This is a genomic window from Ekhidna sp. (assembly GCF_039960695.1).
Taxonomy (GTDB): Bacteria; Bacteroidota; Bacteroidia; order Cytophagales; family Cyclobacteriaceae; genus Ekhidna.
In genome coordinates, this window is sequence record NZ_JBDVKP010000020.1 from 173,014 (window position 1) to 230,684 (window position 57,671).

Below are 57,671 nucleotides of genomic sequence, written 5' to 3' on the forward strand. Positions count from 1 at the left end.
TCATTGGCTTAAAGCCAGGGTATTCGCAGTAGAAAGGGACACACCTCAAGCGCTGAAACATCTGGAAGCCGCTCTCAAATCGGGGAAAATTAAAAAGGAATCCGTGTTTCGAGAGCCTGATTTCGAGGGCCTGTATGAAGACCCTCGATTCAAGGAATTAATTGAAATGTATTACAACTAAAATTCGCAGTTTCCTGGAGTCCTTGGGAAAGGAATCACGTCTCTGATATTGGCCATTCCAGTAACAAATTGAATCATTCGTTCAAACCCTAAACCATACCCGCTATGTGGAACCGTACCAAATCTCCGGGTATCAAGATACCATGATAACTCTTCTTTTGGGATATTCATCTCATCCATACGTGTCTCGAGGTTATCCTGACGCTCCTCACGTTGCGATCCGCCGACTATTTCACCGATTCCAGGGAAAAGTACATCCATTGCCGCTACTGTCTTAAGGTCATCATTTTGACGCATGTAAAAAGCCTTGATACCTTTCGGATAGTTATAAAGAATAACAGGTTTTTTGAAATGCTTCTCTACAAGAAAGCGTTCGTGCTCAGACTGTAGGTCTGCTCCCCATTCTTCAATTAAAAACTGAAACTTCTTTTTCTGATTGGGTTTAGATCTTTTCAAAATCTCTATAGCATCTGTATAAGAGACTCGCTCAAAATCATTCTCAGAGACAAACTTTAGTCTTTCTAATAATGACATTTCACTTCTCAGATTCTGAGGCTTAGTCTTTTCCTCATCCTCCGCACGCTTGTTCAAAAACGCTAAATCGTCTTGACAGTTCTCGATCGCATGCTTTACCACATATCGGAGCATTTCCTCTGCCAGATCCATCGTATCATCCAAATCATAGAAAGCCATCTCAGGCTCTACCATCCAGAATTCAGCTAAATGCCTGGTCGTATTGCTATTTTCCGCTCTGAAGGTTGGCCCGAAGGTGTATATCTCTGAGACTGCCAAAGCTGCTAGTTCTCCTTCAAGTTGCCCCGATACAGTCAGATTAGTTTCCTTTTCAAAAAAATCTTGCTTGTAGTCTACTTCTCCATCTTCTGTTTTAGGGACATTGTTGAGGTCCAGCGTAGTAACTCTAAAAGTTTCCCCTGCTCCTTCAGCGTCAGAAGCTGTTAATATTGGTGTGTGTAAATTCAAGAAGCCTTTCTGATGAAAGAATGTATGAAGGGCATAAGCCATTTCATGTCTCACCCGTAAAATTGCTCCAAAGGTGTTTGTTCTTGGTCTTAGATGAGCAATCTCTCTCAGAAATTCAAGTGAATGTCTTTTTGGTTGTAACGGATATTCATCTGGGTGAGCCGCTCCCAACACTTCAATATTTTCTACCAGAAGCTCAACTGACTGACCTGCCCCTTGAGATTCTGTCAATTTTCCAAAAACAGAAATGCTCGCACCGGTAGTTACATTTCTTAAAATTTGTTCATCCACATTTGATACATCCAGAATCAATTGTAAATTGTTAATGGTAGAGCCATCATTCAACGCTACAAACGCAATATTTTTGCTTTCGCGCTTCGTTCGCACCCAACCTTTTACACAAAATTCTTCTCCCGATTTCCCATCGTTAAGAATTTGCCTGATTTTTGTTCTTCTAATTTTGTCCACCATCGTTAAATATTTGCGCCGCAAAAGTAACGAATGTGATATTTTTGACATATTAGGACTTAGAAAATGCAAAAACTCTCTCTAACACAATCGCTTCAACAAAAGCTGTCTCCACAACAGATTCAGTTTATTAAGCTCTTACAAGTGCCCACAGCTGAGCTGGAGGCGCGTGTAGAAGAAGAGTTGGAGGTCAACCCTGCGCTAGAAGAAGGCAAGGAAGAAAAGGAAGCTGATGAACAGTCAGAAGATTTTGATGACGAGTATGAGAGTGCTACCGAGGGTATTGAAGATTATCTTCAAGATGATTATGCAGGATATAAGATGCAGGGCGATGGGCGGAATCCTGATGAGGAGGACAAAGAATCACCTATTTCTGTTGGTAAGAGTCTGCATGAGCATTTAATTTCTCAACTAGGTTATTTAAAACTCGATGATAGGCAAAAAGTCCTTGGTCGTCAATTAATCGGAAGTATTGATTCTGATGGATATATCAGAAGGGAGCTTGAAGCTATAGTAAATGATCTTGCATTTTCTCAAGGAGTAGAAACTGATGAGGAAGAGCTTGAAGATCTTCTTTATAAAATTCAAAATTTTGATCCTGCGGGTATTGGAGCCAGAAATTTACAGGAATGTCTATCACTTCAGTTGGATCGAAAAGATGAGGATAGTGAGACCGTTCAAATTGCCAAACGAATAGTTGACTCATGTTTCAATGAATTTTCAAAAAAACACTACGATAAGATCGCGCGAAAGCTCAGTCTTGACGATGAGAACCTCCTAAGAGAAGCTATCTACCTCATTACCAAGTTAAATCCTAAACCAGGTGGAACTGGCGATGATGTAGCTAAGACTCAGTATGTTATACCAGACTTTATTTTGGTTAATAATGATGATAAGCTGGAACTTTCTTTAAACTCTCGCAACGCTCCACAGCTTAAGGTGAGTCGCTCATATTCCGAAATGCTTCAAACGTATGATAAGAGTAATAAAAAAGACAAAAAACTAAAAGAGACCGTTTCATTTATCAAGCAAAAACTTGACTCAGCAAAATGGTTTATTGATGCAATTCGTCAGCGGCAGCAAACTTTATTGAATACAATGCAAGCTATCATTGATTTTCAGTACGACTATTTTCTGGAAGGCGATGAGAGTAAGTTGAAGCCGATGATCTTGAAAGATATAGCTGAGCGAATCAACATGGATATTTCGACGGTATCACGTGTTGCAAGTAGCAAAGCTGTACAAACTGAGTTTGGTGTATTTCCTCTTAAATATTTCTTTTCTGAAGGAATCTCTACTGACTCTGGTGAGGATGTGAGCAGCCGTGAAGTAAAGAATAAACTTAAATCCTTCATTGACGAGGAAGATAAATCGAAACCTCTCTCGGATGAAAAACTTGAAAAAGCACTAAAGGAGTGTGGCTACAACATTGCAAGAAGAACTGTGGCAAAATATAGGGAGCAACTAAATATACCTGTGGCACGCCTCAGAAAAGAGCTTTGAGAGTACTAATGAAGATCGTTTCGGTGGCATTCCACCCGTTACTCATGGCCACATATTTGAGCTATGTTCTTTTTGTTAAGTCCCCTGAACTATTTCCGCGGGTGGTGCCTCAAGCTATTCCACAGTTCATTTTGGTGATCTTTATCACCACTTGTCTGATGCCCGCTTTGAGCATTTTTCTCCTTCGAACGTTCTCATTTATATCCAACCTGGAACTCACCAAGCGAAGCGAAAGAATAAGGCCTTTCATTTTTATTGCATTTTATTATGCTGCTTCCTCATACCTATTTGCTGATAAGTTAGAAATGGGTCCTGTTTTTATGGCAGTGATGATTGGTGTTTCAGCGCTGATTATTTTGCTGCTAATCATTACCACTTGGTTTAAAATAAGCATTCATACTGCAGCAATATGCAGTGGATTTGGTTTCGTAAGCGCGCTTACCATAACTATGGGTGTAAATATTGGCTGGTACTTTTACGCACTAATTATTGCTGCTGGTCTTACAGCCTCGAGTAGACTGTACTTAGGCTATCATAAACCACAAGAAGTATGGTCAGGAGCCATACTTGGGTTTGCATATAGCTTCCTGATCATATTGATAATTTTTTAGAATCCAGTCACGTTAATTCCGACTGTTGTCATTACAGGATTGAAACCATCCTCGAATGTATCTTTGAATACTGGCGAGACAAATCGCTTATAAAACACATGTACTCCTCTGAAGCCCAATCTAACTTGATACCCATACCTAAATGAATTGAGGTTGAATTTACCCGAAACTTTCTGTCGAACAGTTTCTCCATTATTGTCATATTTCCACTTGGTGTGTGCGTTGAGTCTAAGTCCAACAATACCTCCAATACCCAAAAACAGCCCCTCTCCATCTTCTGTACCCATTGGATGAAATCTGAATTCAACGGGAAAATCCAGATAAGTCGTAGCTAGCTTATTCTTATCATAGTTTTGCGTGTTGGGTCCTATAAAAACTGATTGCAATGTGTCATTTACCATTAAGTTGCTAAACAAGGTCGAAGAATCTCCAAGACTCATTTTTTCTAAACCGAAGCCTACGCCGTAGTTCAATGATAATTTACTGCTGAAAGCCTTTCGTTTAGTATAGTATAAAGCAATAGATTTTGATGACCATGTTCTTTTTTCTAGAGCACCAGGCATAGATGACCACACATTGAATCCAATGTCAACCATAAGCTCCCCTGGAATATCAGGTCGCTTCAACCCATCTTGTGCACTTGCACTTAATACTAAAATGGTAAGTAGTACTCCGTAAACGTATTTCATATTTTTTATCATGTTTCCTGCAAAGAAGAGGCTTTTTCAGTTTTTCCTTTCTTAATGAATGTTAAATGATTCAAAGCCTGAATAAGAAAAATTTCGGCAAAGATAGAATCATGGAGCAGTAACGAAAATTTTAAAGCATAATTGTTAGTTTTGCGCTCCCAACGGACTCGTAGCACAACTGGATAATGCACCTGGTTACGGCCCAGGAGATTGGGGGTTCGAATCCCTCCGAGTTCACTTTTAGAACATCAATTTGTTCATAACCCCTCATATTAAATGTATGAGGGGTTTTTTATTGCCCAACCTTCTCAAACTATCTAAGTATTTTCATATAATTGGTGACCAATTCGGTTACCTCTATAATGTCAAAATGAGGTATTTTGATGCTTTTGAGTATATTTATAAAGGGATATGAACCTTCAATCCCTACCGAAACGTTCAAAAAAGTTCAATTTTATTCAATTCAATTATGCAACATACATTCAGTCTCTTACTTCCTCTCCGGCTCACTTTATAATAATTGAGTACTTCCAGATTGAAGTGAAGCTCAGAAACGAACCTTGGCTTTATTGTTTTGAAGAAATGTATTTGTTGCTCCACTGTTTCAAGTGAAGCCTGAAAGTAAAGGTGTCTGAGTGTTTTGGTAAGATCCTGGCAAAGTGTGATTTTGAGTAAGCATCTATCGATAAGTGATTTATTACTATTGTCTATTTCCAATAATCGATGCACTAACTCACTGAGTAGGTCAAAAAAGGGTTCAAGGGTTTTTCAATGGTTAGTGTGATTAGCACTTCTTGCGCCCATCCCTGCAATCACAGCATTCACACAATGAAGTGATCCAACCTCATGTTCGATGTGGGTCTCACACCACGTACAAGCTATGAAAAATGTTTTAGTAGCTTAGTATTTGCCAAATAAACGAAAATTTAACCATGGCCTCAACTGGCGATCTTGATCCTTTATTTACTTATTTTGACCAATTCGGAAGATTATCCACCCAGGCGAGAAAAGAGATTGAGCCAATTGCCTCAGTAGTTCTAATCAAGAAGAATACAGACTTACAACCCATTGGTCACACCTGCAAGACCATCTACTTGGTGAAAAAGGGGGCAGCACGCATTCACTACTTCAAAGACGCCAATGATATCACGGAGAGCTTTGCTTTTGAAAATCATCTAATTGTGAGAGTGGAAAGTTTATTTACAGGACAGCCCAGTAAAAAGGCCATTCAAGCACTTGAGGATACAGAATTTATTGCGGTAAAAGCGCAACCATTATTCAATCTTTACGACCAGTTTCCAGAGATTGAACGGCTGTTTAGAAAAATATTCGAGGCAGCACATGTGGAGACCGTCCATAGATTGGAAAGTATTCAGTTTCACACCGCAGAGGAGCGCTATCACGACCTGTTGCGGGAAGCACCAGAGGTGGTACAACGGATCGCTATGAAGCACATTGCTTCTTACTTAGGTATCAACAGGGTGAGTCTAAGTCGAATTCGCGCGACCTTGATTTAGTAACATTTGTTAATCGTTTTTAATTTTTCACGGATCAGCTTTGCAGTAAAATCGACAACTATGCAAAGTATTTCAGTTACCGAATTAAGCAACCTTATTCATTCCGACACCAAGCTGATCATCATAGACGTCAGGTCGGTGCAAGAATTTGAAAAGGCTCATCTGCCAAATGCAAGGAATGTTCCATTACCTGAGCTTGAGGAAGAATTAAAGGTTTGGAAAGGAGACACTAAAATGATAACTGTCTGTACGAAAGGAGGTGGAAGGTCTTCAAAAGCGGCTAGCCTACTTAGAGATCATGGCTTCTCTTCAGCCTTTTTGGAAGGAGGAACAATTGCTTGGCTTGAATTGCAATCTGCTTGATCATGGAGTCATCCGCACAACTAGGTCTTAAGGAAAACTGGAAACAGTTTACGCTGCTGGTGCTTGTCAATGGGTTTGTTGGCGGCATGGTGGGCATGGAGCGCACGCTCTTGCCGCAAATCGCGGAGGCCGATTTTGGTATGGCAGCCAAGGCAGCCATTCTCTCCTTTATCATTGTATTCGGTATCACAAAGGCCACTACCAACTATTTCACGGGAGTCCTTTCTCATCGATTTGGAAGAAAAAACTTACTAATTGCTGGCTGGGTTATAGGTCTACCAGTTCCGTTTATACTCATTTACGCCCCCAGCTGGCCTTGGATCATTTTCGCTAATGTATTGCTAGGCATGAATCAGGGGCTTACCTGGTCCAGCACAGTAGTAATGAAAATCGATCTCGTAGGTGAGAAAAATCGAGGCTTGGCCATGGGGCTCAACGAATCAGCAGGGTATTTGGCGGTTGGGTTAGTGGCATTTCTCACTGGGTGGATTGGAGCAGAATATGGTTTACGCCCATATCCTTTTTACGTCGGCATTGCATTCGCTTTCGCTGGATTACTGACAAGCTGGCTATTTATCAAAGACACGGCACACCATGTTGATTTGGAATCAAAAAGCAGTGAGATCCCACTTTTGAAAAAGGTGTTTTGGGAAACGACCTGGGCGAATAAAAACCTCGGCTCGATCACGCAAGCGGGATTGGTCAACAATCTCAATGACGGCATGATCTGGGGGTTATTTCCCATACTGTTATTCGCCAAGGGATTTTCATTGACCGTCATAGGATTAATGGTGGCAGCCTATCCGATGGTATGGGGCATTGGACAACTCGTCACTGGTAAATTGGCGGATCACTACAATAAAAAAGGCCTCTTGTTTTGGGGGATGTTGTTTCAAGGGCTTGCTATTATCGGGTTCACCTATGCCAGTGATTTTGGGCAATTTCTAAGCTTGTCTATCTTATTAGGTATGGGTACAGCGATTGTTTATCCTACTTTTTTGGCAGCAATAGCAGATTACACCCACCCAAATCAGCGGCCAAAAAGCATCGGAACATTCCGGCTGTGGCGTGATCTTGGTTATGCCATTGGTGCGATGGTTTCTGGCGTCCTTGCGGATCAATTTGGTGTTGATGCGGCGATTTTAGCCATCGGACTAGTGACCCTTTTGTCTTCCCTGATTATAAAAATACGGATGGAATAATGTTAATGGAGTCAATTGGTCTATATCGAATGTGTTGGGCGAAACATGATGTTAATTAGATAACAGTGCTGTTTTAATTGACGGTTCTCTTATCAAGTTTGTCGGCCACAACAGACTCAAATCTTCGCCAAGTCTGAGTCCGGTAAAAGGGGCCGAAATAGCCTCGAACAATTAACTTATTGTTTCCTTCAAGCCAAAACCGTGAGCTGTATGTTTGTCCGTTCCCAGGATCAAGTATAGTTCCGCTTACCCATTGATCTTGTGATTTGATAAAACCATCCATGAAGCGCAGACCTACAATGGGTTTATTTTCCCATTTTCCATTACACTGCGTACAAAGTGGGTAATTTCCTTCATGCGGCAACAAATAAATTTCCCGGACATAGCCTTTGAGTTCTCCATTAACTACTCTCAATTCAACCATAGATTTTACTAAATCATAGGTGTCATCGATCGTATTCCAGAGACCTTCAATACCGGGTGAAGCATCTTTTTTCTTCCACGTTTGGGTTCGATAAAATAACCCTAATGGCCCACCAAATCCACGCACTTTAAGTGTCCCTCCAGATTCAAACCAAATTTTTCCATCATATACTTCGCCACTGGAGGGGTCCAAAATTTTTCCATCAGTCCATTCTCCTCCATCTTTTTTGAACCCGTTTAAAAATTCAATACCAATGATCTTAACTCCAGAAAGCTGTCCTTGACAATTAGAGCAAATGGGATCTGTTCCTTGGTTTGACTGAAGAAGTACACTATCTACTTGTCCGTACCAATGGTTGGTTTTATTGTCGAATTTAATTTCGACGATGGAAAGCGGTGTTCCAGAAGCTTCATCAAAGGTCATCCATTTCCCATAAGGTGACTGTGCCATAATCGCATTTGACATCAGGAGCATAATAATGGTCGTAAGAACTTTCCCCGTTTTTGATTCCTTCTTTCTTGAAGCAATCCTTTCGAAGTTCTTTTCGTAATCCGGGTGCTCCGTCTTAAACCATCTATCCCACCATGTAAAATAGAGCCCGAAATTATAGGTGAACTTCTCGTGATGAAGGTTGTGATGTGTGGTGGTTGTATGCCAGCCGATCCACTTATTCCGAGTGAATCCTATTGGGAATAATTCGAATCCTAAATGACCCCAAACATTTCGTACAATCATGTAAATCAGGAAAGTCAAAGCTGCAACAGAATGAATCGGGAGTACAAATAGCAGGATAGGAAAAACCAGTGCCTGTACTACCGCTTCAATGGGATGAAACGAATAGGCCGCCCAAGGGGAAGGATTTGTACTCTTGTGATGAACTAAGTGCACATACTTGAAGATTTTGGGGTGGTGCATCCATCGGTGAGTCCAATAGAAATACAAATCGTGGAACAAAATCATAACTGCGATACTAAAAAAAAGGTAAATCCAGCCGTAATCGCTGATCTCACCATACATCATGGTCCACCCGTTTTTGATAGAAGTAACTACTCCCACTCCAACTGCAGCAAAAATCAATACCGTACTCATTGAGTATTTAAACTCGTACAGTAGTTTTCTATTTGTTGGCCATTTACTTTGGATAAACTTATGACTTAGTTGCCGTTTGAATAGCTTCCAGAACAGAACAAAAGCAAGACTTGCCGTGATGAAGTACCGAAAAAAATCTATTGGCAGTATTTTCAAAAAGATGTTTACAAATTCATTGATTTCCATTTTGAGAATTTTGAGCTAATCTGGAGACAGATCAAGTCAAATTCTCTCTACTATTGACCAATGCTGGTCGATTTCGAAATTGGCTATAAATTTTTACTCAAGGTTCCTTTTTCTGAACTCTGTTGGAGTTAGCCCAGTAGCTCTTTTGAAGGCTCGGTTGAATGGGCCAATCGAATTGAAGCCAATATGGTAGGCAATTTCCAAAATGGTCAGGTCTGTTTTGTTTCGATCTTTAAGCATGTCACATGCCAGAGCGATCCGATAAGAATTGATAAAACCAATGAAATTTCGATAGCCTAGCTCTTGATTAATAACGCGCCGAACCTTGTATTCCTGAAGGCCTATTTCCTCGGAGAGCTTACCAATAGTGAGACTGTCTTTTTTAAAAAGTTCCAGATCAGACATGGATGATTGTATCTTCTCAACAATATCTGGATTCTTAATTTCAATGCTTTTTCGTGGAGCATCAAATAATGTGTTGCGAATATTAAAATTTAGTCCAATAAACAGGGTATTGAAAATCAGAATAGAAGTTCGCTGAACCAATCTGGGGACTTCCTGCTCCGTGGGACTCATTCCCAATTCCGAAACCACTGTTAGAATTACTATAATCCCAATAAAATAAGTAAAGTACTTCCTGAGCTTGATTCGCTTTTCGTCAAGATCAGATTTGCTTCCATGCTGAGCTTCAATGATGGCCAGGATAACAAAAAAAATGGATAGGGTGCGAAGGGCAAGCGCAGCAAGATCTGTGTAGTCGAATTGTCCAGCAAGATACAGTCCGTAATAAGTAGCGGCGGTGAGCAATACCAAAGTCCATTCTATCCATTTCGAAGGCTTCTGATCTCGAAACATTGATTTGGCCATGTACCAGAATGTAAAAGGTAGCATCAGCGGACCCAGAACGAGAAATTCAAACAGAGGTGTTTCCCAAACCCAGTCAATGATAAGATACAAAAACGCGCAAGCCACGAAAACCATGATGGCCATAGCGCCCTGAATTCTTTGCCTATTTCGAAAAATCAAAGCAATCGAAATCAACAAACTATAAGAAGCGAGCGCATTTATAATTAGGTACATGTCTTCCACTAAAGAAAGATACAAACCTTCTTCTTTCTCATGATAGATTTGTTGTGCTTCTCACTACCCAAATGATTGATAAGTCATTTTTTTATAACGAAAGAGTAAAAATTAAGTGTTTAAGTGAAAATGAAGTCAATTGGAAATAAATCTTAGGCTACCTATTCGGTTACCAAATTGAGCTGAACGTTTCTAACTAATTGATATTCGATTGTTAATAATGAAGGTTCATGTTCCTCCGAGTTCACGAAATATTTCTTAAAAATGCCTTTCTTGATTTCAGGAAGGGCATTTTTTTATCCCTATAAGCAGTGCATTCGATATAGAAAATGCCTCTTAGAGAGCTATACAGAAACACTGTAGTGCTACTTCCTCTGCTTTTGGTCTAGTTGATTCTTTTGATTACAAATTGATTTGATGTTCCTTTGTCATTCAATGCAGCGATATAAAAAGATAGCGGCCATTTCATTTTTGAGCATATTCAGTATGTACCTGCTGCATCAGGTAATGCCTCATGTTCACCATGATCATGAAACTGCTGAGCATATCACCGTTTCGCAATCAGAGCATTCACATGATGGAGATCACCACCACCATGATGAAGATGCCAATGAAGATTTCGACCTTTTGGGCTTTCTCTTCGGAACTCATGCGCACAGTGTTCAAGCTGATAATATACTAGTTGCTAAGAGCATCACTAAGCAGCAATCAACCATGAAAATAGTTGCGGTTGCGGCAACTGTTCAAACAGGGAGATTATCTAATAAGGTTAGGGATCAGGAAGAACAAATTTTCTGGCAAGATCCCCCAGACCCCACCAAAACTCCGTACTTATCATCGGGTTCTCTGAGAGGCCCACCTTCTCTAGGATAATCACCAAAGATGGACACCCATCTTGGATATGCGGATGTACATCCGTTGAATTATTGATTCATCCTAAATTTCATTTACATGTTTAAAAAAATAGTATTCGCTTGCTGCGTATACCTGTTGTCATTGGGAATAATAGCTCAAACTAATTTGACAGGCATTTTGCAGGAAGTTGAAAAAAATAATAAGGAGCTCCAGGCATTTACTTCATTGATGGAGAGCAAGGAGCTTGAATTGAAATCTGGAAATACGCTTCCTGACCCTCAACTTGGAGCCTATTATCTACCATTAGGTGAGCATAATACGGGAGATTACTCCGAGTTTCAGATAAGCCAGTCTTTCGAATTCCCTACGGTGTATAGAGCTCGAAATAGACTCATTGATTCTAAAGTGGCAAAGCTGAATCTAGACTATGCATTAAAGCGACAAGAGGTTTTATTGGCTGCTCAGAAATATGTTTATGACTTGATTGCTCTCAATAAGCGACTAAACATCGAACACCAACGAGTGGCTCAAGCCAAGACTCTTTTTGATCAGGTTCAGGAACTTTTTAGGTCTGAACAAGTCGGAATTCTGGAATTGAACAAGGCCAAAATAGCCTGGATGAAGGAGCAGTTCAAAGTCCAACAGTTGCAGAACGATCGACAAAATCAGTTGCTTTTATTGCAAAACCTAAATGGTGGCGAGCCTATCAATTTTTCTTCAACTGACTATGCGAATGATCTAGTATTAGCAGAAAAAGAAAGTCTGTGGCAGGAGATAAATGCTAATGACCCCAAACTACGAATGGTCAGCAACAAAGAGGAAGTGAGCAATTTGGAAGTAAGTCTATCCAAAAATAAGTCCCTTCCGAATCTGACAGCTGGATATAACTACCAAGGCATTGCGGGATCCAATTATTCCGGAATCTATGCTGGTATCTCTATCCCACTTTGGAGCAATCGGCACAAAGTGAAAGCTGCTCAATCAAAATTGGAGTACCAGCAATCATTTGGCGAATCCCAAACCATGATGGCGTATGCTGATTTTGAAAAGCGATACAATGAGTATCAGGTTTTGCTTGGCAAGTTTCAGGAATACAATAGCACGCTCAATGGATTGAATAGCGACAGCTTATTGCTGGAAGCATACAATCTGGGACAGATTTCCTTCATGGATTATTACGTCGAGCTTCAATTTTATCGGCAGGCGTTTGATGCAATGCTGGATATGGAAAAACAATTAAATCAGCTTCAGGCTGAACTTTTAAAACATCAATTATAAATCTCAAACATTACAATTATGAAAACTTCAAACATACTTTTTGCACTCGTTATTCTGCTTTCAGCAGCATGTAATACTAAAACATCGGGAGACGATCATGGCCATGAGCATGGTACTGAAGGTGGTCATTCACACGATGAAGCGACACACGATCATGCTGATCAAGAGGAATTTAAGGTAGATGGTGATGCTAGTGCTGAACTTGCATTGACTACAGAAGCCAAAATAGAAGCAATTGAAAATCAAAAAGGCCAGGTAGAAGTGACAGTGCCCGCTGGAAAAGGAGTGGAATACAAATTCTATCTAGATCAATATGAAAAGCTAATATATGAATGGTCAGCCAATGTTTCATTGCATTCTGACTTTCATGGTGAGCCTTTGGATTACGAACAGACTAAATACTTTGAAAGCTATGTGATCTCACGTGCAACCAAGATGAAAGGCACGGCTACCATGCCGTTTGCAGGTTCACATGGATGGTACTGGAAGAATAATTCGGCTAATGATGTAGTGGTTACACTCATCACAGAAGGAAAATACAAAGTAATTGGATTGAAGTAATAAACAACTAAAAAATGAGATTTTTAATTGTATTGATTGTACTGATTGCAATGTCCTGCAAGTCAGCAAATGAAGATGGACATGCTCATGCACCGGATGGCAGTCACGTTACTGAAGGTATTAAAACACCTACACTTAACGCCACTAACTGGACGGAGAAAACGGAGTTATTCGTAGAGTTTCCAGCTCTTGTTGTCGGAAGTTCGAGTCGCTTTGCAGCACACTTCACGTTTATGGAAAAGCACAAGCCTGTGCGTGAAGGAAGTGTAACGGTAAGTTTAATCAAGGGGGATAATGGAATTCGCCACACGATGGATGCACCATCCTCTCCTGGGATTTTCAGACCTGTACTGCATCCAAAAGAAGCAGGCATTTACCAGCTGATATTTGATTTAAAAACGCCAACACTTTCAGACAGAATTGTTATGAAGGATGTTCGGGTATTTGCTTCTATTGAGGAAGCCATAGAGGTATTAGGAGGTGAAGAGTCCGATGACGGTTCCATTACTTTCTTGAAAGAGCAAGCTTGGAAGATTGACTTTCAAACTGCTTTGGCTGAATTGGGTGAAGTCTACGAAATGATTCCAACTTCAGGCATTTGGAAAGTTTCATCTTCAGGTTATCAGACGCTTCCTGCTCCTGTGAGTGGTACGGTCACTTTTCTTGGCAATAGCCTCAATGAAGGGAGCAAGGTGAGGAAAGGACAAGTATTGATGACAGTGAGCAGTGCCAGTCTTACCTCCAACAATATGGATGCGCAGATAAAAATGGCTAAAGCCAATTTCGATCAGGCCAAGTCTGCATATGAACGTAAGCAGAAGCTGTACGAATCAAAGATTGTTTCCAAAGCGGAATTCGAGCAAGAAGAGCAAAAATACCTGGTTGCCAAATTAAAGTTCGAGACCCTGAGCGCGGGGTATGGTGCCAATGGCAAGCAGATCATTGTTCCGTTTGATGGCTATATCAAAGGTGTGGTTGTTAAAAATGGTGCATTTGTAGAAGAAGGTGTATCGTTATTGACCATTTCCAGCCATCAATCCAGTTTGTTGGAAGCGCAAGTCAGTTCGGCCAATGCATCAAAACTGAATAACATTTTCGATGTTTGGTATCAACCTAAAGAAGGAAAATGGTCTAGCTTAAATGCAACCGGAGGAAAAATTCTTTCGGTTGGAAAAGTAGTGAAAAGCGACAGACCTCTACTGTCCATCTATTCGCAGATTAACGATGCTGTAGAAATGCCGGAAGGTAGTTTCACAGAGGTGCAGATTTCTGTAGGAAAACCTAGAAAATCAACTGTGATTCCTACGTCCTCATTGCTAGAAGATTATGGAAGTTATTCAGTTATTGTGGAATTGTCTGGAGAGAGCTTCGAAAGAAGGCCGGTTACCATCGGTCGTAAAAACGGCAATTCGGTAGAAATAACATCTGGACTTGAAGTTGGAGAAATGGTGGTGAGCATAGGAGCCTATCAGGTAAAAATGGCGGCTATGTCAGGCGCCGTTCCAGCACATGGACACGATCATTAAATAAAGTAGCATGCTAAATAAAATATTATCAATATCGCTCCAAAATCGCCTGATGGTGCTTTTGGCAGCCATGCTACTGAGTGTCTCGGGGATTTATATAGCCCGAAACATGAATGTGGATGTATTTCCTGACCTCACAGCTCCAACAGTTACTATACTGACAGAAGCGCACGGAATGGAATCGGAAGAGGTGGAAAAATTGGTCACTTATCAATTGGAAACGGCCATGAATGGGTCTCCCAATGTACGGCGGATTCGTTCGTCATCTGCAGCGGGTATTTCCATTGTCTGGATTGAGTTTGAATGGGGAACGGATATTTACCGTGCTCGGCAAATTGTAAGTGAACGTATTCCTATGGTTCGTGAGAACCTACCCGATGGAGTGGGGACGCCAACTATGGCACCTATTTCATCCATTATGGGAGAAATCATGTTGCTAGCAGTCACCTCCGATAACTTATCACCGATGGAACTCAGAACCTTATCTGACTGGACGATCCGACCTAGAATTAAATCCATTGGAGGAATCGCCAATGTGATTGTAATAGGTGGAGACTACAAGCAGTATCAGGTTTTTGCACATCCCGAAAAACTGAAGTATTACAATGTCACGCTGGACGAACTCCTCAAAAAGGTGGAAGAGTCCAATATGAATGCACCCGGAGGAGTAATCAATCAGCATAGTAATCAATACCTTGTGAAAGGGAATGGACGCGCTAATACGGTCGAACATTTACAAGAGGCTGTATTGAAGCAAGTCAATCAACAGACGATCAAAATCAAAGATGTGGCCACTGTTCAGGTTGGTGCTGCTGACAAGATTGGAGACGCTTCGTTGAATGCATCTCCGGCAGTTATTTTGACCATTTCCAAGCAGCCGGATGTCAATACACTAGAATTAACAGAGAGTTTGGATGAAGCAATTGCTGAAATGCAAAAGACGCTTCCTGAGGGTGTGGGAATCAAAAGTCACATTTTCCGACAGGCCAATTTTATTGAGGCATCTATCGCTAATCTGAATCAGACACTTTTAGAAGGAGCATTTTTTGTAGTCATCGTCTTGATCATTTTCTTGATGAATTGGCGAACGACAGTTATCTCTTTGGTAGCAATTCCTATTTCATTGTTGGTTTCCATAATCGTGTTGAAGATGTTAGGTTATACGATCAATACGATGAGTTTGGGAGGAATGGCCATAGCCATTGGTGCATTGGTGGATGATGCGATTATTGACGTGGAGAATGTCTTTAAGCGCTTGCGTGAAAATATCCGTAAACCAAAAGAAGAACGATTGCCGATCCTTACGGTTGTGAAAGATGCGTCAGTGGAAATCAGAAGTTCCATCATTATTGCCACGCTGATTATCATTGTTTCGTTCATTCCGCTCTTTTTCCTTAGTGGAATGGAGGGTCGCTTATTGCAACCGCTAGGGATCGCATTTATCACCTCGGTTCTTACTTCACTGGTGGTGGCTGTTACAGTTACTCCTGTCCTATGTTCGTATCTACTAAAGAGTGACAAAGTGTTATCAAAGCAAGCGGATGGTACAAGAGTAGAAAGATGGCTACAAAAAGGCTACTCCAAAATGTTGGGGGGTGCACTTCGAGTACCAAAAATAGTCATCGGATTGACCATCGGAGCATTCTTGATTAGTTTGGTTTTCTTAACGCAGCTTGGCAGAAGTTTCTTGCCAGAATTTAATGAAGGCTCGTTAGTCATTAGTGTTGTCGGTCTACCAGGTATGTCACTGGAGGAAAGTAACAAAACGGGCACTCTGGTAGAAGAGCTACTACTTGAAATGCCGGAGGTAGAAGTGGTGACACGAAGAACGGGAAGAGCTGAACTTGACGAACATGCACAAGGTGTGAACGCTGCGGAGATTGACGTGCCATTTACGTTGACAGACAAAAGCAAGGAAGCATTCTTCGAAGAAGTTCGGAGCAAGCTGAGTGTGGTGCCGGGTGCAAATATCACCCTGGGACAGCCAATTGCACACCGGATTGATCACATGCTTTCGGGTACGCGAGCCAACATTGCCATTAAGGTGTTCGGTTCAGATTTGCAACGACTGTTTGAAATTGGTAAACAGATTGAAAACAATATCAAAAACATAGACGGAATTGCAGACGTGGCTGTGGATCAGCAAGTAGAAGTTCCGCAGTTGCGAATTACTCCTAAGAGACAAATGCTAGCTGCATACGGCATGACCGTTGGCAATTTGATGGAACAAGTGGACGTAGCATTTGCCGGCGAGAAAGCAGGGGAAATGTATGAAGGACAGAAATATTTTGACCTGATCGTCCGATTTCAGCCCGAATTCAGAAACAGTATTTCGGTGATTGAATCTGCTCTGATTAGTCTACCGAATGGTGGTCAAACTTCCCTTAATCAGTTGGCCTCTGTTTCTTCTGTCAGCACACCCAATACAATCAGCAGAGAAGATGTACAGCGTAAGATAGTTGTGGCGGCTAATGTTCAAGGACGGGATTTGAGAAGTGTGGTCAATGAAATACAAACAATCATCGAAAGTTCAGTTGAATTACCTGAAGGGTACCGGGTGGTTTACGGTGGGCAATTTGAAAGTGAAGCTAAGGCTTCTCAATTACTGCTGATCACAGCCGTACTTGCGATCTTGGTTATTTTCCTTTTGCTCTATTATGAGTTTCAGGATGTCAAACTCTCTTTCATCGTATTGATCAATCTTCCTCTAGCTCTGATTGGTGGGATTTTGATCGTTTATTTTACCTCTGGTATTATCAGTATTGCGGCCACTATCGGCTTTATCAGCTTGTTTGGTATCGCTACAAGGAACGGCATCTTGTTGGTGTCAAGATATGAGGATTTGAGGAAAGAAGGAAAGGCTGGTTTAGAACTGTTACAAGTGGGTGCATTGGATCGTTTGAATCCTATTTTAATGACAGCATTCACGACAGGACTTGCACTGATTCCGCTTGCTTTGAAGGGAGGAGAACCAGGTAATGAAATTCAAAGTCCGATGGCGGTAGTGATTCTTGGTGGTTTACTGTCAGCTACTTTGTTGAATTTGATTGTAATTCCTTGTGTTTATAGACTTATAAAGATGAATCGGATGTTTTGAAATATCGACAATCTCTGATTCACGAGGCTTTCATTTATAGCAAATAGCGCAAATGAAAGTAAATCTAGTTTCAGGTTATTGAATTTCGTATTGCAGGAAAGTAAAATTAGATAAGAGGGGATCTAAGGTATTTCGCTGCGAGTTCACTTAAGAGCATCAATTTCTTGATAACCCCTCGTATTAAATGTATGAGGGGCTTTCTTTTGTATCCCAAAGGAAATTAATTGCATATCTAGTTCTTATTTGTTGAGGGTTAGCAATAGCTCATCTAGCCTTTCCAATGTTGATGACAGGCCTTCTTTCATGCCCATGTTTATCACTGCTTCCAAATCTGCAAGTGAGTTATAGGTTACTGTAGTTTGTACTAGCGCATTGGCTCCTTTATCCGAAAAATGAACATGCCACTCTGCTTTAGGCAGGTCAGTATTTAGATTACCATCAGCGTCACTAAAGGCATCTAGCGTATCGTAAAAATCAATAGGTTTGATTTTGGTGTATTCGGTCCAGCCCCAATATTCCTTTCCTTCGGGATCAACCATCACATAATGCCAATGTCCTCCTTCGCTGAAGTCCATGGATTTGGTCTTAGTAGTGAATGGCTTGGGTGCAAACCATTGGTCGATCAGTTCACTTTTGGTGTAGCAATCCCATACCAAGTGCCGTTCTGCGGCAAACTCTCTTTTTACTGTTATGGTGTTTTTCTCCTTGTCTACAAGGAAGTCGAATTGTAGATTCATTTTTTTACTTCTTTTTCATTGTTGATAATAAGTTGTCCAGCTGACTGAAACGATCGTCCCAAATTTTCCGGAACTGTTCCAACCAATTGTCGATCTCTTTCATTTTATCATGGTTTATGTGATAGTGAATTTCCCTACCACTCTTTTCCTGCTTGAGCAGATCGCATTCACTTAAAATCCTGATGTGATTTGATACAGCCTGACGCGTAGTGTCGAAATGTTCAGCAATCGCATTAGGAGTTAATGCCTGAGCGGCAATCAATACCAATATTGCTCTTCTAGTGGGGTCTGCTATCGCATGAAATGGATCTCGTCTCATAATTATATGCAAGTAATCGCTTGCAAATATATACGCAAACAATCACTTGCGCAAAAAATATAAAAACAAACGCAATGCTACTGGGCTATCTGAGGTCGTGAGTTTAGCTTATTCAAAGTATCGATAAGGACAAATAGTCTCAATACCGGTTTCGGACTTATATGTAGTTGGTAAGTGCGATCCGTGAATTCCTTGGAGTTCACGGAGACTGGGCTTAATGCTGATCTTCTTTTAAGATACTAAGTGATTTACTTGAAGAAAGCTATCTGCAGCATTCCATTGGTCTTCAGAAAACTTGTGTTTAGAAGCACAGAGTCCCATAAAAGTATTTTGACCTATTCGCTTAAGTTTTACAATTGACTTTTCATCTTCATGAGAATAGAAGTCGGTAAATTTCGTGAGCGTATCAATGCCATGAATTTTGTCTAATGAAATTACTTGCTGCTCATATGTTGGGTTGCTTGAGCATTTATAGACGAAAGATCTATCCGTGGTATCCATGACAAAGACAAAGCCACCGGGCACCATTTTTTTTAGTGCGTTAATTATTTGATGTGTGTTAGATATAATCATAGCTGTAAAATCAAACTGTCCTACATGTGGTGGCTTATAAGCAGAATGATACAAATACTATCAAATGTACTATTTGATAAATAGTATAGCTAGCAGGAAAATACGACTCTTTTGATAGTCATTATAACTATCATTCAGGTCTCTATGAGTCCTAGATTCATGGCTTTTTTGATGAGTTCAGCCATGTTTTTTGCGTGAAGTTTTTTCATGATATTTCCTCTATGTGCCTCGACAGTTCTTTCGGATATAAATAGCTTATCGGCTATTTCCTGACTTTTCAACCCATTAGAAATATCGTTTAAAACCTCAATTTCTCGTTTTGTTAATTGAACGCTTTCTGCTTTTTTCTTCTCTCGCTTTATTTCTTTGTAGGAGTTGAGAGCAGTATCTATTACTTCTCTACTAAAAAACTTTCCTCCGCTCAAAACTTTCTCAATGGCTACTAAAATTTCGTCTGCCACACTGTCTTTCACCACATATCCAGCAATGTTGAAGTTTAAGCCTTCCATCACATATTCTTCATCTTTATACATACTTAAAATGATGATTTTTATGTCAGGATATTTTTCTCCAATTAGCTTAGAAGCTTCCAATCCTGTCATCTCTGGCATTGAAATGTCCATAAGTATGATATCCGGTATGTTCCCTTCATCTAATGATGTTATCGCTTTGTTTGCACGATCATACTCTCCAATGATTTCGATCGTCTGATCCATATCAATGATACTGCGAACTCCCTTTCTAACCAATTCATGGTCTTCAACGAGAAATAGTTTAGTCTTTTTCATATGGAATTTTTAAACTTATAAAGGTACCGGAGCCTTTCTTGGTATCAATATTACACTCTGCATTTAACACTTCAGCTCTAAATAGAATATTCTGCAAACCATGATGCGATGTATCGTCTTTGTAATCGCCTATTTCAAAGCCTTCTCCGTCATCTTCAACGGTCATCTGAATATGATCATCAAATCCGTATAACTGAATAGAAGCTGTGGATGAATTGGAATGCTTAATGATATTGGAAATATTTTCTTGCGAAATGCGATAAATATTGACTTTGAGTTTCATATCTAACTCGGGCAAATCCTCCGCGCGTAATTCAAATTTAATATTGGAACTTTTATTTGCTTGATCCACAATTTTCTTTAAACAAACATCAATAGGAAAATCGCTAAGTAATGTGGGAAGTAATCCATCGGTAACTTTTCTCATTTCATCAAGGAACTGATCTACCATATCTACTAAAACATCCTGTGTGTCTCCTTTCTTTACAGCCAACTTAATCATATTAGCTATTTGTCCTACGCCATCATGAAGGTCTCGTGCTATTCGTTCACGCTCCTTTTCTTGACCTTCAATGAATGAAAGTAATCGTCTGTTTTTAATATCTTCATTGGCTTCTCTTATTCTAACTCTTTCGGTGATGTCCTTGAAAAAGAAAAGTGTGTATTCTTCATCTAACGAAACATTGTGAGAATAAAAATCGCCATAAACACGATCTGAATCATCAAGTATCAACTCCACTTCAGTAGCTTCCTCCAACCCTACAATTTCTGGATATTTTTCACCATTTATATCGGTAAAGGTTAAGACTTCATTAATGTCTCTATCCATCAGTTGATCAAAGGAGCGGGAGGTGATTTGCTCTATTACTGTGTTGGTATATTTTATAATTCCACGAGAATCCAATAGAAATATAGCTTTATCAATGGAGTTAATAATGGCTTGGAAAAGCTCACTGTTTTCCTTTATTTTTTTTTCGGCCTGTGCTTTATACAAAGCCACATCAATGTTTGATAAAAGCTCTGCTTCATTAAATGGCTTAACTACATATCCATACGGTAAGCTAAACTTCGCTTTTTCGATGGTTGGTTCATCTGTTAAAGCCGTGAGAAAGATGATAGGAATGTCTAGATCTTGTTTTATTTCAAATGCAGCATCAATTCCGTCGGAGTTTGTCTCCATCATGATGTCCATGAGTATTAGGTTTGGAACCTCTTCGGAGGCAACTTTTACTGCCTCTTTTCCGGAGTATACAGATATGACCTCATGTCCCCCGGATTCAAGCGCGTGTTTGATGTGTTGGTTTACAATTAGCGAGTCTTCAGCGACTAAAATTTTTCCCATAGGTGCATTCGAATACTATCAATTTATAAGATTTTGTGAGATATTACAATTGAAAGTGCTCAGAAAGGGTTTACAATATGAAAGAGATTTTTATCGCGTCTAAAAATGCTTCATTATCTAATTATCTATACCTCATATTAGATGAAATATGTCCAACGACTTTTTCCCTTGCTAATGAATATTCTGAGGGTGTTGACTTAATTGTTGTTGATTCTGAAAATATATCGCCTGCTGAAATTGAGAAATATAAACAGGAGATTCCAAAAGTGCTTTTTTGCTTTGAATTACGTCCGCTATTGATCCAATACACTTCACGGTTCGATATCAATGGTATTATTTCTCTTTCGATGGAGGCCTCAGATATTCTTAAAACACTGCAGGTTGCCTTAGAAAATGATATCTACTACAATGAAGTGATGATTGGGATGCTTTTTTCAAATAAAGCAAATAGGATTGCTGAAAAGATAAAATCGCTAACTGACCGAGAAAATGAAATTCTGATCTTAATGATGAAAGATTTGACTAACGAAGAGATTGCTCAAAATCTTAATCTCAGTGTTCGTACAGTCAATGCACATAAAGGGAATATCATGCGAAAGATTGGATCAAAAACCACTAGCGGTCTGATCCAGACTTTACTTGATTATTCGGCGGACTTTAGAAACTCGCTCTAAGACCATTTTCACTATCAACTTCAACCTTCCCTCCAAGTTGTTTTACAAAAGTTTTCACTAAAGAAACGCCAAGACCTGTGCTGCTTTCAAGTAATTGTTCTTGCATCTTTTCGCCATCATTCAGAACTCTCAGTAAAAAATGTCCGGGCTCCTTGCTGAAGAGAATAGATATTTTCCCTTGTTGGCCAACCTTGAATCCATGCTTTAGTGCATTTCCCACCATCTCACTCACCATCAACCCTATTAGCAGGGCCTTTTCTACATCAAGGATTATTTTTTCAGATTCTACCTCGATACTGATGGAAGATGAACCTTGAAGTATTTGTAACTCTTGGGCAATATGCTGTAAGTATTCACCTATATTAATTTCCGAAACATTATTGAAAGTATACAGCTTGTCATGAATGACTGACATGGCCTTAATGCGATCATTTACCTCATTAAATATGGCCTTCGATTTATCATCATCAAGATCATAAGATTTGAGAGCTAAAATTGAGGAGATTAATTGCATATTGTTTTTCACTCGGTGATGCACCTCTTTTATGAGTATATTTTTTTCTTCTAGCGAAGATTCTAAGCGCATTTGCAGTCGTTTATCCGCGGTAATATCATAGATGACACCAACCATCCCTTTTATTTTACCATTACGATCTCTAATGATTCTTGTAAATGCCCGCAAATACTTTTCCTCCGCCTCAATTTTTACTCGAAAGTCAGATTCCAAAAAGTTAATACCTTGTTTGACTAACTTCAGACTTCTCTCTACAATAGTCTTATCATCATCTACAAGATAAGATTCTAGCTTTTTGATAGGCACTGGGCTATCTACCATGGTGAAAATAGAATACATTTGATCTTCCCAGAAAATTTCGTCGGTTTCCCTATCGTATTCCCATACTCCAAGATTCGCGATCTCTGTCGCGAGGAGGATACGATCGGATAATCGTCGTATTTTTTGCTCTGCCTGCTTTTGCTCCGAAATATCCTGGATTGTACCGATCATTCGGATGACATTGTCTTTGACATCTTTGATCATCTTACCTCGCCCTGAGATCCATTTAATTTTCCCAGACTTTAGATGATGAATTCGATAAAAATGAAAAAAGTCTTTCCCTTCATTAATGCACTTATTCAATTTTTCCTTGAACTCAGCAAGGTCATCTGGATGAATTAATTGCTCAATTACGGAGACATGACGCTGAGAATCTGAAAATCCCATCATAGCAATCATTTCTTCTGAGGGAGTAAAAGATCCACTTACAACGTCATATTCATAGTTTGCAATTTTAGAAATACGTTGGGCTTCTAGTAGTTTAGCCTGACTGTCTTGAAGTCTTGTTTCAGCCGCTTTCAAGTCTGTAACGTCAAGCATACCAGTGATAGATCGTTCAAAATTACCTTCTTCGTCATATTCTGCAACAGCAGACAGAAGCACATTCATTATCTCTCCTGATTTCTTCACATACCGATATTCTATATTCCTAATAAATCCGTCATTAAACAGCTTATCTAGATTACTTTGTACGACGCCTCCTTTTTCTTCAACCATAAAATCATAGGGAGATTTACCTATGACTTCATTTCTTTCATATCCCATCTTATCCAACCAGAAATCGCTGACACTAATTATTTCCAAACGCTCGTTAATTGAGTGCATCATTACCGGAGCCTTATTGTAGATACTTCGATACTTCTTAAGGGATTTTTCCAATGCCATCTCAATTTCCTTTCGAGTGTTGATATTTTGTAAGGAAATAACAGCACCGAACGGTTCATTGAGCCTGGTTGCCCGTAGGTTATACCATTTACCATCTGCTAGCTTCATTTCATGATCTAGCGATTTCGTCTTTTGATCCAGAATCGATTTTAGTCCTTTTTTAAGGTATTCACCTTCACCAAAAAAATCCATAAAACCGAAAACGGACTTACCAATTTGTAGCCCAGCATAGGGTTGATTTTTAATATAGAGTCTAAGGTTTCTATTTACACTCAATATGATCCCATGCTCATCTACAACTAAGATGGCCTCATCTAAAGCATCCAAAACGCCCTGTTTTAAAGATTCCTCTCTCTTTATTTTTTTATCAGCTTCTTGATAGTTAGTAATGTCCTCAGTAAAATAGACCACATTATCAAGTTGTCCTTCTGTATCAAAAAGAGGATAATATTTGATGCGATATGTTTTTGAAGAGTCAGCATGAGTAAGCGGAATTTCTGCTATAATCTCTCCCATCTCCCCATCAAAAGCCTTCTTAATCTCGTCTACCTGGGAATTCTTTATGAATAGCTCATTATTGAAAATATTAAACTTCCCTATATACTCATCAAGATTAATGAGCCAATATTTTTCAGATTTTGAGTTGGCTGCAACCAAAGTCCCTTCTCTGTCATAAATAGTAATGGCATAGGGTGCCTCATTAATCATCTGCCTATACCGGGATTCACTTTCTCGCAGCTTCAGACGAGAATTTTTCTTGTCTGTGATATCAAGCATCAACCCTCGCAGTAGTTCTGGCTTTCCACCCACCTTCACCACTTCAACCATATCCTGCACCCACTTTATATCTCCATTTTTATGGACCAGGCGATACTCCAGCTGATAGCTATTGGTATCTGGCGCTTTGTGCCTTTCATAGCCAACTACCCGTTCTCGATCTTCTTTATAAATTCTTGATTGCCAAAAGCCTTCCTCTAGCCATTTTTTTATTGGGAATCCTAATAATTCACTTGCTTTTGGACTAATGTATGAAAAGGTTTGGGTGCCGATCTTCGTTTCCCAAACAACTGCATTAAGATTTTCAACAAGAATTTTGTATCGACCTTCCTCGTGTTTCTGCTGTTCATCTTTAATGATCTTCTCAGTAATGTCTGCCAGGTTGCATATTGCGCCTATTGGCTCCTTATTTTCATCAAACAATAGTGTGGCATCAACTGAAAGCCATTTTAATTTATCGTCAATAATTATACCCTGTAATGAAGAAGTAACAGGCTTTTTTTTAGTCAAGACTGTATATAATGCGTGCTCTTGATCAGTAAAGGATTCACCATCTTCATATCGGGCAACCTCAAAACTAGAATAGTGTGTTCCAATTAAATTTGATCGATTATCAATATTTAACAACTTGAACGCCGCGTTGTTGGCATAGACTATCACGCCTTTTAAGTCCACTTGCAACACGCCGTGAGGCATGCTCTCGAGCACATTCTTGTGTAGTATATCTATTTGAGTATCCAAAAGGTGGCTGATTTATTACTTTTCAGTAACGATAAATTTATTAGAATAACATGAAAGCCAACCGTCAAATTTCAATTGATTTCCATTGATAGTCATTTTGACTAAATCAATTTCATCGTAACCACGAGGTAGCAATTTTCCACTCATTATATCTCTTTGCGAGAAAGAAATTCAAACTTCTAAAATGAAGAAGTCAGAGGTTCGATTAGTATAGAATCTTGTAATTAAGAATACAATGCGTTCAGCAGTGTGATTAGGTGATTAGGTGCCTCGGGAGGGGTGCCTATTTTTGTGCCCAAAAACTCTATTTAGATTGATTCTAAATAATTACATTTGCCTAAAAACAAACACAATGCGATATATAAAGCTATTACTACTCACATTAACTATCGCCTGTTCAGGCAAATCAGAAAATAAAGAGGAAAGTACGGCATCAGAAGATCAAGTATTAAATGTTTATTCCCACAGACATTATGATGCAGACAAACAAGCTTTTGAGCGATTCACTAAAGAAACAGGTATCAAAATAAATCTGGTAAAAGCGGGTGCTGATGAACTTATAAACCGCTTAGAGATGGAAGGTGAAAATTCTCCAGCTGACGTATTGATCACTGTAGATGCAGCAAAACTAAACAGAGCTAAAGCTATGGGTTTGTTGCAGTCAGTAGATGCCAATACCAACAATAAGGAAGGCTTTATTGACCTGGACAAAAACTGGTATGCCATTACTTATCGCGCAAGAGTCATAGCTTATGACAAAGAAGATGTAACCGTTGCAGAGCTTTCGACTTACGAAGACTTAGCTGATGAGAAATGGAATGATCGAATTTTGATCAGATCATCGGGTAGTTCATACAATCAATCTTTACTCTCATCTATCATTTACGAAAATGGCGAAGAAGCAGCTAGCGCATGGGCTAAGGGAATTGTTGAAAACATGGCTCGTGAACCTAAAGGTGGTGACCGGGATCAAATAAAAGCTATTGCATCGGGCATAGGAGATTTGGCTGTGGTTAATACTTACTACGTGGGGTTACTACTTAACTCTGATAATTCTGAAGAAGTAAAAGCTGGACAAAGAGTAGGCATCTACTTTCCTAACCAAGATGGACGTGGTGGACATATCAACATAAGTGGTGTTGGTGTAACTAAAAATGCGCCAAACAAGGCTAATGCTGTTAGATTTATTGAATTTTTGACAAGTGAAGAAATACAAAAATTTTATGCAGCTACCTCTTTTGAATATCCGGTCCACAAAGACGTATCTCCTGATTCTACAGTTGCTGCATGGGGAGAGTTCAAAATAGATGACCTGGATTATGCTACCAATCCAGACTTACTGGATCAGGCTATAAAAATATTTGATGAAGCTGGCTGGAATTAAACAACCCAGATACCTTTCATGGCGACTCGCTGCTAACATAATTCTGGTTGCAATTTTGCTTCCATTGGTGCTGGTTGCGAGTCGCTCATTTATGTTAGATACCTCAAACCTGAGGCACATTACCAGTAACTTACTACCCCTCTACCTTTGGAATACATCCATATTGGTAATTGGAACCTCTGCCATCACTTTGATTATTGGTGTAGCTACAGCATGGATTGTTACTGTGTACGATTTTCCATTCAGGCGTAAGTTTGAGTGGTTACTCATCCTACCTCTTTCAATACCAACATTTATCAATGCCATTGCCTACGTCGGGCTCACCGATTACGCAGGTCCGATACGCATTTTTCTGAGGTGGCTCAATGTGGATATTTATTTAGACATCATGAATCATACAGGAGCCATACTGGTGATGAGTCTTGTCCTTTATCCGTATGTATATATTACATCTAGATCTGCTTTCTTACTCCAATCCGCTTCCCTAATAGAAGTTTCTCGCTCGTTGGGCCAACCAATGAAAAAAACGTTTAGAAAGGTGGTTTTACCACTTGCATGGCCTGCCATTTTTGCCGGACTTATTTTAGTAATCATGGAGGTGCTTAATGACTATGGTGTAGTATCATATTTTGGCATTCCCACGTTTACAGTCGGCATATTTAGATCCTGGCTAGCTTTGGGAGATCTTTCCACAGCTGTATTTCTTTCCATGATTGTACTCATTTTTGTGATCGTTCTCTTGGTCATTGAATTCAGGGCTAATCAGAAGAAGAGATTCTCCATTGACAAAGCAGAGCGTTCTTTCAAAAGGCTTAAACCAAAAAAAAAATGGGTTGCCTTTGCCATTTGTTTTTTTCCGTTTCTTGTTGGATTTATTGTCCCAGTTTGCCAATTGATGTGGTGGTTCATCCTTGCATATTCACATGATGTATGGTCTCATTTGCTAACCTTGGCTAGAAACACCGCATTGCTTGGATCACTCTCTAGTATAATCATCTTGTTGCTATCTATTGTCCTTGCCTATACGTTTAGGTTGGTGGATAAAAGAGGATTTAAAAAGACCATAAGTAAACTGCCGATGTTAGGGTATGCAATGCCTGGTGCAGTCATTGCTGTAGGAATTATAGCATTGGTTTTAATCATCAATCCTAGTCTAATCTATTCAGGAATTTCAGCGCTGGTTTTTGGCTATACAGTACGGTTTTTTGCTGTTGGCTACGGATCAATTCAATCTGGCTTTGATAAAATTTCACGCCAAATTGATGATGCAGCTATATCGCTTGGAAGTAATTCATTGAGAAATTTGATTCGAATTCACATTCCTATCTTAAAGCCAGTGCTCATGGGTTCATTAATTATGGTATTTGTTGACGTAGCCAAAGAGCTTCCTATAACTCTGATTTTGCGCCCATTTAACTATGAAACACTAGCGACTAATGCTTTTCAATATGCTAAAGATGAAATGGCACCCAGGGCAGCATCCTCTAGTCTACTGATTATTTTTGCGAGTGCGGTCCCTGTTTATTATTTGAATAGAATATTACATAGAAAGTGAACCTAAGTGTAGAACATATCAACAAAAGCTTTGAAAATACTAGAGTGTTGGATGATGTCACCTTAGATATTCAAAAAGGAGAAATATTATCCCTTACCGGCGAGAGTGGGTGTGGTAAAAGCACGTTGCTCAGGATCATATCCGGATTGGAAATGCCTGATAGTGGACGCATTATTCTTAACGATGAGGAAATTACTAACTGGAGTCCGGAAAAAAGAAAATTCGGATTTGTTTTCCAAAATCTATCATTATTCCCGCATCTGACCGTAAGAGACAATATTTTTTACGCGATTCGAAAGAAGGATCAATCCAATAGCAAGCTGACTAAGCTTACTGATATGACTGGACTCAAAGGTCTTGCCACTAGGTATCCACATGAGCTTTCAGGTGGTCAACAGCAGCGTGTTGCTCTTGCAAGAGCCCTTGCAATAAATCCGCAGCTTCTTATTCTTGATGAGCCTTTCAGCAGTCTTGATGAATTATTGAAAGCAAAGATTCGTGAAGAGATTTTTGACCTTCTACGTACTTTAGAAATCACAACGATCTTGGTAAGTCACCAAGCGTCAGATGCATTTCTCATTGCGAATAAATTGATCGTTATGCGACAGGGGAAAATTCAGCAAGTTGGTAGGCCTGCCGATGTTTATCAGAACCCAATTTCTCCCTATGTTTCAGACTTTTTTGGTGCGAGCGTTATCCTAACAGGAAAAAATGTAAACGATAATTCAATTCATACATCCTTTGGCACATTAAAGATCGCAAATGATCGTGTTGATGATTTGCAACTTTTTGTGCGGCCTGAAAACATCAAGATTACCACTTTAAATGATTACAATCTAAGTGGAAGAATTCTGAAAAAAGAGTTTAAAGGCCCTCATGATGTCTTACGGATAGGGAGTGAAAACTCAAATGAATATATATCGTTAGAAACAGAAAGGTGTATGCATGAGGTAGGTGAAACTATTTATTTGAAAGTACCCGAAGAATTGGTGCAAATTTTCAAGTAAGTGTTCGTTCACCATATCAAGTTGTTCATAATTGTACAAATGCGTTATTGAGACATTTCATAATTAACTATATATCAATTACTTACATATTTTGGCATACGTTTTGTGATTTGATTGTCAAATGGCAACCAACCGAACAAATATTAAAGTAAGCCGTACACTGCTCATTCTATTGGGCATTTTATTAGCGTGTCTGCTAACGCTTAATGCAAAGTCACTATACTCTGCTGACTTATTAAGTGAACCGACCAATATCCCTATGGTAGACACTCAATCTCCCGAAACCTTGATAGATAAAATTGGAACCATCAGTTTGAGGAATTTTTCTAAAAAAATCTCATCTTTAAACTAAAGAAGAATGGAAATGACAAAGAGATTATTCAGATCTAACGATCGAATGCTCGGTGGTGTTTGTGCAGGCATTGCCGAATACATTGGCTGGGATCCGACCCTTGTGAGAATCGCATATATTGTGCTATCTATTGTAAGTGCCGCTTTCCCCGGATTACTAGTATACCTTATCCTCTGGATAATAATTCCACCAAGGTATTAGGCTTTGTTGTAGAAATTCATCCATCTATCTGGTAGCTCTCCCTTTAAGGCTAAATCATAATCGCTGTAGTTGCAGGCTACCATTCTATTTCTATTGAAAAGACCTCCAGCATCTGGATTTGGCACTTCCATCCACCAGCGCTCTGAAAGCTTACTTTTATAAAATCGAATGGTATCAGGCTCACCTCCTAGATGGACTTCATACATTAGGTAATCATTCGATTTGAAATTTTTATCACCTTTTCGGTGATAGTATCCTTCTATAAAATACCATATCATGGTGGCCATGACGAAGGCCGTCTTTCGATCATCTGAATCTTTGGATGCGTCGTAGTTGTATAGGCCAATAGAACTCATCTTTTCATTTTGTCCCGCATACCAACACAACTGACATGCCTCCTCTCCAGTTAAACCGTACACTTTAGAATTAAAAGCACCGGGTGCATAAATTGCTTGCAATGCAGACATATCAAACGTCATCATATCAGCATCTCTAACAACGGGTTCAATATCTTTAATGTTCTCTTTTACTACGCCGAGCCGAATCGCTTCAAATGATAGCTTTTCTATTAATTCGATAGATTTCTGGTTGGTTAAATAACTTTGAAATGCGAGGTGATAGTAGCTAAAGAGATAATTTGGACTATGTCTAAACATTTTTCCAATGTGTTCTTTTTCTAACGCTTGATCGTCATCTAAATCGATCTCACTATCGACATTTAAAACCGAGATCAATTTTTCTGCGGTTTCATAAGCATAGTATTGTCCTAAATCTAAATCATGGCTGCCGCCAAATATGATTGGCATGATGCTTTTTTCCATCAAGTATCCACAAACTTCTTTAAGTCGTAAATAGGTGTCTTCCAATTTTGGGCCATTGCGAAAGTTTCCAAGGTCCACTATTCCATAGTCTCCATACCCCTTCTTTAATTGATATATCTGTTTCCTTATTTCATCTGCAGATTTAGGATTGATGTCTTTGTTTGACCCTCTAAACTCACACATTCCTATCAAGGCAATATCCAAACCATCATGATCCGGCATTTTATGTCTATTGATATAAATTGAAGACTGGAATGAATCCGGTGCTTGATCAATATCTACTTCAACAGGATCAAAGAAAAGTTTTAAGTCCATGGGGCTAAGATAAGCAGCTAGATAATAAAATTTCCACGGTTGTATTTTCCATTTAAAACCATGTCAATCTACTATTCTGGAAAGAGCTCCCAATTAATCATATAATCTGCGTGTTCGGATACTTCAGTATTATTGGAGAGAATCGTTCCATAGTGACCTTGCTCCTGTTTTAAGTCTAAGTGAAAAGAACCTAAGTGGTCGTTGCGACTCGTATAGTCAAAATCCCAAAGCTCCAGTTCAAGCCAGTCTCCATCAACATTCCTGCTCACATTGACATCAAGCACTTCATCGACTCCGATTTTTAGAAACTTAGAATTTACTGGCCAGATTTTTAGATTCTCGACCTTTAAAAAGATTTCATCTGTTCCAGATTCATCAGGAACATTGCAGATAATAGCGTGGATTTTAATCTTCGACATATTTGATGGTGTGTAATTTCAAGATACACAAATACCTTGCTCTGAGGCAAAAAAAAACCTCACATTTCTGCGAGGCCTTTTCTAATCATAACTGATCTTACTTGATGGTAAATCCAAAAGTCTCAATAGCGCCGTTTCGCGTTTCTATCATTACTGTATAGGTTCCTTCGGAAAGCTCTACAAGTTTAGAAACCTCCACGCGTCTAGTCTTCAAAACTTTATCAACTTTGTCATTGATTACAACTCTTGATTTATCTGAAGGTAAATTTCTTAAGAATGCCTTTGTTCCTTTCGGATAAACAGGCTGACCACTTTCAAATTCTAAAATTGGTTTAGAGAATTCAATACTTGGCAAGGTTGACATGCTTTTTGAACTCTCAAAAGAGGTTCCAAATAAGGCAAGTGATAGTATTAATGCAAATTGTATCATTTCAACGGGTGTTTAATTGGTTACACAAAGTTGCAAATCAACCTTTTCAATGCACAGTCGTCTTTTACTGAATTTAATCTAGTAAAAACACCTATTCACCATCAAACAAAAAAGCCCCACATTACTGTGAGGCTTAAATCTTTTTCAGTGTTGATTTTATCCACCGAAATCATCAAAACGAATATTTTCATCAGGAATTCCAAAATCCTCACCCATTTTCTGAACTGCCTGGTTCATCAATGGTGGGCCACAAAAGTAAAGTTCAATTTCTTCTGGGTTATCATGTTTGCTTAGGTAGTGATCAATTACTGCCTGATGCACAAACCCTGTAAATCCATCTCCATTGTCTTCCATACTGTTTTTAGCTTTCCAATTATCCTCTTCCAGTGGTTCTGAAAGTACCACATGGAAAGAAAAATTTGGGAAACTTTTCTCTAGGTCAAGGAAGTGGTCAAGATAGAAAAGCTCTCTCTTGGATCTTCCTCCGTACCAATAACTTACTTTTCTTCCAGTTTTTAAGGTCTTAAATAAGTGATATAGATGTGATCGCATTGGAGCCATACCGGCACCACCACCAACGTAGAGCATTTCTGCGTCTGATGGATTGATGAAAAATTCACCATAAGGTCCCGAGATTGTTACTTTGTCTCCTTTCTTTAGACCAAAGATGTATGATGAAGCAATCCCTGGATTGACATTCATCCAACCATTCTTAGCCCGGTCCCAAGGAGGAGTCGCTATACGAACATTTAGCATAATTTCGCGTCCTTCAGCTGGGTATGACGCCATTGAATACGCACGCTCAATAGTCTCATCATTCTTCATTTTCAGATCCCATAAGCCAAACTTATCCCACTCCATTTGGAACTTATTTGGATCATCGTGCTCCTCAGGGTGCGCCGCAATTTCCATGTCCTTAAAGTCAACTTCACATTTTGGAACTTCAATTTGAATGTACCCACCAGCTTCATAATCCATTTCCTCTGGAAGCTCAACTACAAACTCTTTAATAAATGAAGCCACGTTCCAATTTCTTACAACTGTTGCTTCCCATTTTTTAATTCCGAAGATCTCTTCCGGAATTTCAATCTTCATGTCATTCTTTACTTTAACCTGACACGCCAGCCTCACATTTTCTTTCTGCTCAGTCCTGCTCAAATGACCCACTTCTGTAGGTAGAACATCACCTCCACCTTCAACTACCGTGCACTTGCACATAGCACATGTTCCTCCACCTCCACATGCTGAAGGTAGAAAGACACTCTTTTGAGAGAGGGTGGATAGAAGGGTAGAGCCTGCTGTGGTTACCATTGGATTGTCTGAATCACCATTCACAGTGATCTTGACTGGCCCCGACTGAACCAACTTGGATTGTGCCAAAAGCAGAATTAAGACTAGAAGTAGAATTAAGACCGTGAAGGCAATGATGGAAGTAATTACAATTGAAGACATATGTCTAAAATCTTTTTATTTAAAAATTGGGGCAAATATAGTTGATCTGAAACTCCATATTTGCCGGATATTCGAACCTTTTTTTGTTGTTAGCTCTCTAACACTTGGAAAGCTAAAATTGTTGCCTTAATCAAGCATTTTTAACAACATGGTTAATCTGGACTTTAATTGTCGTCTATCTACAATAAAATCAAGGAAACCATGATCTAAAACAAATTCTGCACTTTGAAACCCTTTCGGCAAATCTTTCCCTATTGTTTCTCTAATTACTCTAGGTCCCGCAAATCCGATTAGTGCGCCTGGTTCAGCAATATTAAAATCACCGAGCATCGCATATGATGCAGTCACTCCTCCAGTCGTTGGGTCTGTAAGTAATGAAATGTATGGAATGTTTGCTTCCGAAAGGAGTGCGAGTTTGGCTGAAGTTTTAGCCATTTGCATCAATGAAAATCCAGCTTCCATCATCCGCGCTCCTCCTGATTTGGAAATCATCAAAAATGGAATCTTCTTTTGCAATGAATACTCAATAGCTCTAGCGATTTTCTCTCCCACAACAGAACCCATAGATCCTCCAATGAAGGAAAAGTCCATGCAGGCTACCACAATATTGATTCCATTCATTTTCCCAGCAGCGCTCCGCACCGCATCTTTCAAAGAAGTCTTTTTCTGGGTGGCTGCAATACGAGCAGGGTATTTCTTAGTGTCTTCGAATTTTAGAGGGTCGCCAGAAGTCATGTCCTCATCTAATTCTGTAAACTTGTTATTGTCAAATAATATTTCGAAATACTCTTTTGAGCCGATACGAACGTGATAATCATCATCAGGACATACGTAAGAGTTATTTTTCAACTCTCGCATATGAATGATTGAACCACTAGGAGTCTTATACCAGAGTCCATCTGGCACTTCCTTCTTATCTTCTGTCTTTGTGAGTATCCCTTTGTCTTGTCGCTTAAACCACGCCATTCGAATTCTATCTCAGTGAATGAGCAAAGCTAAGTGATAATTGCCAAAATGAATTGTGAAATTTGGGAATCAATTTAGCCAGCCGCTTCGCTGTATTTTACTTTATTTCTTCATAGTCCACATACTCTCCACCATCAAAATTTTCTCCTTTTTTTGACCCTCTATTTGGAACCTTGTCTATATTCAGATTGCCGTTTGGCGCTCTTCTAGAATTCGTGGAGTATTGATTACCAAATTGATCTTTGCTGCTAAAGCCTTTAAACATCCCTCGCAAGAAAAATGAGGCAATTTTATGAAAGACGTATCCTACCAAGATTAGGACGATCAGTATTTTAATCATATCCTTATAAACCTATCGACTTAGATACAAGTTTCGTTCAGCGTAAATTTCCATGAAATAATCATCCATGAGATCATCAATAAAGTAGATAGCTTCTCCTGTCGATTTCATTTCAGGACCTAATTCCTTATTTACATTTGGGAATTTATGGAATGAGAAAACTGGTTCTTTTATGGCATAGCCTTTTTTATAGGGTTTGAATTCAAAGTCTGTTACTTTATTCACACCAAGCATCACCTTTGTTGCGTAATTGACGTAAGGCTCCCTATACGCTTTGCAAATGAAAGGCACGGTTCTCGATGCCCGTGGATTCGCCTCTATGATGAACACCTTATCGTCTTTTATTGCAAACTGTATATTGATCAATCCTACTGTTTTTAAGGCTATTGCAATCTTTTGTGTATAATCTTCGATTTGCCTCATTACAAAGTCTCCTAAATTGTAAGGAGGTAGGACTGCATATGAATCTCCAGAGTGAATTCCTGCCGGTTCGATGTGCTGCATAATGCCTATAATATGCACATTCACTCCGTCACAAATGGCATCTGCTTCGGCTTCTATTGCGCCTTCAAGGAAATGATCCAGCAGAATTTCACCATCCGGCTTATCCTTTAATATTTCTACCACATGCTGCTCGAGTTCAGTTTCATTGATCACAATTTTCATACTCTGCCCACCAAGCACATAGCTCGGGCGAACGAGTAGTGGAAATCCTAACTTTTTGGAAAGCTCAACTGCGTCTTCAGCATTTTCAATTGTTCCGTACAGTGGATATGGAATATTTTGTTCTTTCAATAGGTCAGAGAATCTACCTCTTGCTTCTGCTAAATCCAGAGCTTCGAAACTGGTCCCTATAATTTTGATACCATAGCGTTCAAGTTTTTCTGCAAGTTTTAATGCGGTCTGACCACCTAGCTGTACTATCACACCTTCGGGCTTTTCATGAAGGATTATATCATAAATATGCTCCCAGAAAACTGGTTCAAAGTAGAGTTTGTCTGCAACATCGAAATCGGTGGATACTGTTTCCGGATTACAGTTGATCATAATAGTTTCATAGCCGCATTCTTTAGCAGCAAGTACACCATGTACACATGAGTAGTCGAATTCTATGCCTTGTCCAATTCGATTTGGTCCTGATCCTAAAACAATGATTTTCTTTTTATCAGAAACTTCCGATTCATTTTCTTCTTCGAAAGTAGAATAATAATAAGGAGTCTGAGCTTCAAACTCGGCCGCACAAGTATCTACTAGTTTATAGACTCGTTTAATTCCAAGATCATTCCGCTTGGTATAGACTTCACTTTCAAGACATCCAAGCAAATGTGCTACTTGCCGGTCGGCATAACCTTTCTGCTTCGATTCCATGAGAAGCCCCTTAGGAATGTCCTCCACAGAGTACTTTTCAATTTCCTTTTCCAGCGTGATAAGTTCCTCTATCTGATTTAAGAACCAAGGATCGATCTTGGTTAGCTTATGTATGGTTTTGAAAGGTATTCCCAACTTAAATGCATCATAGATATGAAAAAGTCTATTCCAACTGGGATGCTCTAGGCTGTACAATATTGCGTCCTGATCTTTGAGTTCTCGGCCATCAGCACCTAGTCCATTTCTTTTAATCTCAAGAGATTGACAGGCTTTTTGCAAGGCCTCCTGAAAGTTTCGCCCAATTCCCATCGCCTCTCCTACCGACTTCATTTGAAGTCCTAGTTTTCTATCCGAGCCTTTGAATTTATCGAAGTTCCATCTAGGGACTTTTACAATGGTGTAGTCTATTGCTGGTTCAAAGAAAGCAGAGGTAGTCTTTGTGATTTGATTTTTTAGTTCATCAAGATTGTAACCAATTGCAAGCTTCGCTGCAATCTTTGCTATTGGATACCCAGTTGCTTTTGAAGCCAAAGCGGATGATCGAGAGACTCTTGGGTTAATCTCAATGCCTATAATATCCTCCGAATCTGGATTTACTGAGAATTGAACATTACAACCACCAGCAAAATGACCAATCCCATTCATCATCATCTTTGCCAGATCTCTCATCTTTTGATAGACGGTATCTGAAAGCGTCATGGCTGGTGCTACTGTAATTGAATCTCCAGTATGTACACCCATAGGATCGAAGTTTTCTATTGAGCAGATGATGATAATGTTGCCAAGGTTATCCCTTAAAAGCTCAAGCTCGTATTCTTTCCATCCCAAAATGCTTTGCTCTACAAGTACTTCATGAATTGGAGATGCTTGAAGTCCCGCATTAAGTGCACTATCAAACTCCTCAGGAGTATTCACAAATCCTCCGCCATATCCTCCAAGCGTATAGGAAGGTCTGATAACCAGAGGAAATCCTATTTCCTGAGCTATCTCTTTACCTTTTAAGAATGACGTGGCTGTTTCTCCTTTGCAAACACCAACCCCAAGCTCGATCATTTTGTGTCGGAATTTTTCACGATCCTCCGTCGTTTCAATTGCATCTATGTTTACCCCGATCATCTGTACATTGTATTTTTTCCAGATGTCGGCCTTCTCACAATCAATCGCCAGATTAAGAGCTGTCTGTCCTCCCATAGTTGGAAGTACTGCATCAATTTGCGGATGCTCCTCCAGAATCTCACGAATAGATTGCTTTGTTAATGGCTTCAGGTAGATGTTGTCAGCAGTTACCGGATCTGTCATGATCGTTGCTGGATTCGAATTGATCAAAGTCACTTCAATTCCTTCTTCACGAAGAGATCTCGATGCTTGTGACCCTGAGTAATCGAATTCGCAAGCTTGACCAATAATGATGGGTCCACTTCCGATAATTAATACTGACTTGATGTTTTGATTTTTAGGCATAGGATGAATGTGGTTCCTGTTAGTTAATCAGGTTAAAACAAATTCGGGCAAAATTAAAGTATGGAACATCGGCCACAAAGGAATTTCTTAATTAGTAATGTGGTTAATTGGTAGGTTAGCGAATTGACTGAATATTTGCAGGCTGACAAGGCTCGATTTTTAAAACAGAATAAAATGAAAGAAGCATACATTGTAGATGGTATTAGGACACCAATTGGAAATTTTGGTGGTTCTTTAGGTCCGGTAAGAACTGATGATTTGGGTGGAATTGTGATCAAAGAACTTATGGCCAGAAATTCAACCCTTGATCCTGCAGCCATAGACGAGGTGATAATGGGTTGTGCCAATCAAGCCGGAGAGGACAATAGGAATGTTGCACGTATGTCACTTCTATTAGCTGGACTTCCTTTTTCAGTCCCGGGGGAAACGGTAAATAGACTGTGTGCCTCAGGAATGTCTGCTATCGTTCATGCAAACCGAGCAATTAAAACCGGAGATGGTGATTTGTTTATTTCAGGTGGTGTAGAAAACATGACCAGAGGCCCTTGGGTTATTTCAAAATCTTCCAAACCATTTGGAACCGATGCGAAAATGTATGACTCAAGCTTCGGGTGGCGGTTTATCAATCCGAAAATGGAAGAGCTTTATGGTACCGATGGGATGGGACAAACTGCAGAAAACCTGGCTGAAATTCATAAAATCAGCAGAGACGACCAAGATGCATTTGCATACCGGTCTCAAATGAAAGCAAGCAATGCCCAAACGAATGGAAGGTTAGCTGAAGAAATTGTGGCTGTGGAAATTCCACAGCGAAAAGCAGATTCAATCATTTTTGACAAGGATGAGTTTATCAAGCCTAATTCATCTTTAGAGATATTAAATAAACTTAGAGCTGCCTTCAAAAAAGATGGATCGGTAACTGCAGGAAATTCTTCAGGACTAAATGATGGTGCAGCAGCAGTGCTTGTATCCTCAGAGGATGGCGTCAAAAATCACAACCTGAAACCTCTGGCAAGAATCGTATCCTCTGGTGTTGTTGGTGTTGAGCCAAGAATCATGGGTATTGGCCCTGTAGAAGCATCAAAAATGGCTTTAAAAAAAGCTGGACTCTCATTGGATCAAATAGACATCATTGAACTCAATGAGGCTTTTGCAGCGCAATCTCTTGCATGTACCCGAACACTTGGCATGGCCGACGATGATGAGCGAATCAATCCAAATGGCGGAGCTATAGCTATAGGACATCCACTAGGAATGACTGGCGCAAGAATTACTTATTCTGCCGCCTTACAACTTCAAAAAACAAATAAGAAGTATGCACTTTGCACCATGTGCATTGGAGTTGGGCAAGGATATGCAGTGATTTTAGAAAGGGTTTAAATAAAAAAAAGCTGTGAATCTCACAGCTTTTTTTCTTGATATAATTGAGGATTTTAATCTCTACTTAAAATTCTTACTCCCAGATTAAACTGGATATAATTTGCATCACTTACAATATTGTAAGCTGCACCCAAATTTAGACGCCCAATGTAAACTCCAGCTCTTGGTGCAAAACCAAACTTAGATTCGCTCTCTCCTTCCAATGTAACCGTTCCAGAAGTCACCTCTGCTCCTTTAAAGCTATAAAGCCCCAGTCCGAGTCCAGCATATGGAGTCACGCTGTTTGTTGAAAATCTGTAAGTAGCAGTTGGAAGGATAACAAGTGCTGATGTTGCTCCGTATGATGCTCCTCCAAAATCTGCTCCAGCAAACCCATTGGATCCAATCACAAGGCCTATGTCAATGTTATCACTCATCGCATATTTTGGTTCAATATAAAAGCCGATTCCCAGATCATAGGCATCGCCAAAATCACCTTGCGGCATATTGAAATTTGGCCCAAGTTCGATGTGGAATTGAGCGCTTGCGGTGTAGGTAAATAATAATACCGTACAGATACTTAACAATACTTTTTTCATAATGGTAGTTAGTTAGTGAAATTTACATATCAAAACTAAAGACATTGTTAGTCAATACAAATACCATAAATATGGTATTTTGACTAAAAGATTGACTTATAAAGCTCTGTATCAATGATTTACGAATTCAACAACTTAAAACCCGTCATTCACCCAACTGCTTTTGTGCATCCGCAAGCAACGGTCACGGGAGATGTAATCATAGGAAAAGATGTTTATGTTGGGCCAGGTGCGGCTATTCGTGGAGACTGGGGTCGAATTGTAATTAAAGATGGATGTAATGTGCAGGAGAATTGCACAATTCATATGTTTCCAGGAATAACCATAACACTAGAGGAAAGCGCACATATAGGACATGGAGCAATTGTTCATGGGGCAAACATTGGAAAAAATGTGCTTGTCGGGATGAATGCGGTGATTATGGATAATTCAGAAATTGGAAATGAAAGTATAGTTGGAGCACTTAGTTTTGTGAAGGCAGATTCCAAGTTTGAATCACGCAGTTTGATTGTTGGAAATCCGGCCAAAAAAATAAAAGACGTAAGTGATGAGATGATCGCATGGAAAACGGAAGGAACCAAGTTATATCAGCAACTTCCAAAAGAATGCTATGATACACTTAAGGAATGTGAACCACTTGCAAAGATTGAACCCGACCGACCTGTAGCGTCGGCAGCTTATAAAACCTGGAACGAGACAAAATAGAAAAAATGGCAATACCTAAAATAAAACATTACATAGCAGGACAATGGATGGAAGGATCCGGTGATGGGGAAATTCTTCATCATGCAATAACCGGAGAACCAGTTGCTACCCACACCATCGAAGGTATTGACTTTAAAGATGCCTACGATCATGCTAGAAATGTAGGAAATGCAGCATTGAGGAAAATGACTTTTCAAGAACGTGGACTCATGCTAAAAGCATTGGCTTTTCATTTAATGGACGCCAAGGAGAAGTTTTATGAAGCAAGCAAAGCAACAGGTGCCACACGAATAGATAGTTGGATTGATATTGAAGGTGGAATTGGGAATGTTTTTTCTAATGCGAGTCTTCGTAGACAATTTCCAGATTTGCCGTATCACGTAGACGGAGAGACTGTTGGATTATCGAAAGGCGGTTCATTCGTTGGGCATCACATCATGGTTCCAAAAGAAGGCGTAGCTGTGCACATCAATGCGTTCAACTTCCCCATCTGGGGAATGTTGGAAAAAGCAGCAGTAAACTGGCTTGCCGGAATGCCCTGCATCGTGAAACCGGCGGAACAAACCTGTTACGTCACCGAGGCTATGGTAAAAGAAATTGTTGATTCTGGAATCCTTCCTGAAGGATCCTTACAGTTAGTAGCAGGGTATGGAAATGGAATCCTGGATCATGTAGACTCTCAAGATGTTGTGACATTTACTGGTTCATTCGAAACAGGGAAAAAACTTAAAACGCTTCCACAGATTGTTGAAAACTCTGTCCCATTCAATTTGGAAGCTGATTCATTAAACTGTGCGGTTTTGGGAGAAGACGCGGTTCCGGGCACTCCAGAGTTTGACTTATTCATCAAAGAAGTACGAAAAGAAATTACTGTAAAGTGCGGTCAGAAATGTACGGCGGTAAGGCGAATTATTGTACCTGAGAAGCTTGTTGAAGATGTGCAGATTGCCTTAGGTAAAGCTTTTGAAAAAACTGCCATCGGAGATCCAGATGTAGAAGGTGTCCGCATGGGAGCACTCGCAGGAAAGGAACAACTGGAAGAAGTAACCAAGCGTGTAGCAGAACTCGCAAAGACTTCTGAACTTGTTTACGGCTCGCTAGAGAATACCGGCGAAGCAATGGGTGCTGACTGGAAGAAAGGTGCCTTTATGTCACCTCTTCTATTTGTCAATCAAAAACCCCTTGATGCTGAAGATGTGCACACCATTGAGGCCTTCGGTCCTGTAAGCACTATCCTCCCATACAAAACCATGGACGAAGCAATTGCTATTTCTAAAAAAGGGAAAGGTTCGCTTTGCACATCAATCACCACAGGAGACGATAAGATTGCCACTGAATATGTAGTTGGCGCAGCGACGCATCACGGACGTATTCTTGTACTAAACGAAGCTTGTGCCAAGGAATCTACAGGTCATGGCTCGCCCATGCCAATGCTGGTACATGGCGGACCAGGTCGCGCCGGAGGTGGTGAAGAAATGGGCGGTAAAAGAGGTGTAATGCACTACTTGCAGCGCACAGCCATTCAAGGATCTCCTACAACTCTAACAGAAATCACACAGCAATACCAGTATGGTGGAGAATATAAGGATACTGAAAAACATCCTTTCTCAAAATACTTCGAGGAAATCGAAATTGGAGATACAGTAATAACCGCAAAACGTACAGTGACAGAATCTGATATAGTGACTTTTGCGAATGTCAGCTGGGATCATTTTTATGCGCACACCGATGTGACATCACTGGAAGGGACCACATTTGAAGGTCGTGTAGCGCACGGCTACTTTATATTGTCAGCCGCGGCTGGTCTTTTTGTTCAGGCCAAAAAAGGCCCGGTCCTTTTAAACTACGGTTTAGAAGAATGTCGATTTACTAAGCCGGTTTATCCTGGAATGACAATAGGCGTGCGATGCACAGCTAAGGAAAAAGTAGACCAGGAAAAGAAAGATGATATCGCAAAAGGAATCGTGAAGTTCCTGGTGGATGTATATGATGAGACTGGTGAAACTGTCACTATCGCAACGATTTTGACGATGATCAAGAAGAAGGATCAGAGCTGATTTCAAGTTTCAATCAACCCCTTTTTAATCGCATAAAGCACCAAACCTGCTACATTTCTTGAATGTGTCTTTTGTAGCAGGTTATTTCTATGCCCATCCACAGTTTTTGAGCTTATAAAAAGCTCTTCAGCGATTTCACCAGTAGTCTTTTGCTGACAAACCAATCGAAGCACATCGATTTCTCTTTTAGTAAGTGCTTCATCCTGACTCTTCCTTGTACTGGTCTTATGCTTTTGATTCATCTTCTTTTGAATGGCCAAAAGGGTCTTTTGATTGATATATGAACCTTTGTGGTAGACTGCCTTAATGGCCTCTGTTACCTCATTCGGGTCTGAGTCTTTAATCAGATAACCATGAGCTCCACGCTCAATAAGTTCTGCGACAAATGCATCATCGTCATGTACAGAAAGAATCAAAATTTTAATCTGAGGGTAATCTTCAACAACAGCATCTGTTACAGCTATGCCATCAAAGTCATTGTCACCATCTTTAGGTAGTGAAAGATCCACAAGAAGAACGTCTGGCTTTACCTCACAATTCTCCAGTTTATCCAAAACAGAAAATCCATCTTCAGATTCCATCACAACCTCAAATTCGTCATAAGATGAAAGAATAGCCTTCATCCCCTCTCTGAATAGAAACTGATCTTCTATCAATCCAATATTTATAATGTTTTCCATGCTAATCATCCTTAATTGGAACAGTTAGTCGAGCCGCAAATCCATCACCTCGAATAAATTCCAAACTCCCTCCAACGGCCTTTATCCGTGCTTCCATACTTTTCAACCCAAGACCATGGACCATTTTTTCAGGCAATCCGACACCATCATCCTTATACCTCATTGTCACAAATCCATCATCTTCATGACAGGAAATTTCCACATTTTTTGCTTGTGAATGCTTCAAGGTATTCTGTATCAGTTCCATAAAAATTCTATACAATCCCAATTCCTTTTCCCACGAAAGTTTGCTTGGGTTTTGTGGTATTTCAAAATCAATTTCAACCTGCTTCGATTCATTGATTTGATCCACCATACCTTCTAGTGAACGAATCAAACCAAAAGTCTCTAGTTGATTTGGCATTAGGTGATGGCTAATTTGTCGAACGGATGCAATTGATGTTTCAATGATATTTCGGACGTTTCTTATCGACAATCCTTTAGATTCCAATGAAGGATGCATTTGTTCCAATCGCATCAGGTGCATTTTAGCTATGGATAGTGTTGCACCTAGTTCATCGTGCAAATCTTTGGCGATACGCTTGCGCTCAGCCTCTTGAACCTCAATATTTGACTGTAGTAATTCCTTTTGATGCTTATTCCTGAGTTCTTCTCTTTCAAGCTGTTGGCGAATCAGATTTTTTTGAAAATGTTGATTTAGCAAAAAAACACCAATGGCAATGACGAAAACCACTAAAACCAGTGGCAGTAGAATACTTAAGAAATTGATTTCCTGGGTCGCTTCCATAGTCCGACAAAAAAGCAGAAGTACATAATTATCGAAAATAATGCGTAGATAAACCATGTATATCTAACCAATGGTGATTGCGCGAAAGAAATAATCATGTTTCCGAAATAAAAAACAAGAAGACTGGATGAATAGTAAATGAACAGTCCTGCATTGATCCAACTGATGCTTTTAATAATAGCAAGTCTCCTCTCCTTTACAATGTCATTCATCAAAAAGACAAACGTGGTAAGTGATAGTATGATGATGATTACAGCTTCTACACTCAAAGCATATGAATTGAAAGTATAGATATCTTGTATGAAAATTGAATTGATCACTGAGTAGACCACAAATACGGCAGCTAATACCCAAAGAATTAATGGCTTTATAAGTCCGTCAAAGATCTGATTGTAAAAAATTATCAGACAAACAAATCCTACGACCGTGTAAATATGGAGTAGCGGCAAATTATTTTCACTATTGTAAAACAAGATTGACGCAATCACCTGGACGACAAACGAAACAAAAACAAACCAAGAGAAATACTTCATTTCCCTTGGTAGTCTTTTGTAGATCGCCATCGTATATATCCCAACGATAAACGTAGGAATATTCGAATAGTCGATTACGCTCTTGGCGATCGATTCAAACATTAGTTATTCGTTTAATGGGCTACCATCGTCGCACGCATTGGGACATGGCTGTGAGAAATCCAAAACGTACGGACCATCTTCATCGCTAAGGCCCTTGCCATTTCCTTTATATGGACCATTTAGAATTACATCTTTACCGGGGATACCTTTACTCATTTTTGCACTGTCTACAGGAGTCAGGTAAATCTTAAATTCTCTTGTGGCACTATCCAGTCCCAGGTAGATTCTCAAATGGGTGTATTCAGCTTTCTTTAGATTTTTTTCAGGTAAGCCTATTGCTTCCGCAAAATCTATTGAACGAATAGTAAATGCGCGTATGGGATCAACTCCCAAAGCTACCTTTGACAGTGAATCATAAAACTTGATGTTTCGTTGCGCTTCTGCCAAAGAAACCGCATACATAGAAGGCTCAGTGTCACCTATTTCGTAATCGGATCCTTCGGAGGTTTCATCAGTAGCTGTAGGCTGACATGAAATGATTGATAATAGAAAAATTGCTCTTAGTAGGTTTTTCATAGTTACTTTTTTTGACAATTCTAATCATTCTTCAGCCTATTAAAGGAGTTATAAATGAAATTCAAGTAATTCTAACCGTCTTTAAATAGGAAACAGGTATATCTACCTGTTTTCAAAAAGGGATAATTCCCCTCTATTAAACGTGTATTTCATCACTCAACTTTACATCACCGATTCATGAAAAAGTTCTTTCAATCGGGGGAGTCATTCTGAAAAGCCTTAAGAGTAGGAACCACCAAATCTGTAGAAAACATGTCTCGAATTAAAGTAGACTTTGCCGTTTATGGTGCTTTGAAAGACGGAAACGAAAACAACGGACGTGCCATGGATGTCAAGTTCATCTTACAAAATCTAATCAATCAAAATAACGGAGTGGTCACCATATCTAATTCATACCTGGGAGGCGACCCATGTCTTGGATATACTAAACAATTTGGTGCGCAGGTTCAAAGAAAAGACGGAGTGTATCATTTCGCATGCATGGAAGGCCAGACCATTGATTTTGAACGTGGCGGTAACCTTGCATGAAAGATTAATCAACTTAAGAGACTCAATACTCTTCGGAAATTCCGAAGGGGTAGCTGGTTGGGAAAAGCTCTCCAAATTTTGGAGGGCTTTCTTTTTTTGTGACAGTTCATCCAAAGGTCTTACCGCCCGTACCCGGTAGAAATACCTGATTCGTAAAACGAATGTTTTACCTCTTATTTACATATACTGGTTTTGTCAATTTTACATCACTGATATCAGATGATGGGTTCTGTATACCATAACAATGCAGGGGCGTTTTCCGAAAAGCCAAAGAGTAGGAAATAATTAAAATTCAATTAAAATGTCGAATCCAGTAGTTCAAAGTATTAATCCAAGTGGTGCCACTAATCAGGTAGCCACAGGTCATATTTCCTGTGTTACAAATGCAGGATTTACGCAGCGAGCAGAAGTAATCGTAAAGGATGCAGATCAGAAAGTAGTAGCACAAGGAACATTTCAAGGTAAAGGGGAAAACAATACTCCAGCACCATTGCAGCCGTCAGGTGGGAATGTACTTCAATATACAAATGCAAAATTACCTCTGACATTAGAAGCAACTTTCGCCTATGATCCAAATGGATCTTTTGAAAACAATGCGCCTAATAAAGTGTTCACTACAATCCCTTTTAACGATCATGGCATAGAGGTTGCCACCATCCTATCCGAAGATTGGGTTGATAATGATTTCAATGATTTAGTCTTGCGATCCATAACAGTAGCTCACTAAGTAGCTCTTCAATTTCATATATGGAGGGAAGCTGGAAACCGGCTTCCCTTTTATTGGTTACGAACAAAAACATGAAAGCCTCTGGCAGGTTAAAATTAATCTCGGTTATTTTGCCTTCATGAACTATGTAAAACTTGACATACAGGACGGAATAGGTACCGTTGAATTCTTCACCGAACAAAGCAATTCCCTGCCAGGAGAAATTCTCAAAAAGCTCGCTGAAACAATAACAGAAGCCGGAGATAATCCTGATGTGAAAGTCATTGTATTGAAAAGTGGTGGAAATCGAACTTTCTGCGCCGGAGCCAGTTTTGATGAACTTATCGCAATAGATAGTGCCGAAAGAGGTAAAGAATTTTTTATGGGTTTCGCCAATGTCATCAATGCCCTGCGAAAAGCGCCAAAGTTTGTAATTGGGCGATTACAAGGAAAAGCCGTTGGTGGTGGTATCGGGCTTGCGGCATCTGTAGACTACTGCTTTGCTTCTAAGCATTCAGCCATCAAGCTTAGTGAACTCGCATTAGGCATTGGTCCATTCGTAGTGGGACCAGCCATTGAACGAAAAATGGGGCTTTCGGCTATGTCTCAAATGGGTATAAATCCCGATGAGTTTTACGATCCAAAATGGGCACACCAAAAAGGTCTTTTCGGGAAGCTCTATGATGATGTAGCTTCTTTAGATAAGGCCGTGAACGAATTAGCTCAAAAACTTGCTGCTTACAATCCCGAGGCAATGGCGGAATTGAAGAAAGTTTTCTGGAAAGGAACGGACCACTGGGATGAGCTTCTTGCTGAAAGAGCAGAAACAAGTGGTAGGTTGGTGCTTTCTGACTTCACAAGAAACTTTATTCAACAGTTTAAAAACAAATAATTAGTCTAGTGATTGAACAAAAGACCTGATGGTGTTTGCAAGCGCCATTAGATCTACTTGCTCAATCGGGTGCTTGCTTTCTGGGATTATTTCTAATGTGCAGTTAGTCATCCATTTTTGTACTTGTTGTGTTTCTGCTATGGAAACCATTGCGTCATTTTCTGCAAGACACGACTGAACGGGAATTTCAATTTTTTTCATAGCTGACTCCTGTACTGGCTGGATCTCTCCAAGTTCTTTCATGAAATCCGCGGTTCTTTTCATGACATCTTGCCAATAATCACCATGCCTTTTCTTCAGGGCTTCTGCAAACCATGGCACTTTCTCCGCGATTACCGCAGCATTTAAATTCTTGGTCTCCTTCTCAGCTATTACCTGACTCCACTTCATTTTCGTTCCAAGGGTTGTAATTGAATAGATTTGTTTATTATCATTTGCTGTATGGAGCAAAGCAATAAATCCTCCCATGCTATAACCAAAGATGTGTACGGGTTCATCTATTTTAGATAAAGCTTTACTGAATTGTTGTTCAAAACTTTCGAGGGAAAATGATGAGCCGGCTGCAGCTTTCTTTCCATGCCCTTCAAATTCCAAAAGATGAATCTTGAAATCCTCTTTTAACAAATCTTTGAGTGGAATCAGTTGATCTGCTCCACCCAGAGCTCCATGAATTAGCATTAATTGCTTCATGGGATAAATTTATATTTTTACCAAAACCTAATATATGTTCCTACGAAAGCTTTTCAACTCGGAAAACAAATTCACCTGGGTTCTCATAGATCTCCTGATCGTAATCATCGGGGTTTACTGTGCCTTTCTTATTCAAAGCGAAGCAGAAGATGCTAAGAATGCAAAAGAGAAAGATCGAGTGGTTACAGCTTTGAAATATGAACTTGAGGCTTTTAGGTTTCAAATGTCTGGGATCTCACAAGGAATGGGTAACTACTCAAAAAGATTATCCAGTGTATTACAGCAAGGCAATTATGAAAATTTTTCTGATTACAGATTCATCGAACCACAATACGACTATCAGACCATTCAGTACGCACTTAGCTTACAAAGCTCAGAAATTATAGATTTCGAATTGTATAATTTGCTGCAATCACTTTTTGTAGAAATTAAGAAAATAGAACACGTAGAAAGGCTCATCACAGAAACTTCCAGGAGGTATCGAACGATTCCCTCAAACGTCAACAAAGAGACCATACAGTATAAAATGACCTGGACAGAAAACTACGACAATTTTGATCGGTTTGTCACACTGATAACGGATAGAAGCGGGATTTCAGCCAGAGTAGCAGAGGCTTCTGCAGGTGCATTGCCGCTTATTAATGAGAGACTTGGCCAAAAGAAAAGTCGAGCCATTGAAAAGCAACTTCTAATGGAAAATATGGATATCGCTAGAAATGAACAAGAAGCTGTTTTCATTGCTAAGCAATTTTTTCCAAACTTCTCAGAAGGAGAAATACGTGAACTGTATCAGCAAGCTAATCAGTCTGATTCAACACAAAGTGAATAAATGGCTAGCTTTATCTACCATTTAACTGAATAACCAACTACAACCATGAGAGTCAAAATATTTACCTACCTGCTTTTAGCCGCAAGTGTAATTGCGGGGTACGCCCAAAATAAAATAACTGTAGAGCAAGCAACGGACGGAACTTTTTCGCCCCGTTCAGTTAGAAGTCTCAATTGGATGAACGATGGCCAATATTACAGTGCATTATCCGACAATAAGATCATTAAGTACAGTGTGCGCACAGGTGATGAAGTGGAAACAATAGCTGACGGTGATGCTCTCGACCTCAAAATTGCCTCTTATAGCTTCAGTGATGATGAATCTTTAGTTCTAATAATGACAGACCGAACATCTATTTATCGGAGGTCTTATACTGCAGTATTCTACTTATATGACCGTAATTCAAAGTCAGTTCTCAAGCTCTCAGATGGACGACAATCATATGCTACACTCTCACCAGATAATTCAAAAGTAGCTTTCACCAGAGACAATAACCTCTTTTATTTAGACTTGTCATCGGGCGATGAAGTAGCAGTAACTAATGATGGTAAGTTCAACTTCATTATCAATGGCAGTACAGATTGGGTCTATGAAGAAGAACTTTCTCTGACTCAAGCCTTCGCATGGTCTCCAGATAGTAAAAGACTCGCATACTATCGCATGGATGAGTCCGGGGTTAGGGAATACAATCTCCAATTATGGAAAGATGGTGCCAACTATCCGGAAGACTATAGATATAAGTATCCTAAAGCTGGTGAGAAAAACTCAATAGTGGAGATATACACCTACGAACTGTCTAATGGAAAGAAAGTGAAAGCAGACATTGGTTCTGAAACAGATGTCTATATTCCTCGCATATATTGGACAAAAAATGGAGAACTACTGGCGATTCAAAGATTGAATCGATTACAAAATCAGTTAGATATTTTGCACGTAGATGCAAAAGATGGGAGCTCCAAAGTGGTACTTACGGATAAATCTGACACCTTTATTGATTTCACCTTTTGTGATGATCTGACTTACCTGGAAAATGAGAAGCAATTTATTTTCAGCAGTGAACGAAGCGGCTTCAAGCATTTCTATTTGTACAATATGGATGGAAGTCTAGTCAATCAAATAACTAGAGGAAATTATGAAGCAAGAAGTCTTGTTGGACTCGATCAAAAGAAGAAAGTATTATACTACTCAAGTACTGAAGACTCACCACTAGAACTACACCTATACTCCGTTTCATTCGCCGGAAAAGGAAAGAAAAAACTTACCAATGATAGTGGTAGACATTTTACAAACATGAGTGATGATTGTAGCTATTACATGGATTATCATTCCTCTGCAGCAAAGCCTTTGAGTGTTTCATTATATCAAACAAAAGGCAACCAGGTAGTAAAAGTGATGGAAGACAATTCCAAGCTCGAAGCGAATGTGAACGCTTATGGATTTGCTGAAAAAGAATTTTTTCAGGTAACTAATGACAATGGAGATCAACTGAATGGTTTCTTCCTAAAGCCCGAAGATTTTGATGAAAATCAGGAATATCCATTGCTTATCTTTCAATACAGTGGCCCTGGCTCACAAAATGTATCCAATAGCTGGGGCGGTGGTCATTTTGTTTGGCATCAGTACTTGGCTCAAAATGGATACATCGTTGCGGTTATAGATACCCGAGGAACCGGCTACAGAGGAGAGGCGTTCAAAAAAGTTACCTATAAGCAACTTGGCAAATATGAAACTGAGGACTTGATATCCGCAGCAAACACACTGGGTTCTTATCCCTATATCGATAAAAATAGAATGGGAATTTGGGGTTGGAGCTATGGAGGCTATATGTCTTCACTCTGCATTTTAAAAGGAAATGATGTGTTTAAAACTGCCATTGCTATTGCTCCAGTAACTACCTGGAGATATTATGACACAATCTATACCGAGCGCTACCTACAACGCCCACAGGACAACCCTGGTGGCTATGATGACAATAGTCCAAATACACACGCAGACAAGCTGAAAGGAAATTTTCTGCTGGTTCATGGAACTGGCGATGACAATGTGCATTTTCAAAATTCGGTTGCACTTCAGGAAGAATTATTAAATGCAGGAAAGCAATTTGATTCCTTCTACTATCCTGATAAAACCCATGGTTTAGGTGGCAGAAGAGGACACCTCTACCAGATGATGACTAAGTTCATCATGGAGAAATTGTAAGACTATTATTTAAATCTATCGAATCCTTTACAACTCTTTATTGCATAGTAAAGGGCTCTTCCTATTTCGACAAGGGGTGCTTGATCTGCACTATACATATGGACTTCTGAAACCCACCCTGATCCGTTATTGGAATCAAACTCGATTTTATCTCCTGTCGAAACAAGTGTCATTTTCCATCCCCCTTCATCAAATTCTAGACTCATTTTTTCTTCATCGATATCAGCCAACCAAAAATCGTAAATGAGCCACTTGCCCTCCTCACTTTTAAAGGATCTTTCATATTCCAGATTACAATCTTCATAATTCAACCGATAGATATTTTGACCATAGTTTAGGCTTTCAAGGGCTTTTACTTTGATGGTAATAAATTCAACGGTATCTGTAAGCACCTTCTCGTTTACTTGAGCGGAGGCGAGTGAAAAAGAAAGAAGGGCAAACGCATAAACAAATTTTCTCATAACGTATTATTCGGATAAAATTCGGTAAAGTTCTAAATTAAGATAGTAATGATGTCCGGAAATTGTTCGCTTTTCAAGAATCCCCAATTCTACCAGCTCATTTAAATAATTTCGGGCAGTTGCCTCTGCATAAATCTTCGCATCTGTCAAATGGCTGACCTTGGTCAAAGGTTGAGTAAAGACCATCTGTACCAGCAGTTCTGGTTTGCGAATCTTCGTTTCCGCTTCGATTTCCTCCATGATCCCTTCTTTAGCAGATAGAATATCATTGATTTTGTTGAAGGTAAGGTTAGCTGTCACCTCTACAGCTTTCAGCATAAACAAGATCCATCGTTCCCACATGGCTCTCTGTGTCACGCTCGCCAGGTGCGAATAGTAGTCATTTTTATTGTCTATGATGTATTTGCTCAAAAACAGGATGGGAAGATCTAATAAGCCTTTTTGCGTCAGAATGTTAATGTTAAAAATTCGTCCAGCACGTCCATTGCCATCTCTGAAAGGATGTATTACTTCAAATTGATAATGTGCAATCGCCATTTTGATCAATGGATCAATGGGATATTTCACGTCATCGTTTACAAAGTCCAGGAGGTTTTGAAGTTTATTTTCGAGGATTTCCTTACCTCTTGGAGGTGTATAGATAGCAGTTCCTGCATTTGGTCCTGTGCCTCCTTGCTTGATGTATATTCGTGCACTTGGTGGACGTAGGCCATCATTAGTCTGCTTCACCATTCGGTAAATCTTAATGAAGTAGTCCATATCAAACATCTGGTGCTTCATCAAGTGGTCATGACCTACCCAAAGCGCTTCCCGGTAGCGCAGTACTTCCTTAGGAGCACCTTTGATATTTGCATCTTCCCCCTCCTCACTATACGCCTGATAGAGTTCATCATCTGTAGTGAAGATATTTTCAATTTCACTAGATGCCTTGGCTTCCTGTAAACTGATCGTATTGATCAAAATACCTTGGTTGGGAATGGCTACTGATCTTCCATGCAATCGCCCTAAGGCAGATTTAGCATTGCCCAATTGCTCCATGATGTCCACTGTTCGATACAAATCAGGGTGAATGGGTAAATCTGGAAGATCATTCCAGGGTGCATTCCTGTCAGGGTTTATGTTGAATAAGGGTTCTTTCATGACATTTTAGTGTCTACTTTTTAGTAAACATCAATTCGATTGTGTTTTGATGTCTATTCGAAAGTAGGCTTTTATTTTGATGTCCACAACGATAGTAAACATTATTTTTATTATTTTTTAGTGTTTACTATTTAATCAGACACTAAAACAGAAGTGGCCCTAAACGTGTTTTCAGAATCCAACCAACTGACCATAGCCAGATTCTGAAATAAATTCAGAATGACTTTTAATCCGTTTTGTAACTTAGCGCACCCAATAAAAGAATATGTCTAAAACAGCAATAGCACCTAAGAAAAAAAAAGATTCCGCGATAGACTGGAAAGAGATTGCCTTGAAGATGCTCATCTCACGCGCTATGGACGATCTGGAGGAGAATAAGCTCGTTCCCGAGAAAAAGGTATTGTACCAATTCTCCGCTCGAGGACATGAGCTTGGTCAGTTGATACTGGCTCACTTACTCGACAGATCAAAAGATTCCGCTAGCGCATATTACAGGTCTCGTCCGCTCATGATTGGGCTGGGGCTTTCTGTTGAGGACGCACTTGCTGCACCGCTTACACGATCAGGAGGATATAGTGACGGGCGTGACATTGGAGTGGTATGTAACATGCCAAGTTCTGACAGAGGATGTGTAGTGCTACCTATGGCCGGGGATGTTGGTGCACAATACACACCTGCGATAGGTTGGGCACAAAGCATAGAATACCATGCAAAGACATTAAAAGATAAAACCTATGCAGATTCCATGTCTGCTATTCTTGGTGGAGACGCATCTGTTGCTACAAATGGATTTTGGTCAGCACTGACTATTGCCACCACACAAAAGCTACCCGTACTATTCTATATTGAAGACAATGGCTATGGTATCTCGGTGACCAGTGAATATCAAACACCCGGAAAAAACATTGCCGAGAATCTGGCATCATTTAAGAACCTTGATATTTGGGATGGAAGTGGAACCAACCCGGAAGAGGCGTTCAAACTATTGAAAGCAGGTACAGATCATGTACGATCCAGAAAAGGACCAGCGCTTGTAAGACTTACTGTACCAAGACTGAATGGTCACTCTTATCAGGATAACCAGGCCTATAAAGATGAAAAGTTGCTGAAAAAAGAGCAAGCCAATGATCCTTTGAAAGCAATGGAACATCTATTTTCGACTAAGGACTGGAAAGCCCTACAGAAGGAAGCCCAACAAATAGTAGATCAAGCTGCTGAAGCTGCACTTAACCGTCCGGCTCCAGACACCAGCAAGGTTAAAAAGTTTGTATTCTCAGAAGCAGATCAAGTTCAAGAAATTGGTGGCTTACGCCCGTCAAATCAATCATTTCCTGCAAGCAGTGAAGAGTCGAAGCCAGATAAACGAAGAATCAACATTGGTGAAGCAATCAATCTGGCGCTGGATTACGAATTAAAAACAAATCCTAAGGTGTTGGTCTTTGGAGAAGACGTGGGAATGAAAGGAGGCGTTCATGCCGTGACAATGGGCTTACAGACCAAGTATGGAGAAGATCGTGTGTTTGACACCTCACTTTCGGAAGAAGGAATCATTGGTCGTGCAGTAGGCATGGCTTACGGTGGATTAATGCCGGTAGCGGAAATTCAATTCCGTAAATATGCCGATCCTGCAATGGAACAGCTCAACAACTGCGGTACTACTCGATGGAGAACAGCCAACCGATTTGCCGCACCTATCGTTGTACGTATGCCCGGAGGATTTGCCAAGGTGGGTGATCCTTGGCACTCCGTAACAAATGAAGTGATGTTTGCGCATGCTATTGGGTGGCAAGTGGCTTTCCCTAGCAATGCACAAGATGCAGTGGGTTTAATTCGATCGGCCATGCGCTCTGACAATCCAACCATGTTCTTTGAGCATAGAAACCTGAACGATAACCGATATGCCCGTAGACCTTATCCTGGAGATGAGTTTGTTGTACCGTTTGGTAAAGCCAGCCTCCTTAGAGAGGGGTCTGATATAACAATTGTAACCTGGGGAGCGATGTGCGAAGCGTGTGAAGAGGCTGTGGATGTGACCGGCATTTCTGCTGAGGTGATCGACTTACGCACTATTATGCCATGGGACAAAGAGGCTATTCTGAATTCAATAAAGAAAACAAACAGATGTCTGATCGTGCATGAGGATGCGTTTACCGCTGGTTTTGGAGCTGAGATTGCTGCCGTTCTTGTCTCCGAAGGATTCAGTTACCTCGATGCTCCTGTGGAACGAATAGCCATGCCAGACATTCCACTTCCTCACAATGTACCATTGATGGAATCTGTGGTACCTAATGTGGAGCGCATCAGTGAGAAGATGAAGGAAATTGTGGCGTATTAGAGCTCGCACTTGTTTCAGGATCAATTCAAATTGATGATGACATTTTAGCCATTACCAATTCAGATAATTCTTGTTGTATTGCTACCGACTTATTCTCATTGTACCACTTCTGCAAGGTCACCTGAAATTCTTTATAAGGTTCTCGATCATCACGCGCTCTCCATCCCCAGTACAAGTCTTGGGCCTCTTTTGGTCTCGGACCCCAGTCAAAGAGGACATTCAGCTCTTCATCAAGTGCTATCAATTTTGGAATGGACCTTCCGCCTTTGGTCAAAAACTGATCCATAAGCTCCAGATTCTCATCTCTCAGCACAATGCGCAATTCAATGGATGGATTTAGCTCAGCTAGCTTTGAAATAATCGGAACACTGTTGGCAGCATCCCCACACCAGGTTTCTGTTATCAATAACCAAGTCTGCTTGGGCATAGCTTGTATTTGTTCAACCAAATTAGGACCGATTATAGAGGTCTTCCCAATTCGCCTGGATCGCTGAGCATTCAGTTTGGTATAGTAGATTAAATCTTCTTTTTGCTCACCGGAAGTTTTTCCCTCCGTAGCGAAGCTGTTCAAAATAACCTGATACTCATCCGCTGAATGTGATTGATTTAGTGAATTGGCGATGATATTCTTTATATCCATTGAATTATGATTTGAATGGATACACTCTTCTGGCCTCAAAAGTTTTCAGAAATAGACTATAAGCAATGAATGGTTGGCTACACGACTTATCGCTAAACCAAAAATCCCTTTATCGTCTCAACGAATAGTTTCATGTGTTCAGGCTTTCCGATACTCACTCGAATATGATTGGTCATGGTGGGCCACTTGGTGATAAGTATACCTCGCTCTTTCATTTTTGCAATCAGGTTTCCTTCAAACCGCTCGTCTCGTGCATAAATAAAGTTGGTAGATGAAGGATTGTATTTTACTCCCCAGGAATCGTAGGCATTATAGACAATCTTTTTCCCTTCAGCATTTCTCTCAATGCACTGATTTAGGAACTCTGGATCATCCATGGTAGCGCTGGCAGCTACTAATGGTGGCCATCCGGTCGAGATTTCTGCTCCCAGGTGTCTTCTACTTAATGCATCGATATTTTTCTTATGAGATACTGCGTACCCCATTCGCAACCCCGCCAAGCCATATGCTTTTGAAAAAGTGCGACAAATTACCAGGTTAGGTAATTCATCCACCAACCCAATCATGCTTCCTTTCAATCCTGCATTCGAATATTCAACATAAGCTTCGTCGACGCAGATCAAAACATTTTCAGGTACATTTCTACAAAAGCTCTTTAAGTCTTCTGTAACCACCTCTGTTCCTGTAGGATTATTGGGATTGCAGATAAATACCATAGTGGTTTTACTGGAAATAGCAGACAGTACTTTATCCAGATCAATGCGATCATTGGAGTCCAGGTCCACTTTTTTTACTGTTGCACCTGTACGTTCGCCAAACCTTAAAGCTGTCGGAAAAGTAGGGAATGGCGTCAGTATCTCTCCTTTTTGAAGTGCCACATGCTGACCCAGCAAGGATAAAACCTCAGTCGATCCAGCCGTAAGTAAAAAATTGCGCGTCCTCAGGTTATTCTTCTTCGCCAGCTTTTCTTTCAATTCTGCAGCCACTTCATCAGGATATCGATTGGCAAATTTCATTGCATCATTCACTGCTTTAACAGCCGACTCAGATGGTCCGTAAGGATTTTCATTCCAATTCAAAAGTATCAGATCATCCTTCTCAAGGATTTCTTTTGGTCGCTCACTGGCACATCCTTGGGCTATTGGAGCACCTGCTAGCAAAACGGAAGTGGAAGCTAACAGGCTTTGCTGAAGCCATTGACGTCTATTGATGCTCATGATTTTCTCAAATTAGTGATTTAGTAATTTAATGAATTGAAAGATTAAGTAGTTTTGAAATGACCAACCGGTTGGCTTTGAAAACACGTATTTGCAAAACATGTGAAACTGAATTCTCCGGAAACTACTGCAATAATTGTGGGGAGAAGGTGATCCGTCAGGAAGATAGAAAGCTCAAACATTATCTTGGTGAATTCATAAATGCCTTGACTTTTGCAGACAATAAGCTTTGGCGAACCTTAAGAACAATTCTCATTTCTCCAGGCAAGCTTTCTGAGGAGTTCGTTGAAGGCCGACGCAAAAATTATATGAAGCCCGTCTCCATATTTTTTCTAGCTAACCTTATTTACTTCCTTTTTCCTGTTATCGATACGTTTACTACCAATCTACAAATACAGATGAATGGATTACCCTATAGTGTGATCGTGGAACAATGGGTAGCAGAGGAAGTGACCCAACGTGATGTTGCGTTTGAAGTTTATGAAAAAGCATATAACACTAAGACCACTGAGCTCTCAAAACTTCTTTTGACTGTGATGGCCACCTTAATCGGATTTTTTCTATGGCCTATCCACATAGGTAGCAAGCGCAACCTACTAGCAGATCAGATGACGATAGGACAGGAGGTAATGACTTTTTTGCTGATTTACTGTTTACAACTGGTAGGTGGGTTGTTTTTAGTTGTTTCTTATTTAGGAGTGAATCTTTTTTCTGATGTCACCATTTCAACGATTAGCTGTCTTATGCTACTATTTTTCTTTATTAAAGTAGAGTATAAGTTTTATGGATTCAGAGGTTTAAGACTCGTCGTAAATGCTATTTTGAGCCTGTTGAGTATTATTATTGTGCTATTCCTTTACAGAGCCCTTCTCTTTTTTGTGACCTTTTGGTCTATCTAGCTTGCTTTTCAATTGGTATGCTAAAGGTGAATTTGGTTCCTTTCTCTTCCTCACTTTCGCATAAAAGTGAACCACCATTCATCTCTACAAAATCTTTCGTAATCAACAAACCAAAGCCATTCCCTTTTTCACCTTTTGTACCGGCTTTCACCGCAGGCTTACCGGTTTTCACCAACTCATCATACCATACTGGATTCATTCCTATTCCATAATCCTGAATACTTACTGATATTTTATCATTTGCAGCATAAGCAGAAACGCTTATAACGCCGCCTTCATGACTAAACTTAATCGCATTTGAAAGGAGATTTCTAAGAATGACTCTTAGCATATCTCTGTCAAAGAAAACATGGTTTTTACCGATGTTATTTTCAATGTTTATGTTCTTGTTGTTTGCTAAAGATTTCAATTCAGATTTCACGTCATTCACTAATCTGTCAAGGTC

At 39.9% G+C, this 57,671-nt stretch carries 54 protein-coding genes and 1 tRNA gene (2 of these 55 only partly in view); 27 read left to right on the forward strand and 28 right to left on the reverse strand.

Annotation, left to right across the window (positions count from 1 at the left end; translation table 11 throughout):
- Window positions 1-181, forward strand: the 3' portion of a protein-coding gene (locus ABJG98_RS16965) for a hypothetical protein (RefSeq protein ID WP_348280738.1). The gene continues 1,121 nt to the left of window position 1, outside the view; the window shows 181 of its 1,302 coding nt (coding positions 1,122-1,302); its start codon lies off the left edge, out of view; the stop codon is at window positions 179-181.
- Here ABJG98_RS16965 and asnS read toward each other — a convergent pair.
- Window positions 178-1,629 carry an asparagine--tRNA ligase gene (gene asnS, locus ABJG98_RS16970; protein ID WP_348281177.1) on the reverse strand — a complete coding sequence of 484 codons (1,452 nt, stop codon included), beginning with the start codon at window positions 1,627-1,629 and terminating at the stop codon, window positions 178-180. The two genes, ABJG98_RS16965 and asnS, sit on opposite strands and share 4 nt — an antisense overlap.
- A 66-nt stretch (window positions 1,630-1,695) precedes the next feature.
- Here asnS and rpoN point away from each other — a divergent pair, with 66 nt between their 5' ends.
- Together rpoN and ABJG98_RS16980 are read left to right on the forward strand one after the other, a co-directional pair.
- On the forward strand, window positions 1,696-3,132 hold the full coding sequence (gene rpoN / locus ABJG98_RS16975; protein ID WP_348280739.1) for an RNA polymerase factor sigma-54: 1,437 nt from the start codon (window positions 1,696-1,698) through the stop codon (window positions 3,130-3,132).
- A gap of 8 nt (window positions 3,133-3,140) precedes the next feature.
- The gene (locus ABJG98_RS16980) at window positions 3,141-3,743 is read left to right on the forward strand and encodes a hypothetical protein (protein WP_348280740.1); all 603 of its coding nucleotides are present in this window, start codon (window positions 3,141-3,143) and stop codon (window positions 3,741-3,743) included.
- Here ABJG98_RS16980 and ABJG98_RS16985 read toward each other — a convergent pair.
- Window positions 3,740-4,432: an outer membrane beta-barrel protein gene (locus tag ABJG98_RS16985; RefSeq protein ID WP_348280741.1), complete on the reverse strand. Its 693-nt coding sequence runs from the start codon at window positions 4,430-4,432 to the stop codon at window positions 3,740-3,742. The two genes, ABJG98_RS16980 and ABJG98_RS16985, sit on opposite strands and share 4 nt — an antisense overlap.
- Window positions 4,433-4,595: 163 nt before the next feature.
- On the opposite strand from ABJG98_RS16985, the gene ABJG98_RS16990 reads away from it, so the two are divergent.
- The 4 genes from ABJG98_RS16990 to ABJG98_RS17005 all read left to right on the forward strand — a co-directional run bounded on the left by ABJG98_RS16990 (window position 4,596) and on the right by ABJG98_RS17005 (window position 7,514).
- A tRNA-Arg gene (locus ABJG98_RS16990) sits at window positions 4,596-4,669 on the forward strand.
- Between the two features lie 695 nt (window positions 4,670-5,364).
- Window positions 5,365-5,949, forward strand: a complete 585-nt coding sequence (locus ABJG98_RS16995; protein WP_348280742.1) for a Crp/Fnr family transcriptional regulator — start codon at window positions 5,365-5,367, stop codon at window positions 5,947-5,949.
- Window positions 5,950-6,009: 60 nt separating this feature from the next.
- Window positions 6,010-6,312: a rhodanese-like domain-containing protein gene (locus ABJG98_RS17000; protein WP_348280743.1), complete on the forward strand. Its 303-nt coding sequence runs from the start codon at window positions 6,010-6,012 to the stop codon at window positions 6,310-6,312.
- 2 nt (window positions 6,313-6,314) lie between these two features.
- Entirely contained in the window at window positions 6,315-7,514 is a 1,200-nt protein-coding gene (locus tag ABJG98_RS17005) for an MFS transporter (RefSeq protein ID WP_348280744.1), read from the forward strand.
- A 73-nt stretch (window positions 7,515-7,587) separates the two neighbouring features.
- On the opposite strand, the gene ABJG98_RS17010 is transcribed toward ABJG98_RS17005, so the two are convergent.
- Both ABJG98_RS17010 and ABJG98_RS17015 read right to left on the reverse strand, forming a co-directional pair.
- Window positions 7,588-9,213, reverse strand: a complete 1,626-nt coding sequence (locus ABJG98_RS17010; RefSeq protein WP_348280745.1) for a DUF2147 domain-containing protein — start codon at window positions 9,211-9,213, stop codon at window positions 7,588-7,590.
- A gap of 93 nt (window positions 9,214-9,306) precedes the next feature.
- Window positions 9,307-10,293 carry a helix-turn-helix domain-containing protein gene (locus ABJG98_RS17015; protein WP_348280746.1) on the reverse strand — a complete coding sequence of 329 codons (987 nt, stop codon included), beginning with the start codon at window positions 10,291-10,293 and terminating at the stop codon, window positions 9,307-9,309.
- Window positions 10,294-10,728: 435 nt separating this feature from the next.
- On the opposite strand from ABJG98_RS17015, the gene ABJG98_RS17020 reads away from it, so the two are divergent.
- From ABJG98_RS17020 to ABJG98_RS17040, 5 genes are all read left to right on the forward strand, one after another.
- Window positions 10,729-11,166 (forward strand): hypothetical protein, encoded by a 438-nt coding sequence (locus ABJG98_RS17020; protein WP_348280747.1) that lies wholly within the window; start codon window positions 10,729-10,731, stop codon window positions 11,164-11,166.
- 78 nt (window positions 11,167-11,244) lie between these two features.
- On the forward strand, window positions 11,245-12,426 hold the full coding sequence (locus tag ABJG98_RS17025; RefSeq protein ID WP_348280748.1) for a TolC family protein: 1,182 nt from the start codon (window positions 11,245-11,247) through the stop codon (window positions 12,424-12,426).
- A gap of 18 nt (window positions 12,427-12,444) precedes the next feature.
- A complete protein-coding gene (locus ABJG98_RS17030; protein ID WP_348280749.1) occupies window positions 12,445-12,987 on the forward strand; it encodes a hypothetical protein in 543 nt (180 codons plus the stop codon).
- Window positions 12,988-13,001: 14 nt separating this feature from the next.
- The gene (locus ABJG98_RS17035) at window positions 13,002-14,513 is read left to right on the forward strand and encodes an efflux RND transporter periplasmic adaptor subunit (protein ID WP_348280750.1); all 1,512 of its coding nucleotides are present in this window, start codon (window positions 13,002-13,004) and stop codon (window positions 14,511-14,513) included.
- A 10-nt stretch (window positions 14,514-14,523) separates the two neighbouring features.
- On the forward strand, window positions 14,524-17,610 hold the full coding sequence (locus tag ABJG98_RS17040; RefSeq protein WP_348280751.1) for an efflux RND transporter permease subunit: 3,087 nt from the start codon (window positions 14,524-14,526) through the stop codon (window positions 17,608-17,610).
- A gap of 239 nt (window positions 17,611-17,849) precedes the next feature.
- Here the strand turns inward: ABJG98_RS17040 and ABJG98_RS17045 are convergent, their stop codons facing one another.
- From ABJG98_RS17045 to ABJG98_RS17065, 5 genes are all read right to left on the reverse strand, one after another.
- Complete coding sequence (locus ABJG98_RS17045) at window positions 17,850-18,347, reverse strand: SRPBCC domain-containing protein (protein WP_348280752.1); 498 nt, start codon at window positions 18,345-18,347, stop codon at window positions 17,850-17,852.
- Window positions 18,348-18,351: 4 nt separating this feature from the next.
- On the reverse strand, window positions 18,352-18,666 hold the full coding sequence (locus ABJG98_RS17050; RefSeq protein WP_348280753.1) for a metalloregulator ArsR/SmtB family transcription factor: 315 nt from the start codon (window positions 18,664-18,666) through the stop codon (window positions 18,352-18,354).
- Window positions 18,667-18,897: 231 nt separating this feature from the next.
- Window positions 18,898-19,239 (reverse strand): hypothetical protein, encoded by a 342-nt coding sequence (locus ABJG98_RS17055; protein WP_348280754.1) that lies wholly within the window; start codon window positions 19,237-19,239, stop codon window positions 18,898-18,900.
- 134 nt (window positions 19,240-19,373) lie between these two features.
- Complete coding sequence (locus ABJG98_RS17060) at window positions 19,374-20,027, reverse strand: response regulator transcription factor (protein ID WP_348280755.1); 654 nt, start codon at window positions 20,025-20,027, stop codon at window positions 19,374-19,376.
- A complete protein-coding gene (locus tag ABJG98_RS17065; protein ID WP_348280756.1) occupies window positions 20,014-21,369 on the reverse strand; it encodes a response regulator in 1,356 nt (451 codons plus the stop codon). The genes ABJG98_RS17060 and ABJG98_RS17065 overlap by 14 nt, the downstream gene beginning before the upstream one ends.
- A 77-nt stretch (window positions 21,370-21,446) precedes the next feature.
- On the opposite strand from ABJG98_RS17065, the gene ABJG98_RS17070 reads away from it, so the two are divergent.
- The gene (locus ABJG98_RS17070) at window positions 21,447-22,043 is read left to right on the forward strand and encodes a LuxR C-terminal-related transcriptional regulator (protein ID WP_348280757.1); all 597 of its coding nucleotides are present in this window, start codon (window positions 21,447-21,449) and stop codon (window positions 22,041-22,043) included.
- Here ABJG98_RS17070 and ABJG98_RS17075 read toward each other — a convergent pair.
- Complete coding sequence (locus ABJG98_RS17075; RefSeq protein WP_348280758.1) at window positions 22,027-25,281, reverse strand: PAS domain S-box protein; 3,255 nt, start codon at window positions 25,279-25,281, stop codon at window positions 22,027-22,029. The genes ABJG98_RS17070 and ABJG98_RS17075 overlap by 17 nt on opposite strands.
- 352 nt (window positions 25,282-25,633) lie before the next feature.
- On the opposite strand from ABJG98_RS17075, the gene ABJG98_RS17080 reads away from it, so the two are divergent.
- The 4 genes from ABJG98_RS17080 (at window position 25,634) to ABJG98_RS17095 (ending at window position 29,780) form a co-directional block, all read left to right on the forward strand.
- Window positions 25,634-26,665, forward strand: coding sequence for a Fe(3+) ABC transporter substrate-binding protein (locus ABJG98_RS17080; protein WP_348280759.1), 1,032 nt, complete (start codon window positions 25,634-25,636; stop codon window positions 26,663-26,665).
- Window positions 26,646-28,220: an iron ABC transporter permease gene (locus ABJG98_RS17085; protein ID WP_348280760.1), complete on the forward strand. Its 1,575-nt coding sequence runs from the start codon at window positions 26,646-26,648 to the stop codon at window positions 28,218-28,220. The genes ABJG98_RS17080 and ABJG98_RS17085 overlap by 20 nt, the downstream gene beginning before the upstream one ends.
- Entirely contained in the window at window positions 28,217-29,227 is a 1,011-nt protein-coding gene (locus tag ABJG98_RS17090) for an ABC transporter ATP-binding protein (RefSeq protein WP_348280761.1), read from the forward strand. Before ABJG98_RS17085 ends, ABJG98_RS17090 begins: the two co-directional genes overlap by 4 nt.
- A 364-nt stretch (window positions 29,228-29,591) precedes the next feature.
- Window positions 29,592-29,780, forward strand: coding sequence for a PspC domain-containing protein (locus ABJG98_RS17095; RefSeq protein ID WP_348280762.1), 189 nt, complete (start codon window positions 29,592-29,594; stop codon window positions 29,778-29,780).
- On the opposite strand, the gene ABJG98_RS17100 is transcribed toward ABJG98_RS17095, so the two are convergent.
- The 7 genes from ABJG98_RS17100 to carB form a co-directional block, all read right to left on the reverse strand.
- On the reverse strand, window positions 29,777-30,916 hold the full coding sequence (locus ABJG98_RS17100) for a formimidoylglutamase (protein WP_348280763.1): 1,140 nt from the start codon (window positions 30,914-30,916) through the stop codon (window positions 29,777-29,779). The two genes, ABJG98_RS17095 and ABJG98_RS17100, sit on opposite strands and share 4 nt — an antisense overlap.
- Window positions 30,917-30,987: 71 nt before the next feature.
- Window positions 30,988-31,335 carry a hypothetical protein gene (locus tag ABJG98_RS17105; RefSeq protein ID WP_348280764.1) on the reverse strand — a complete coding sequence of 116 codons (348 nt, stop codon included), beginning with the start codon at window positions 31,333-31,335 and terminating at the stop codon, window positions 30,988-30,990.
- Between the two features lie 97 nt (window positions 31,336-31,432).
- Entirely contained in the window at window positions 31,433-31,765 is a 333-nt protein-coding gene (locus tag ABJG98_RS17110; protein WP_348280765.1) for a hypothetical protein, read from the reverse strand.
- A 156-nt stretch (window positions 31,766-31,921) separates the two neighbouring features.
- Window positions 31,922-33,217: an NADH:ubiquinone reductase (Na(+)-transporting) subunit F gene (nqrF, locus tag ABJG98_RS17115; RefSeq protein ID WP_348280766.1), complete on the reverse strand. Its 1,296-nt coding sequence runs from the start codon at window positions 33,215-33,217 to the stop codon at window positions 31,922-31,924.
- Between the two features lie 126 nt (window positions 33,218-33,343).
- Window positions 33,344-34,183, reverse strand: coding sequence for an acetyl-CoA carboxylase, carboxyltransferase subunit beta (gene accD / locus ABJG98_RS17120; RefSeq protein WP_348280767.1), 840 nt, complete (start codon window positions 34,181-34,183; stop codon window positions 33,344-33,346).
- Window positions 34,184-34,280: 97 nt separating this feature from the next.
- Window positions 34,281-34,523 carry a DUF4834 family protein gene (locus tag ABJG98_RS17125; protein WP_348280768.1) on the reverse strand — a complete coding sequence of 81 codons (243 nt, stop codon included), beginning with the start codon at window positions 34,521-34,523 and terminating at the stop codon, window positions 34,281-34,283.
- Between the two features lie 12 nt (window positions 34,524-34,535).
- Window positions 34,536-37,352 (reverse strand): carbamoyl-phosphate synthase large subunit, encoded by a 2,817-nt coding sequence (carB, locus tag ABJG98_RS17130; protein WP_348280769.1) that lies wholly within the window; start codon window positions 37,350-37,352, stop codon window positions 34,536-34,538.
- 174 nt (window positions 37,353-37,526) lie between these two features.
- Here carB and pcaF point away from each other — a divergent pair, with 174 nt between their 5' ends.
- A complete protein-coding gene (gene pcaF / locus ABJG98_RS17135) occupies window positions 37,527-38,732 on the forward strand; it encodes a 3-oxoadipyl-CoA thiolase (RefSeq protein ID WP_348280770.1) in 1,206 nt (401 codons plus the stop codon).
- Window positions 38,733-38,785: 53 nt separating this feature from the next.
- Here pcaF and ABJG98_RS17140 read toward each other — a convergent pair whose 3' ends face one another.
- Complete coding sequence (locus ABJG98_RS17140; RefSeq protein ID WP_348280771.1) at window positions 38,786-39,310, reverse strand: outer membrane beta-barrel protein; 525 nt, start codon at window positions 39,308-39,310, stop codon at window positions 38,786-38,788.
- Between the two features lie 114 nt (window positions 39,311-39,424).
- Here ABJG98_RS17140 and ABJG98_RS17145 point away from each other — a divergent pair, with 114 nt between their 5' ends.
- Window positions 39,425-40,015 carry a transferase hexapeptide repeat family protein gene (locus ABJG98_RS17145; protein ID WP_348280772.1) on the forward strand — a complete coding sequence of 197 codons (591 nt, stop codon included), beginning with the start codon at window positions 39,425-39,427 and terminating at the stop codon, window positions 40,013-40,015.
- Window positions 40,016-40,020: 5 nt separating this feature from the next.
- Window positions 40,021-42,072, forward strand: coding sequence for a phenylacetic acid degradation bifunctional protein PaaZ (gene paaZ / locus ABJG98_RS17150; protein WP_348280773.1), 2,052 nt, complete (start codon window positions 40,021-40,023; stop codon window positions 42,070-42,072).
- Window positions 42,073-42,074: 2 nt separating this feature from the next.
- On the opposite strand, the gene ABJG98_RS17155 is transcribed toward paaZ, so the two are convergent.
- The 4 genes from ABJG98_RS17155 to ABJG98_RS17170 are packed head-to-tail and all read right to left on the reverse strand — an operon-like array spanning window position 42,075 to window position 44,690.
- Window positions 42,075-42,752: a response regulator transcription factor gene (locus tag ABJG98_RS17155; protein WP_348280774.1), complete on the reverse strand. Its 678-nt coding sequence runs from the start codon at window positions 42,750-42,752 to the stop codon at window positions 42,075-42,077.
- A gap of 1 nt (window position 42,753) precedes the next feature.
- A complete protein-coding gene (locus tag ABJG98_RS17160) occupies window positions 42,754-43,539 on the reverse strand; it encodes a sensor histidine kinase (RefSeq protein ID WP_348280775.1) in 786 nt (261 codons plus the stop codon).
- On the reverse strand, window positions 43,509-44,174 hold the full coding sequence (locus ABJG98_RS17165; RefSeq protein WP_348280776.1) for a hypothetical protein: 666 nt from the start codon (window positions 44,172-44,174) through the stop codon (window positions 43,509-43,511). The genes ABJG98_RS17160 and ABJG98_RS17165 overlap by 31 nt, the downstream gene beginning before the upstream one ends.
- 3 nt (window positions 44,175-44,177) lie before the next feature.
- Complete coding sequence (locus tag ABJG98_RS17170) at window positions 44,178-44,690, reverse strand: hypothetical protein (RefSeq protein WP_348280777.1); 513 nt, start codon at window positions 44,688-44,690, stop codon at window positions 44,178-44,180.
- A gap of 252 nt (window positions 44,691-44,942) precedes the next feature.
- Between ABJG98_RS17170 and ABJG98_RS17175 the strand changes: the two genes are divergently transcribed.
- From ABJG98_RS17175 to ABJG98_RS17185, 3 genes are all read left to right on the forward strand, one after another.
- The gene (locus ABJG98_RS17175) at window positions 44,943-45,218 is read left to right on the forward strand and encodes a hypothetical protein (RefSeq protein WP_348280778.1); all 276 of its coding nucleotides are present in this window, start codon (window positions 44,943-44,945) and stop codon (window positions 45,216-45,218) included.
- Between the two features lie 301 nt (window positions 45,219-45,519).
- On the forward strand, window positions 45,520-45,945 hold the full coding sequence (locus ABJG98_RS17180; RefSeq protein WP_348280779.1) for a hypothetical protein: 426 nt from the start codon (window positions 45,520-45,522) through the stop codon (window positions 45,943-45,945).
- 118 nt (window positions 45,946-46,063) lie between these two features.
- Window positions 46,064-46,816: an enoyl-CoA hydratase/isomerase family protein gene (locus ABJG98_RS17185; protein WP_348280780.1), complete on the forward strand. Its 753-nt coding sequence runs from the start codon at window positions 46,064-46,066 to the stop codon at window positions 46,814-46,816.
- Here the strand turns inward: ABJG98_RS17185 and ABJG98_RS17190 are convergent, their stop codons facing one another.
- Window positions 46,817-47,506 (reverse strand): alpha/beta fold hydrolase, encoded by a 690-nt coding sequence (locus ABJG98_RS17190; protein ID WP_348280781.1) that lies wholly within the window; start codon window positions 47,504-47,506, stop codon window positions 46,817-46,819.
- 34 nt (window positions 47,507-47,540) lie between these two features.
- Here ABJG98_RS17190 and ABJG98_RS17195 point away from each other — a divergent pair, with 34 nt between their 5' ends.
- Both ABJG98_RS17195 and ABJG98_RS17200 read left to right on the forward strand, forming a co-directional pair.
- Window positions 47,541-48,335 (forward strand): hypothetical protein, encoded by a 795-nt coding sequence (locus ABJG98_RS17195; protein ID WP_348280782.1) that lies wholly within the window; start codon window positions 47,541-47,543, stop codon window positions 48,333-48,335.
- A gap of 45 nt (window positions 48,336-48,380) precedes the next feature.
- On the forward strand, window positions 48,381-50,534 hold the full coding sequence (locus tag ABJG98_RS17200; RefSeq protein WP_348280783.1) for a S9 family peptidase: 2,154 nt from the start codon (window positions 48,381-48,383) through the stop codon (window positions 50,532-50,534).
- A gap of 5 nt (window positions 50,535-50,539) precedes the next feature.
- Here the strand turns inward: ABJG98_RS17200 and ABJG98_RS17205 are convergent, their stop codons facing one another.
- Window positions 50,540-50,995: a hypothetical protein gene (locus ABJG98_RS17205; RefSeq protein ID WP_348280784.1), complete on the reverse strand. Its 456-nt coding sequence runs from the start codon at window positions 50,993-50,995 to the stop codon at window positions 50,540-50,542.
- Between the two features lie 6 nt (window positions 50,996-51,001).
- Complete coding sequence (locus ABJG98_RS17210) at window positions 51,002-52,135, reverse strand: Fic family protein (protein WP_348280785.1); 1,134 nt, start codon at window positions 52,133-52,135, stop codon at window positions 51,002-51,004.
- 265 nt (window positions 52,136-52,400) lie between these two features.
- Here ABJG98_RS17210 and ABJG98_RS17215 point away from each other — a divergent pair, with 265 nt between their 5' ends.
- Window positions 52,401-54,470, forward strand: coding sequence for a transketolase C-terminal domain-containing protein (locus ABJG98_RS17215; RefSeq protein WP_348280786.1), 2,070 nt, complete (start codon window positions 52,401-52,403; stop codon window positions 54,468-54,470).
- A gap of 25 nt (window positions 54,471-54,495) precedes the next feature.
- On the opposite strand, the gene ABJG98_RS17220 is transcribed toward ABJG98_RS17215, so the two are convergent.
- On the reverse strand, window positions 54,496-55,110 hold the full coding sequence (locus ABJG98_RS17220) for a thioredoxin family protein (protein WP_348280787.1): 615 nt from the start codon (window positions 55,108-55,110) through the stop codon (window positions 54,496-54,498).
- Window positions 55,111-55,202: 92 nt separating this feature from the next.
- The gene (locus ABJG98_RS17225) at window positions 55,203-56,327 is read right to left on the reverse strand and encodes a histidinol-phosphate transaminase (protein ID WP_348280788.1); all 1,125 of its coding nucleotides are present in this window, start codon (window positions 56,325-56,327) and stop codon (window positions 55,203-55,205) included.
- A gap of 77 nt (window positions 56,328-56,404) precedes the next feature.
- Between ABJG98_RS17225 and ABJG98_RS17230 the strand changes: the two genes are divergently transcribed.
- Entirely contained in the window at window positions 56,405-57,226 is an 822-nt protein-coding gene (locus ABJG98_RS17230) for a DUF3667 domain-containing protein (protein WP_348280789.1), read from the forward strand.
- Here the strand turns inward: ABJG98_RS17230 and ABJG98_RS17235 are convergent.
- On the reverse strand, window positions 57,219-57,671 hold the end of the coding sequence (locus tag ABJG98_RS17235; protein ID WP_348280790.1) for a sensor histidine kinase. 1,029 nt of this gene lie beyond the right edge of the window; the window shows 453 of its 1,482 coding nt (coding positions 1,030-1,482); its start codon lies off the right edge, out of view; the stop codon is at window positions 57,219-57,221. The two genes, ABJG98_RS17230 and ABJG98_RS17235, sit on opposite strands and share 8 nt — an antisense overlap.

Excerpts from the sequence above, each read along its gene's own strand:
- rpoN (WP_348280739.1), top strand. The coding sequence starts at position 1,696 with ATGCAAAAACTCTCTCTAACACAATCGCTTCAACAAAAGCTGTCTCCA.
- ABJG98_RS16980 (WP_348280740.1), top strand. The coding sequence starts at position 3,141 with ATGAAGATCGTTTCGGTGGCATTCCACCCGTTACTCATGGCCACATAT.
- ABJG98_RS16985 (WP_348280741.1), bottom strand. The coding sequence starts at position 4,432 with ATGAAATACGTTTACGGAGTACTACTTACCATTTTAGTATTAAGTGCA.
- ABJG98_RS16995 (WP_348280742.1), top strand. The coding sequence starts at position 5,365 with ATGGCCTCAACTGGCGATCTTGATCCTTTATTTACTTATTTTGACCAA.
- ABJG98_RS17000 (WP_348280743.1), top strand. The coding sequence starts at position 6,010 with ATGCAAAGTATTTCAGTTACCGAATTAAGCAACCTTATTCATTCCGAC.
- ABJG98_RS17005 (WP_348280744.1), top strand. The coding sequence starts at position 6,315 with ATGGAGTCATCCGCACAACTAGGTCTTAAGGAAAACTGGAAACAGTTT.
- ABJG98_RS17010 (WP_348280745.1), bottom strand. The coding sequence starts at position 9,213 with ATGGAAATCAATGAATTTGTAAACATCTTTTTGAAAATACTGCCAATA.
- ABJG98_RS17015 (WP_348280746.1), bottom strand. The coding sequence starts at position 10,293 with ATGTACCTAATTATAAATGCGCTCGCTTCTTATAGTTTGTTGATTTCG.
- ABJG98_RS17020 (WP_348280747.1), top strand. The coding sequence starts at position 10,729 with ATGCAGCGATATAAAAAGATAGCGGCCATTTCATTTTTGAGCATATTC.
- ABJG98_RS17025 (WP_348280748.1), top strand. The coding sequence starts at position 11,245 with ATGTTTAAAAAAATAGTATTCGCTTGCTGCGTATACCTGTTGTCATTG.
- ABJG98_RS17030 (WP_348280749.1), top strand. The coding sequence starts at position 12,445 with ATGAAAACTTCAAACATACTTTTTGCACTCGTTATTCTGCTTTCAGCA.
- ABJG98_RS17035 (WP_348280750.1), top strand. The coding sequence starts at position 13,002 with ATGAGATTTTTAATTGTATTGATTGTACTGATTGCAATGTCCTGCAAG.
- ABJG98_RS17040 (WP_348280751.1), top strand. The coding sequence starts at position 14,524 with ATGCTAAATAAAATATTATCAATATCGCTCCAAAATCGCCTGATGGTG.
- ABJG98_RS17045 (WP_348280752.1), bottom strand. The coding sequence starts at position 18,347 with ATGAATCTACAATTCGACTTCCTTGTAGACAAGGAGAAAAACACCATA.
- ABJG98_RS17050 (WP_348280753.1), bottom strand. The coding sequence starts at position 18,666 with ATGAGACGAGATCCATTTCATGCGATAGCAGACCCCACTAGAAGAGCA.
- ABJG98_RS17055 (WP_348280754.1), bottom strand. The coding sequence starts at position 19,239 with ATGATTATATCTAACACACATCAAATAATTAACGCACTAAAAAAAATG.
- ABJG98_RS17060 (WP_348280755.1), bottom strand. The coding sequence starts at position 20,027 with ATGAAAAAGACTAAACTATTTCTCGTTGAAGACCATGAATTGGTTAGA.
- ABJG98_RS17065 (WP_348280756.1), bottom strand. The coding sequence starts at position 21,369 with ATGGGAAAAATTTTAGTCGCTGAAGACTCGCTAATTGTAAACCAACAC.
- ABJG98_RS17070 (WP_348280757.1), top strand. The coding sequence starts at position 21,447 with ATGAAAGAGATTTTTATCGCGTCTAAAAATGCTTCATTATCTAATTAT.
- ABJG98_RS17080 (WP_348280759.1), top strand. The coding sequence starts at position 25,634 with ATGCGATATATAAAGCTATTACTACTCACATTAACTATCGCCTGTTCA.
- ABJG98_RS17085 (WP_348280760.1), top strand. The coding sequence starts at position 26,646 with ATGAAGCTGGCTGGAATTAAACAACCCAGATACCTTTCATGGCGACTC.
- ABJG98_RS17095 (WP_348280762.1), top strand. The coding sequence starts at position 29,592 with ATGACAAAGAGATTATTCAGATCTAACGATCGAATGCTCGGTGGTGTT.
- ABJG98_RS17100 (WP_348280763.1), bottom strand. The coding sequence starts at position 30,916 with ATGGACTTAAAACTTTTCTTTGATCCTGTTGAAGTAGATATTGATCAA.
- ABJG98_RS17105 (WP_348280764.1), bottom strand. The coding sequence starts at position 31,335 with ATGTCGAAGATTAAAATCCACGCTATTATCTGCAATGTTCCTGATGAA.
- ABJG98_RS17110 (WP_348280765.1), bottom strand. The coding sequence starts at position 31,765 with ATGATACAATTTGCATTAATACTATCACTTGCCTTATTTGGAACCTCT.
- nqrF (WP_348280766.1), bottom strand. The coding sequence starts at position 33,217 with ATGTCTTCAATTGTAATTACTTCCATCATTGCCTTCACGGTCTTAATT.
- accD (WP_348280767.1), bottom strand. The coding sequence starts at position 34,183 with ATGGCGTGGTTTAAGCGACAAGACAAAGGGATACTCACAAAGACAGAA.
- ABJG98_RS17125 (WP_348280768.1), bottom strand. The coding sequence starts at position 34,523 with ATGATTAAAATACTGATCGTCCTAATCTTGGTAGGATACGTCTTTCAT.
- carB (WP_348280769.1), bottom strand. The coding sequence starts at position 37,352 with ATGCCTAAAAATCAAAACATCAAGTCAGTATTAATTATCGGAAGTGGA.
- pcaF (WP_348280770.1), top strand. The coding sequence starts at position 37,527 with ATGAAAGAAGCATACATTGTAGATGGTATTAGGACACCAATTGGAAAT.
- ABJG98_RS17140 (WP_348280771.1), bottom strand. The coding sequence starts at position 39,310 with ATGAAAAAAGTATTGTTAAGTATCTGTACGGTATTATTATTTACCTAC.
- ABJG98_RS17145 (WP_348280772.1), top strand. The coding sequence starts at position 39,425 with ATGATTTACGAATTCAACAACTTAAAACCCGTCATTCACCCAACTGCT.
- paaZ (WP_348280773.1), top strand. The coding sequence starts at position 40,021 with ATGGCAATACCTAAAATAAAACATTACATAGCAGGACAATGGATGGAA.
- ABJG98_RS17155 (WP_348280774.1), bottom strand. The coding sequence starts at position 42,752 with ATGGAAAACATTATAAATATTGGATTGATAGAAGATCAGTTTCTATTC.
- ABJG98_RS17160 (WP_348280775.1), bottom strand. The coding sequence starts at position 43,539 with ATGGAAGCGACCCAGGAAATCAATTTCTTAAGTATTCTACTGCCACTG.
- ABJG98_RS17165 (WP_348280776.1), bottom strand. The coding sequence starts at position 44,174 with ATGTTTGAATCGATCGCCAAGAGCGTAATCGACTATTCGAATATTCCT.
- ABJG98_RS17170 (WP_348280777.1), bottom strand. The coding sequence starts at position 44,690 with ATGAAAAACCTACTAAGAGCAATTTTTCTATTATCAATCATTTCATGT.
- ABJG98_RS17175 (WP_348280778.1), top strand. The coding sequence starts at position 44,943 with ATGTCTCGAATTAAAGTAGACTTTGCCGTTTATGGTGCTTTGAAAGAC.
- ABJG98_RS17180 (WP_348280779.1), top strand. The coding sequence starts at position 45,520 with ATGTCGAATCCAGTAGTTCAAAGTATTAATCCAAGTGGTGCCACTAAT.
- ABJG98_RS17185 (WP_348280780.1), top strand. The coding sequence starts at position 46,064 with ATGAACTATGTAAAACTTGACATACAGGACGGAATAGGTACCGTTGAA.
- ABJG98_RS17190 (WP_348280781.1), bottom strand. The coding sequence starts at position 47,506 with ATGAAGCAATTAATGCTAATTCATGGAGCTCTGGGTGGAGCAGATCAA.
- ABJG98_RS17195 (WP_348280782.1), top strand. The coding sequence starts at position 47,541 with ATGTTCCTACGAAAGCTTTTCAACTCGGAAAACAAATTCACCTGGGTT.
- ABJG98_RS17200 (WP_348280783.1), top strand. The coding sequence starts at position 48,381 with ATGAGAGTCAAAATATTTACCTACCTGCTTTTAGCCGCAAGTGTAATT.
- ABJG98_RS17205 (WP_348280784.1), bottom strand. The coding sequence starts at position 50,995 with ATGAGAAAATTTGTTTATGCGTTTGCCCTTCTTTCTTTTTCACTCGCC.
- ABJG98_RS17210 (WP_348280785.1), bottom strand. The coding sequence starts at position 52,135 with ATGAAAGAACCCTTATTCAACATAAACCCTGACAGGAATGCACCCTGG.
- ABJG98_RS17215 (WP_348280786.1), top strand. The coding sequence starts at position 52,401 with ATGTCTAAAACAGCAATAGCACCTAAGAAAAAAAAAGATTCCGCGATA.
- ABJG98_RS17220 (WP_348280787.1), bottom strand. The coding sequence starts at position 55,110 with ATGGATATAAAGAATATCATCGCCAATTCACTAAATCAATCACATTCA.
- ABJG98_RS17225 (WP_348280788.1), bottom strand. The coding sequence starts at position 56,327 with ATGAGCATCAATAGACGTCAATGGCTTCAGCAAAGCCTGTTAGCTTCC.